Raw genomic sequence first — 57,671 nt, forward strand, 5'->3', positions numbered from 1 at the left:
GTAATTATAATAATAATACTCTTTATGTTCAGATATTTTTAAGAACATACTAACTAAGTACTAAACTCTATATTCAAGGAGATTACAATGAAACGAATTGTTTTTTTTATTGCGCTGTTGCTTGTTCTAACATCCAGCAATGGCTTCTCTCAACATCACGGCGGTGCAGTGAACAATGGTAATAGAAAAGACCCTGCAACGGCTGCGCTGCTTTCGATTCAACCGTTGCCTTTTGATTTAGGAAATTTTTACATCGGCAATTGGGAACGTGGAATTCTCTACACAACTGCAGAACTTATCCTTTTTATACCAGCAGCCGTTTTGCTCGGACGCAATGGCTGGTCAGGGGGAATGCATAATTATTCAAATTACCATGACTCAGATTATCGCCCTTCATGGACCTCAACAGAACGGACCCAATTCTATTATTTGGTGGCGGGATACGTAGTAGTAAAGATAATTAGCGCATTTGATGCGGGGTATTCGGCTGAACGATATAATCAGAATATCTCGTTATGCTACGATGAGCAGCATAAAACTGCGATGCTTTCATTGAGCATCCCGCTTAATTCATTTTAAGGAAAGTATCGGAGTGCGGAGAAAAAATTATTGTTTCCAAGCGTTTACGAAAAAAAGTTGATTAAAAAACGAGAATGAAAATGGTTAAAGACCCAGTTTGCGGAATGATTGCAAAAGAAGAATTTAAATATGAATTCAAGGGAAAGATATTTTATTTCTGCTCAAATTTATGTAAAAATGAATTTAAGAATTCTCCGGATAAATATTTGAAGCACAGACACACATCGTATCATAATGAGGAAATAAAGCAAAGAAGGATTGCCTATTTTTCTATGGAAATTGGAATTGATTCTTCAATTCCAACTTATAGCGGCGGCCTGGGTATTTTAGCCGGAGATTTTATAAAATCCTGTGCAGATCTAAAAGTTCCGCTGGTAGCGGTTACTCTTTTATATGAAAAAGGTTATTTTATCCAAAAATTGGATGCTCAAGGAATCCAGCAGGAATTGCCTGTCCAATGGAACCGCAAAGATTTTTAAAACCATTATCTAATAAAGTCAGTATCAAAATAGAAAACAGAGATATATTTATCAGCGCCTGGCAGTATGATATGGTAGGTGTAAGTGGTTATTCTATACCAATAATTTTTTTAGATACGGACTTAGAAGAAAACAGCGAATATGATAAGGGGCTTAACGATTTTCTTTACGGCGGGAATCAGTGGTATAGATTGTTGCAAGAGCTTGTCTTAGGTATTGGCGGCGTGCGTATGCTTCATAGTCTGGGATATACAGGAATTAAAAAATATCATATGAATGAAGGACATGCTTCTTTTCTAACTCTAGAATTATTAAATGAAATGAAAAGAAACAAAGATTCAAAATTAGATTTTGAAGCAGTAAGGGAGCTTTGTGTATTTACAACTCATACTCCAGTTCCAGCGGGGCACGATCAGTTTCCTTACGATTTAGTAAACAATGCATTAAGAGGATTTTTGCCTTCGGATGTTCTTAAGATGCTATGTGGTGAAGAACAACTGAATATGACTTTTCTAGCCTTAAATCTGAGTAAATACATAAATGGTGTTGCAAAAAACACGGTGAAGTTTCTCGATCGATGTTTCCCGAATACTCAATAGAGTCTATAACTAATGGCGTACATTCTTTCACTTGGGTTTGCGATAGCTTCAAAATGTTATACGATAAATATATTCCCGATTGGAAGAACGATTCTTTTAGCCTACGTTATGCCTTGAGCATCCCGGGAGATAAGATATGGAAGGCTCATCAGGAAGCAAAGAACGGATTTATTGATTATATTAATGAAAAGACCGGCAGTGAAATGGATTATAATACCCTCACAATAGGATTTGCAAGAAGGGCTGCCTCTTATAAAAGGGCTGATTTGATTTTTTCTGATATTGACAGGCTGATAAAAATCGCCAATGATGCAGGTAAAATTCAATTTATCTTTTCTGGTAAGGCTCATCCTCTGGATGGGATGGGCAAAGATTTGATAATGAGAATAATTACAGCATCGAAACGATTGGAAGGCAAAATAAAAGTTGTTTACCTTGAAAATTACGATATGGAGTTGGCTAAACTATTAATTTCTGGTGTTGATTTATGGCTTAATACGCCGCGCAAACCACAGGAAGCATCCGGCACATCAGGTATGAAAGCCGCACATAATGGCGTTCCTTCCTTAAGCATTTTAGATGGGTGGTGGATTGAAGGATGCATTGAGGACATTACAGGATGGTCAATCGGTACTCCTCAGAATACGCAAAGCAACGACCAGCAGGACGCCGGCTCTTTATATGATAAGTTAGAGTTTGCAATAATTCCTACTTTTTATAACGGCAGAGAGTATTGGATTAATATGATGCGTCATTCTATAGCTATCAATGCTTCGTTTTTTAATACGCATCGTATGGTTCAACAGTATGTTTTAAATGCATATTAATTAGACAAATATTTTCTTATAAAAATATAGCGAGTTCCAAAATGGAAGAAACAGATGCAATTGTAAACTGTACCAGAGCAATATCTATAAATCCCTTTAATGTTCTTGAATATAAAAAGAGAGGAACATTAAAAGCCGATATCGGAAAATATAAGGAAGCAATAGAAGATTATACCAAAGCAATACAAATGTACTCAAAAGATGCAACATGTTTTTTTAGCAGAGGAACTGTTAAGATTAATCTTGGTGATATAGAAGGAGCTAGAGAGGATTTTAAATTAGCTATGATTTTAGATTTTTCAGTGATTGATGGAAATAGATGATTTTGCTTTAGGAATTATAATCACTGTGTATCGTCCTAAAAAAGCTGATTAAAAACAACTTCTTTTTTTACACTAGAAAATACACTTTAACTTGCAAAAGCTTTTTTAAGAACTTTAAAAATATTTAAACTCCTTAAAAACCTCTTCTAAAAAACTGTCCTAAAAAGTCCTATTTCATTTCAATAATACAATATTTCACTTTGGCATTATTGTTTCATAGGAATATGAAAAATTGAAAAGTGATATTATAAAAATGTTCGAAAATGGTTTTATATGGTTGTTGGGTTACCTGATACTTACAGCAATTTTAGCCAAAATATTTATAGTTATTCTTAAAAATAAATGAATGCTGATTATATCAATTTGCTTCCAAATCGTTTCTTAACACCTTTGAAAAATAACAGTATGAGCTTAATTCTTATTATTTTATTTTTATATCAGTCAGTTCGATTAAACAAATTCTTTATGGAGATAAAATGAATTTTTTCTTAAAAATTTTTTCTTTAATAATCCTCTCGATATCTATTTCTTATCCTCAGACTAAAAGCTACATTAATCTGGATGAGCTGATAAAAGAGACTCTTCAAAACAATCCACAATTAAAAGCCGCACGTAATACAACCGATGCCGCAAGAACAAAAATTAATCAATCATCATCCTGGGATGCTCCGCAAGTTGGGATTGAGTTTTTCAATACGCCGGTGCAGTCATTTCCAAATCCGATTAAAAACAGTATGGAAAACGATTATTTTATTCAACAAATGTTTCCCTTCCCTGGAAAGATAAACGCGATGACTTCCGCTGCTTCAAATAATGCTAACATGGTTGCGCAGCAGTACTTTGCGCTTGAAAAGCAAATCATCAAACAATTAAAAAATTATTATTACGAGTTATATCTGGTACAAAAGAAAATAGAAATCAATTTAGAAAATCAGGATTTGCTAAAACAGTTTTTAGAAATTACGAGAAAACAATATGAACTGGGAATGGGCAAACAACCGGATATATTAAGAGCTCAAACAGAACTTTCTGTTCTGATTAACGAGGGGTAAATCTTGAAAAGGAAAAGACTGATATTCAAACAATGATAAATACAATTTTAAGCCGACCCGCCAATGATCAATTAGGTTATGTTCCCGAGCCGGCTGATACTTTACCGCGATGGAATTTCGATCAGTTGTTTCAATTGGCTGTTGAAAATCGTGCCGAATTAAAAAGTATGAATTACAATATTGATATGTATAAATCAGAATTGGATGCTTCTAAACTAGAATACTATCCGGATATAATGGCAAGACTGATGTATAAAGACATGACTGGAACCACCGATGATTTCTGGGCATTTATGGTCGGGGTAAATGTACCGCTTGCTTTCTGGTCAAGTTCCAAATACACGGGTAAAGTTGAAGAGAACGAACTTAATATTAAAACTGCAGAAGAACAGTATAATCTTATGAAGAATATGGTAGCATCTGATGTTCAAAATTCTTTGGTAAATATCGAAACTAATAGAAACCTAACTGAGCTTTATAAAAACTCCGTCATTCCTCAAGCTGAACAAACCCTGCAATCTACAGTTGCCGCATATCAAACAGGTAAAACAGAATTCTTAATGCTCATTGATGCCTACAGAATGCTTCTTATGTCTAAACTCGATTTTTACATGTCTAAAATGAATTTTCTTCAAAGTCAGGCACAGCTTGAACAGGCTGTTGGTTTAACTCTTGAACAAGTAAATGATAATTTAAAATAGTCTATTTATTGGAGATCAAATGAAAAAATAATTATTAGCGGAATCATCTTTTTAATAGTTGGCTTAGCAATTGGAAAATTTTTCCTTGGCGGAACAGACTCATCTTCAGATAGTCAAGAAAGAAAAATTCTTTACTATCAGGATCCAATGAACCCTGCAAATACTTCCCCAACCCCGAAAAAAGCACCGGACGGAATGGACTTTGTTCCCGTTTATGAAGATCAAAAAGGCGGCAGTGGTCAAAAGAAAATTGCTTACTACCAGGACCCGATGCATCCGTGGTTTACTTCAGATAAACCCGGAACTGCGCCGGATTGCGGCATGGATTTAGTCCCCGTTTATGAGGATGATGAGAATGTTGAAGGTATAAAGATTGATCCCGTCACTGTTCAAAATATTGGCGTAAGAATAGAGACAGTCAAAAAACAAAAACTCAATAATGTAATTAGAACAACCGGTAAAGTTGATTTCGACGAAACAAAAGTTACAACCATTACTACAAAAATTATGGGATGGGTAGAAAAACTTTTTGTTGATTACACCGGCAAATATGTCAGCAAAGGGCAGCCGCTGTTTGAAATTTACAGCCCGGAACTTGTCAGCACACAGGAAGAATATCTGCAAGCAATTCGTTACTTAAAAAAAGTTTCTAATAGTTCTGATGATGTTAAAAACGGCGCACAGGAATGAGTCAACAGCGCCAAACGAAGATTATTGTGTTGGGATATTTCTGAAAAAGATATTGCCGAGATTGAAAAAAATAATACTCCGAAGAAAACGCTTACAATTTATTCTCAAGTAAACGGAACGGTTGTGGATAAGATGATTTTTGAAGGGCAGCAAATTATGGCTGGGATGAGTTTGTATAAAGTTGCCGATCTTTCAAATGTTTGGGTGATGGCTGATATTTATCAGGTTGATTTGCCCTGGATTAAGCTCGGGCAAAAAGTTGAACTGGAGCTTTCCTATTTACCTGGCAAAACTTATAATGGAACAGTTACGTACATTTATCCCTACCTTAATGAAGAAACTAAAACTATAAAAGTAAGAACGGAAGTTCGGAACACTTCGAATTACGATTTCAAACCGGGAATGTTTGCAACGGTAAAACTTGTTTCGCCAATTTCAGTTGAAGCGGTTGTTGTGCCGGATCAGGCAATCATTCGCACTGGTGAAAGGACAATTGCAGTAATGTCTCTTGGCGGCGGTTACTTCGATCCGAGAGAAGTTAAACTCGGCGTTTCTTCTGATGGATTGGTTCAAGTGCTCGAAGGAATTAAGGATGGTGAAAAAATTGTTATCTCTTCGCAGTTCCTAATTGATTCGGAAAGCAATCTGAAAGCAGCAATTCAACAAATGAGGGGTCATGAAGGAATGGATATGTCCAAACCGATGGAAGAACAGAAACCGAATGAACAAACTAAGTCGGATTCAAATGAAAAAAATATTTTAAACAAAGACAAAAAAACAAAGTCAAACAAGACTGAAATGAGTCATGAAGATCACAGTCTTGTTCGTACAGGAGTGATTGACTTAAAAGCAATAGATGAAAATAATGACGGAAAGGTTTTTCAAGATCAAATGGATTGGAATGTAATATCCGATAAGCCCGGCAAATGCCCAATCTGCGGAATGAAATTAAAAGAAGTTACAATAGATGAAGCTAAAGTTGATCTTGAAAAACATGGTTTCAAATTTAAAAAGTAAGTTAATCCTAACGGTTATTTTTTTAACATATTCTCCGGAAGTCCCTCTCTTTTTAAGAGAGGGATTTAGGGTGAGTTAATAAATTAGAGTAAAGCAAATAATTTTGAGCCTAAACAACAAAGCTAAATTAGTTCAAATTGCGAAGTCAGTCTGTAGAGAACTTAGAAAGAATCAAACAGAAGCAGAAAAAATCTTTTGGCAAGCTGTTCGTAATAGGAAATTTTGTGGTAAAAAGTTTTATCGGCAGTACCCAATTTTTCATGATATAACTGGCAAAGAAACTTTTTTCGTTGCCGATTTTTATTGCTACGAAGCAAAGCTTGTTGTTGAGCTTGATGGAAAAATACATCAGTACAGACTAATAGAAGATAGTGTCAGAAAAGAATTTATAAATCACTTAGGAATAAAAGTTGTAAGATTTAAGAATGATGAGATAGTTAACAATCTATCAAAATTATTAGATGAGGTAAAAAAACATCTTGATAGTTATTGAACTCATCCCCCGCCCCCTTCTCTTAGAAAGAGAAGGGGAGATTAAAAATTCACTCTCTTTTCAAGAGAGAGATTTAGGGTACGTTAGTTCTATGTTAAACTTAAAAAAATAAATAAAGTAGAAAAACACTGGAGATAAAATGTTAGAAAAAATTATAGAGTTTTCAATTAGAAATAAATTCATGGTTATCCTTGCGACTTTATTTTTAATCGGTGTTGGAATCTATTCGATGTTAAGCACGCCGGTAGATGCGATACCGGATTTAAGTGATGTTCAGGTTATAATTTATACGCAATATCCGGGGCAATCACCAAAGACAGTTGAAGATTAGGTTACATATCCGCTAACAACAGCAATGGTTTCAGTGCCTGGTTCAAAAGTAGTACGAGGATATTCCTTCTTCGGTTATTCTCTTGTTTATGTGATCTTCGAAGATGGAACAGATATTTATTGGGCAAGAAGCAGAGTGCTTGAGTATTTAAACTATGCACAGCAAAGACTTCCAAATAATATTGTGCCCACCTTAGGACCGGATGCCACAGGCGTTGGTTGGGTTTACGAATATAAACTAACCTCGGATAAAAGATCACTTCAAGAACTTCGATCAATTCAAGATTGGTATTTAAAATATCCACTCTCTGCGGTTGAGGGCGTTTCAGAAGTTGCAAGTATCGGCGGCTATGTAAAGCAATATCAAGTTACGGTTGATCCTGCAAAATTACTTGCCTATAACATTCCGCTGAGTATGGTTGATATGGCAATTAAAAAATCCAATAACGATGTTGGCGGCGAAGTTATTGAAATGGGTGAAATGGAATTTATGGTGCGCGGACTCGGTTATATTAAATCTGTGGAGGATGTTCAAAACATTCCCTTGATGGTTGATAAAATGACAAACACCCCTGTTTATTTGAAGGATGTTGCAGATGTTACAATTGGTCCTTTGATGAGAAGAGGATTGGCTGAATCAAACGGTGAAGGTGAAGTGGTCGGCGGAATTATTGTTATGAGATATGGACAGAACGCACTTAAAGTTATTGAAAATGTAAAACAAAAAATAGAAGAATTAAAAGCCGGACTTCCCGAAGATGTAAAAATTGAATCTGTTTATGATCGCTCAGGTTTAATTGAACGAGCGATAGATACACTAAAAGAAAAACTTGTAGAGGAAATTTTATTTGTAGCGTTAATATGTATTTTATTTTTGCTTCACGCTCGAAGCGCATTTGTGGCAATCATTACGCTGCCTACAGCAATACTCATGGCATTTATCGTTATGCGCTGGCAGGGCATTAACGCCAACATAATGTCTTTGAGTGGAATTGCAATTGCAATAGGCGCAATGGTGGATGCAGCAATAATTATGATTGAAAACGCCCATAAGCATATTGAACATGATATGCTTAAACCGCAAGAGCAGAGAAGAGAACGCTGGCAGCTTATTCTTGATGCATCCAAAGAAGTTGGACCATCATTATTCTATTCACTTTTGGTGATCACTGTTTCTTTCATTCCGGTATTCACACTTGAAGCGCAGGAAGGAAGATTATTCAGACCGCTGGCATTTACAAAAACATATTCGATGGCAGCAGCCGCAATTCTTTCAGTTACTCTTGTTCCTATTTTAATGGGCTACTGGATTAAAGGCAGAATTTTACCCGAAGAAAAAAATCCTATCAACAGATTTCTTATTAAAATTTATCATCCCGTTGTTGATTTTGTAATCAAGCATAACAAAGCTGTGCTTGTTACGGCGCTGATTATTCTCGGGTTAACAATAATTCCCTTCAATAAAATTGGTTCCGAATTTATGCCTCCGCTTTATGAAGGCGACCTGCTTTATATGCCTACAACCATGCCGGGAATGTCAATTACTAAAGCGAGAGAAATATTACAACAGACAGATAAAATCATTAAAACATTTCCCGAAGTTCACCACGTATTTGGAAAAATAGGACGTGCAGAAACAGCAACAGATCCGGCAGGGCTTGACATGGTCGAAACTACAATAATGTTAAAACCTGAAGATGAATGGCGACCCGGTATGACCGTTCAAAAATTAATTGATGAAATGGACAGAGCTATTCAATTCCCCGGTGTTACTAATGCATGGACTATGCCTATCAAAACAAGAACGGATATGCTCAGCACGGGAATCAAAACTCCGGTTGGAATAAAAATATCCGGACCTGATTTATTAACGCTGCAGGATATTGGTAAAGAAGTTGAATCGGTAATGCGAACAGTTCCTGGAACTTTAAGTGCATTTGCTGAAAGGGCTGTCGGTGGAAATTATCTCGATATAGAAATCAACAGAAAAGAAGCAGCTCGTTATGGATTAACTATTGAAGATATTCAAATGGTGATACAATCTGCAATGGGTGGCATGTCTGTTACAAATACTGTTGAAGGATTGGAAAGATACACGGTAAATCTTCGTTATAGTCGAGAGTTGAGAGATAATATTGAAGCTATGAAAAAAGTACTTGTACCAACACCCATTGGTGAGCAAGTCCCTATTGGTCAGCTTGCAACTATAACACCGCGTAAAGGTCCTATGGTTGTAAGAAGTGAAGATACACGTCCAAATGCGTGGGTTTATGTTGATATAAAGGATATTGATGTCGGCACTTATGTAAAAAATGCACAAAAGTTTGTATCAGAAAAAATTAAACTGCCCCAAGGTTATAACATTACATGGAGCGGCGAATACGAATATATGCTGCGTGCACAAGAAAGACTACTGTATGTGATCCCGATGACACTGTTTATCATCTTTGTAATCATTTATCTCAATACTAAATCTTTGATAAAGGTTGCTATCGTATTCCTTGCTGTTCCCTTTTCTCTTGTCGGTACTTTTTGGTTACTCTATCTACTCGGTTACAATATAAGTATTGCTGTTTGGGTGGGTATAATTGCGCTTGCCGGTTTAGATGCGGAAACAGGTGTAGTTATGTTGCTCTATCTTGATGTTGCATTAAAAGAATGGAAAGAAAAAGGACTGCTGACAGGATTAAAAGGATTGAAAGACGCTATCCATCACGGTGCTGTAAAACGAGTACGACCGAAAATTATGACTGCGGCGGTAATCCTTGCCGGCTTAGCTCCAATTATGTGGAGTCACGGAACCGGCGCTGATGTTATGAAACGTATTGCTGCTCCAATGCTTGGCGGTGTTGTTACTTCTGTCTTGATGGAGCTTGCTGTTTACCCGGTTATCTATTATTTGTGGAGATCGTGGGAAATGAAAAAGCAGGCAAAGCTAGAAGGAAGACTTTTAGAAAATTAAAAATAAGTAAGGAAGATTAATATGAAAGAAATAAAAGCATATATAAGACCATCTGTAGCCGATAGAGTTATTTCAGCATTGGAAATAGCCGGAACAAAAGGGATGACTGTAATAGATGTATCCACTATTGGCGGCTGGGCTGATCCGGTAAATTCAAAGTTGTCAATTAAATATTGCGAAAGATACAGCAGCAGTATGAAAATTGAACTTGTTTGTTCGGATGATGATATTGAAAAATTTGTAAAAATTATACTCGATAACGCTCATACCGGAAGTAAAGGCGATGGAAAAATTTTCGTGTCGGATATATTTGAAGCAATAAGTATAAGAACAAAAAAACGTGGTGCGGAAGCTCTATAACAAGAATTAAATAGTAAGTGCGATGAAAAGAGAAAATAAAAATGAGATCAAATACTAATATTTTACGTGACCCTGTTTGCAGGAAAAAATAAATCCTAACAAAGTTTATGCTAATGTAAAATATGGCGAAGAGACTTATTACTTATGCTGCCCGATTTGCCAGGAAGAGTTTGAGAAAGAACTCGGAAAGTTTATTGACAAATTAAAAATGTAAAACCCTTAACCGAGGATAATATGTTGAACGAAGTGAAATCCCGTTTTGCGGGACGCAACGATAGAAAATTGTTATTTACAAATGAGATAATAAAATGTCCGAAATCTTAAATAAAAATAGAAATAAATCGCGGCGGAATATTCTAAAATATTTCTTAGGCGGTGGTTTGGCTGGACTTGCATTTTCCGTCATATACCCGGTTATAAAATATTTAATTCCACCAAAATCTGCAGAGCCGGTTCCAAATACTGTTATTGCTGGTAAGGTAGGAGAATTAAAACCGAACAGTGGAAAAATATTTCGCTTCGGTAATGAACCAGGTATTCTCATAAATACTTCGGAGGGAGAATTAAGAGCCTTCACAGCTACTTGCACACATTTAGCTTGCACTGTTCAATACAGAGGAGACTTTGAACATATTTGGTGTGCGTGTCATAATGGGCACTATGATCTTAGAGGAATTAATATTGCCGGTCCGCCCCCAAGACCATTAACACCTTTCAAAGTGAATCTCAAAGGAGATCAGATTTTCGTTTCGAAAGAAAGTTAGAAAAATCAAAATTTAAAAGGCAGTTGTTTGGATAAATGAGATAAGAAAATGTCAGAAACATTAATATACATAATCATATTTGCAGTGATAACGTTTTTTATGCCCAGAGGACACGGTGCTCACGGCGGCGGTGGAATGGGCAACTGCAGCGGACATTCACACGGTTCGCATAAAGGACATTCAAATAAAGATAATGAATCTGACACAAATGGATCAGATCTTAAACAAGAATGTGAACATCAGCTTCATTATTAAAACTAATTAGATGATAAAATGGTTAAGAAAATTCATTTTTTTATTTTACCAACGTCCAGTTTGATCTATGGAATTAGCTGGGCAGTGGTCTATTTAACATTCTCTGCTTTTCACGGAATGACTAAAATGTTTAACGACGACTTTGTATTTTTAATAGCCAGTGTATTTAATATCAAAATTAGTTCTATTACAGCCGGTCTTACTTTCGCTTTTTTTGATGGGGCATTAGTCGGATTAATTGTAGGAACTTTAATTATTATGCTGTTTAAAAAAAATGAAGTATAATTAAAGTTTACATAGAATTATTGAATGGATTGATAATATTGAAAGAAATTGATAACACTGATGTGATTAGACATAGGTATAATAGATATTCAAAATTCTATGATATTTTTGAATTACCTATGGAAGTACTTTTTAGTAAATGGAGGAAAGAATTAGTAAAATATGGTTCAGGAAAAGTATTGGAAGTTGGTGTGGGTACAGGGAAAAATATCAAATATTATCCTAATGATATTGACTTAACAGCAATTGATTTCAGTGATGGGATGCTTTCGAAGGCAATTAAAAAATACAAGGACAAATTAAACATTAAGTTTATACAAATGGATATTCAAGCAACTAACTTTGAATCTAATACTTTCGATACAGTTATTGCTTCATATGTATTTTGTTCTGTTCCGGATCCTATTAAAGGGCTGAAAGAAATCAATCGGATATGTAAAAATAGTGGAAGAATAATTCTGCTTGAGCATGTAAGAAGTGAAAACAAAATAGTTGGTGCGGTGATGGACTTGATTAACCCACTAATGGTAAACTTGCTTGGCTTTAACATAAATAGAAAAACTGAGACGAATATAGTTGATGCCGGATTTTATTCTTATCAGGTCAGGCATTTATGGTTCGATATTTTTAGAATGTTGATTATAAATAACAAGAAATAAATTCCAAATAAAAATCGGAGAAAATAATGGGCTACTATTATAGTAAAATAATAGAGGACAGCTTTGAGAACACTCTGCGTAAAACAGAAGTTGCTCTTAAACAGGAGGGTTTCGGTATTTTAACTGAAATTGATGTTAAGGAAACCTTAAAGAAAAAATTAGATGTCGATTTCAAGAAGTATAAAATATTGGGTGCTTGCAATCCCCCTTATGCTTATAATGCCTTACTGGCAGAAGACAAAATAGGTGTTATGCTACCTTGTAATGTCATTGTTATTGAACAGGAAGAAAATAAATTCGAGGTGGCTGCTGTTGATCCGGTATCATCGATGCAAGCTGTTAAAAATGATAATCTTTCTGAAATTGCAGCAGAAATAAAAGCAAAGTTAAAAAAAGTCGTAAATAGTCTTTCTTAAGTATGAAAACATGTAGTGATTTAAGAAAAAATAGTTTATTGGTTAAGTGTTGGCTTTATTGCTTTGATAAATGACCTTATTGAAAACGCGTATCTTCTATCAGCGAGAGACAAATATTTTTGATAAAACGAAAAGAATCTAAAGTTATTGTTTATAAAATATTTCCCAAAGCTATTGAAAATTTCTGTCCTACAATATCTGCAAATAACTAATAAACTCTTCATTGATTCTCTTAACATATTTAAAAATTTTTAAGATTCTTAAATCCTTCAATAAGTAAAGTCTCAAACATTTACTAAAAACACAACTTTTGAGTGGCACTCCTATTGCAATGTCCTTGATACAATAAAAAAAGTTAAGAAAATGTTTCATGATTAAAAATAATTTAATTTCAGGGCACGAATCTCACCAACAATAAGAGAATATAAATTAAGTGCAAGGAGATTATAAAATGTTGAATGAATTGAAATCCCGCATTGCGGGGACACACGACCCTGTATGTGGTATGGAAGTTAAATCACCATCAAAATATTTTATTGATTTGGACGGGAAAAAGTATGAGTTCTGCTCGGAAAACTGCCAAAACAAATTTGCTCTTGACCCTAATAAATATATTGAGGAAATAAATAAAGTGGAACCATCAAATAGAACTACAAGCTATGGAATAGAAAAACTTTCTTTACCTATTAATGGTTTGCACTGCGCTTCCTGTGTTACCACCGTAGAAAAAGCAATAAAGAAGCTGCCGGGTATAAAAGTAGCTCACGTTAATTATGCTACAGCAACTGCACACGTGGAATTTAAAAGTGGTGAAACTTCAACCGAAGAAATAATCGGAGCAATTAAAAAAGCCGGTTATCAAACCGGGCAGACAACTTTGAAGATTGGAATACGAGGAATGCATTGCGGGTCGTGTGTGACCAAGATTGAAAAAGAGCTGAAACAAAAAAGCGGTGTTGTTTCTGCAAGTGTTGACCTTGGAAATGAATCTGCTATTGTAATTTATATTCCTGGTCTTATTGATACAAAAGCAATTAAAAATGTTATTGAAAAATTAGGTTACCAGACATTCGATACTTCTGGAATAAAAGCCGAAGAGAAATCTGTAACGCCCTTGAGTAAAATTGAAAAAGCAGCAGCAGAACCTGTTGATGAGAACCAGGCTGCCCGTGAAAAAGAATATAAAACATTGATAAGAAAATTTATCTTTGCTGCAATACTTGCTCTGCCTGTTATTTTCTTCAGTTATCCAACTGTTTGGGGATTATCCGAACAATTTCAAATGGGTTCTCCTGTTTTAAGATACATCTGGATAGCAATGGGAATATTAGCTCTGCCCGTGATGTTCTGGTCGGGCTCACAGTTTTATACAGGTGCATTAGCGGCATTTAAAAATCGTTCGGCAAATATGCACACATTAATTGCAACCGGAATTTCGGCAGCGTGGGTCTATTCGATGATCGCTACCTATTTTCCACAAATATTTCCCGTAACTGAATTAGCCGATCAGTTTTTTGATGTAATTTTTGTTGTAGTAGCGCTGGTTGTACTAGGAATGGCTCTTGAGATTAGGGCAAAAGGAAAAAGTTCTGAAGCAATAAAAAAACTGATTGGATTGCAAGCGAAAACCGCAAGAGTATTGCGTAATGGAAATGAAATTGATCTGCCTGTTGAAGAAGTGGTACTTGACGATATAATTATTGTAAGACCCGGAGAAAAAATTCCTGTAGATGGTATCCTTGTAGATGGATCATCATCAATAGACGAATCGATGATTACTGGTGAATCTATTCCAGTTGAAAAGCACGCTGGCGATGAATTAATCGGAGCTACAATTAACAAAACCGGTTCCTTTAAATTCAAAGCTACAAAAGTTGGAAAGGATACAGCGCTCGCACAAATTATTCAGATGGTTGAACAAGCTCAGAGTTCTAAAGCTCCCATTCAAAAATTGTTGACAAGGTTTCAGGATATTTTGTCCCTGCAGTTATCATTGCAGCTATTCTTTCATTTGTTATATGGTATGTATTCGGACCCGCACCTCAGCTTATTTATGCACTGATTGTTTTTGTAACTGTATTAGTAATTGCCTGCCCGTGTGCTCTTGGTCTGGCAACACCAATTTCTTTAATGGTTGGTGTAGGTAAAGGTGCTGAGAACGGAATATTAATTAGAAGCGGGGAGGCATTGGAAACAGCACAAAAGTTAAACACAATTGTTCTGGATAAAACCGGAACCATAACTGAAGGGAAACCTTCTTTAACAGATGTTCTTACCGCAAATGGATTTTCCGAAAATGATGTTCTTAGATTAAGCGCGAGTGTTGAAAAATCTTCCGAGCATCCTTTAGCTGAAGCTATTGTGAACGGAGCTAAAAATAAATCTCTCGAATTGTTTGATGCTCAAAACTTTAATGCTGTGCCCGGTCACGGTGTTGAAGCAAATGTTAATGGAAGAAAAATATTTCTTGGCAACTTAAAGATGATGGAAAAATTTTCTATAGATCTTGGTGATCTGGAAGAAAAAAGTATAAAACTTGCAGATGATGGTAAAACACCAATGTTTATTGCAATAGATGATAAAGCTGCCGGAATTATTGCCGTTGCAGATACGATTAAATCGGATTCTAAAGATGCCATTGCATTGCTTAAAAAAATGGGATTGGAAGTAGTAATGATAACCGGCGATAATACAAGGACTGCAAATGCAATCGGCAGACAGGTTGGTATAGATAGAGTTCTCGCGGAAGTTTTGCCGGAAGATAAAGCATTCAATGTTCAGAAACTGCAAAATGAAGGGAAGATAGTTGCAATGGTTGGTGATGGAATAAATGATGCCCCTGCACTAGCACAAGCAGATATCGGTCTAGCAATAGGTACAGGAACTGACGTTGCAATTGAAGCGTCTGACATTACTTTAATTAAAGGAAGTCTTAAAGGTGTTGTTTTAGCTATTCAGCTTTCCAACGCTACAATGAAAAATATAAAAGAGAATTTATTCGGGGCTTTCTTTTACAATGGATTGGGATTACCAATTGCTGCTGGTTTGCTTTTCCCCTTCTTCGGAGTTTTGCTCTCTCCAATAATTGCTGGTGCAGCTATGGCATTCAGTTCAGTAACAGTTGTAACTAATGCAAATCGTTTACGAAGATTTTCCCCAAAAGGAATTCCTTCGGAAAAACCAAAATTGAAATAAGGAGTTGATAAAATGGCACTTGATCAAATTTTAGTAATCATAGGTGGACTTGGTTTATCGGCTTTAGTTGCCTGGTATTTCTGGTTCTCTGAAAAGAATGCAATAAAAGTTGATGTTTCGAATAGCGGAGTACAGGAAGCTGTCATTAAAGTGAAAGGCGGCTACACGCCCGATGTTCTTATATTCGAAGCCGGGAAACCAATCAAACTTAATTTTATTAGAGAGGAAACTGCTGCCTGTACTGAAGAAGTTGTCTTCTCAGATTTTAATAAAAGAGCAACGCTTACACCATTTAAAACTATTCCGGTAGAATTGGAAATTGATAAACCTGGAGAATATGGTTTTCAATGCGGAATGGGAATGATTAAAGGGAAATTGATTGTTCAATAATTTTCCTTTAAAACCTTGTTTGTTCTAAACGTGGTTAATGAAAACATTTAAATGAAGAAATGACTTTAGCCAAATAACAATAAACATAATGGAGAGTAAAATGAATTCTAATAAAACAAAAATATTTTCGTTTTTTCTTATTGCTTTTGTTTTTGTGGGTATCCATCCCTACGGAACAAGTTTAATATTTGCACAATTAGAAAAAGGTCCGAAAGCAGTGATCCGTCCAACGGGATATGATTTTGGAAATATTGTGCAAGACTCAATTATTGCAAGAAATTTTGTAATTACAAATGGAGGAAGCGATGTTCTTAAGATAACCAAAGTTAGTGCTTCTTGTGGGTGTACTGCTGTAATGCCTGCAAAAAACGAATTAATGCCGGGTGAATCAACAGACATAAAAGTTACATTTAATTCAAAAGGAAAATCCGGAAAGCAAAACAAGATCATTACCATTGAGACAAATGATCCAAAGAATTCTGCAATAAAACTTTCTCTGACTGGAAATGTTTTTATAAAAGAAAGCTCTTCTAATCAGATTGAAAAAAGTAAAACTGAAAATTTCAAAATAAATTAAGAAATCACCTTACGTAAAAGTAGCTTTTATGTCATTCTGAACTTGTTTCAGAATCTTCTTTTCCTAAGATTTTTAGATGCTGAAATGAATTCAGCATGACAACTGCGTAAGGTGCTTAATAAATCAACTGACTAATAATTATAAATTAAAAAGGAACTTATCATGAAAACAATGGCGTATTTATCTTTTCTTCTTGCTGTCTTTCTTTTGATCATCGGATCATCTTTTGCTCAGGATACGACTCAACAAAAAAGCTGCTGTAAAAAGGAGATGAAAGAAATGAATGAAGATTCACATCATAATATGGATATGGACAACAGCGAATCGAAGCATCAAAATATGGACATGGATAATCACCAGCCCGGAGAACAATCCATTCTCAGAGAAGGTGAAATTGATCTTAAAGGAATAGATATGAATAAAGATGGTAAAGTATATCAGGATGTGATGGACTGGAACGTAATTTCAGACACTCCCGGCGAATGCCCGGTCTGTGGTATGGAACTAAAAGAAGTAAGTCTGGAAAAAGCAACAGAAAATTTGATAAAGAACAATTTCAAAGTAAAATAATTGCAAATTTATGAGGTATTAAAATGATTTGTAACTTTTGCGGAACTAATAATAGTCAGGAAAATAAATTCTGCTCTAACTGTGGAGAAGAGTCAGTTGCGGCAAATAATTCCGGATTAAATGTTTGTTCCCACTGTGGTGCAGAAAATGATAAGGACAATAGTTTTTGTATCGCCTGCGGTAATAAGATATCTACTGGGTTTTACAAAAGCGAACATTCGGATCAGCCTAATAGAAATTACAAACAGAATAGGAGAGAAATATCTAAGAAGGTACTCAACAATAATAAAAAGAGTAGGCATCAATTTAATAGCAGCAATAGTCTTAAGACTTTGTGGATCATTGTAGGGACTGTTATTGTAACCGTGCTGCTCCTTATTTCTTTTGATCTAATCTTTAGAATTGACTCGAATAAAATTCCCATTGACAAGGTTAGCAGTAATCCGGTAATTGAGGCAAAGGTTTTTGAAGTTGCTTCTAAATTCGTTTGCTCTTGCGGCACTTGCAATGAGGAATCTCTTGAGGCATGTGCTTGCGGACGTGCTGTTGAGGAACGGCAATTTATTCGTGGCTATTTAGAGCAGAATCAAAAGCCGGACGATATTGTTGTTGCGGTTGCAAATAAATATGGCTGGATGAAAGCCGAATTTGCATCGAACTATAAAGTGGATGTTTCAAGAGTTTGGAAACCAAGTCAACTTCAAGTAACAAAAGATATTATTTCAACTACACCAGGGTTTAAGTAATACCAAAGCTACAATTTCAGACAAATATATAATTTACTCTGTTTTTAATTGCCCTTGCAAGCAATGTACAATTGATGAACTGAAAGATTGCAACTGTCCTCACCCTAATGGTGCTAAAGAGGTAAAAAGTTTTATTGATAATAAAATAAATGAAAATAGATATACAATTAATGAAATTATCGACTTAGTTGATCGAACTTACGGCGGAAAAAAAGCGTAGCTTAAAAGAATTTTGAGCTGATTGATTAGTCATAAAGAAAATTGAATAAAGAAAAAAAGAGAATTTAAATTAATTAGGAGTGAAAATGGCGACATTAAATTTTTGTCCAAAATGCGGAAATAAAATAACACCCAATACAAAATTTTGTCCAAATTGTGGTGGTCAATTAACGAACACAGTAACCAACGGAAATAAAAGAGAAAAAGTATTGAAGGCAAATAAGAAGTCAAATAAAAATGGTTTATTCTTTGGAGTAGTATCTGTCCTCTTTGTTGGTGCACTAATTTATTACTTGAATGCTAAACCATCAAAAGAAGCTGCAATAATTGAAGATCAACCGAAAGTAACTGAGAGCGTTACTTTTCCGGCAGTTCGGTATGATCATGCTTATTCAGTTGCTTTGGCAAACAATGGTAAGATTGTACTTCCTCTTGATGTTGTGAAAGAAAGAAAATTTGTGAAGTTCGATTACATCGGGGCTAACACAACCATACCTTTGCTTGCCTATCTGACAGAAGACGGCAAAGTGGTTACTGCTATTAGTCTGTGCGAACCCTGTGATTCCAAAGACTTTCATATCCAGGGAAGTGATTTAATTTGTAACTCCTGCGGTACTACCTGGAATTTAAATAACCTTGATGCTATCAGCGGATCGTGCGGTAAATATCCTCCGGATCCAGTCCGCAGTAAGGTTGTAGGAAATGAAATTCAAATTGATGAAAATTTAGTGCTCGGTTGGACTAGAAGAATATAGTATGAAACTCTATAACATCTCTATTCAAAGTATACGAAGAAGAAAATCCAGAACAGCTTTCTTGGTTATCGGATTACTGATTGCGGTTGCATCATTTGTAACACTTTATATTGTTTCAGATAATGTAAACAAAAGCGTTGCGGAAAATTTAGATGAATTTGGTGCTAATATGCTGGTCACCCCAAAAAACGATGGCTTAAATCTTAACTATGGAGGAATATCCATCACGGGTTTGACAATTGAAAACGGCAGTTTAAAACAGAGTGATATTTCAATAATTAAATCAATTAAGAACAAAGATAACTTAAGCATAATTGCCCCTAAGTTATTCAATAGGGTAACTATCAAATCCGAAAACGTATCGGCTGAAAAAAATGTAATTGCTGCGGGAGTAAATTTTCAGGATGAAATTCGTTTAAAAAAATGGTGGAAAGTATCCGGAAAGTATCCGCAGGAAAGCAATGAAGCTTTAATCGGAAGTGAAGTCGCTAAACAATTAAATGTTATATTAAATCAAAAAATCAATCTGAATAGTAAAGAATTTATCGCAGCCGGGATTCTAAATGAAACAGGTTCACAGGATGACGGTTTAATATTTACTGATTTAAAGGCTGCGCAAAGCCTTTTCAATAAGCAGGATGAATTAAGTCTCATTGAGATTGCTGCCCGGTGTTACGATTGTCCTATAGAAGAAATTGTCAGACAAACCTCTGCTAAACTACCCGGCGCAAAAGTAACTGCAATCAAGCAGTCAATTGAATCTCAGATGACCGTTATACACAGCTTTGAACATTTCTCTTTCGGAATTTCTGCTGTAATTCTTGTCATCTCTTTACTGATTGTATTCACAAATGTTAATGCTTCCGTAAATGAAAGGACAAAAGAGATCGGAATTTTTATGGCTGTCGGTTTCAGAAGATGGCATATCATAAAAATTATTTTGCTCGAAGTATTAATTGCAAGTTTTGTCGCAGGTTTGACAGGATTTTTTATTGGCGTAGGGTCCGCAAAAATAATAACTCCAATGTTAAGTATGAATGCAAACATAAAAATAGATTTTAGCTATACACTTTTGTTAATGTCAGCCGGAATGGCTGTTGTTGCCGGGCTGCTTGCAAGTGTCTTCCCCGCACTTAAGGCGGCCAGGCTTGATCCTACTTCAGCATTCAGAAGTTTATAATAGGAATGGTAAATGAGTTTAATTGATTTAAAATATGTTACTAAAGAATATAAAACTGGTGAAGAAAAAATCCTTGCTGTAAATAATATTTCGCTTGAGATCGAAGAAGGTAACTTTGTTACTCTGATGGGTGAGTCGGGTTCCGGGAAAAGTACTCTACTTACTATGCTTGGCGGATTAAGCAAGCCTACACGTGGAAATATAGTCATCGATCAAATTGATATTTATAAACTGTCGCCTAATATCCTGGCTGATTTTAGAAGAGAATATATTGGTTTTGTATTTCAGGCATTTCAGTTAATTCCCTACTTGACTGTGATTGAAAATGTGATTCTTCCATTATCCCTGAACGGTTATTCAAAAAAAGGAACAATTAAAATTAGCAAATGGAATTCTTGAAAAAGTCCATCTTGAAAACAAACCCAATAGATTGATAAATGATTTGAGCGGCGGCGAGCAGCAAAGGGTTGCAATTGCAAGAGCATTAATAAACGATCCAATGATACTTTTAGCTGATGAACCGACAGGAAATCTTGACAGCAAAACCAGTGAAGAAATTATGAATATTTTCTCGGTGCTGAATAAGGCTGGTAAAACTATAATCATGGTAACACATAACTCTGATTTTCAAAAATATGCAGTAAGAAATATCAAATTATCTGACGGAAAATTATTATGCTGATGAATAATGAAAATAAAAAAGAATACCTTGTGCGCGATCCGGTTTGCGGAATGAAAATAGATCCCGATGACGCAGTTGATGTTACTATATACAAAGGTAAAATTTATTATTTCTGCGCCCACAGTTGTTGTAAAAAATTTAACGAACAACCAGACCGGTTTACTAACCAATATAACGGTCAAGAAAGACAAACAGAATAATAATGAAAAAGGTTACTGCACATATAAATACAATTAGGGTTCATTGGATAGTCGAAGAACTTCAGAAGATTGGAGTGCAGGAAATTATGGTAACGGAATATTTCAGACCAAATTGTCAAATTTCAAAAGTTGAATTTTTATGTGAAGATCATGATGTAAATGAAATCAGAGATGTGATTCATACTGCAGGAACAATTGGAATAAGTGTTGATCATTCAATCGATATTTGTGAAATAGAAGGGAAGGTTAAAAGCATCTTCCCGTTCGTCTGATTAAAACATTTTGTTGAGTTTTACTAATGCATATATTATACAAAACTTTGCTTGCAATATTTTTATTAAGTGCGATTGTAATATTTCCACAGGATAATTATAGCAAGATTGAATCGGAAATCAGAAATTTTTTGTTACACAGAGATTATAGCGGCGCATTGGAATATATGAATGATGTCAGCCATTCAATATATAATGAAGGTCAAATGTTCCTTTACTATGGCGACATTTACTTAAATGCAGACTCGTTGAGAAAAGCAGTGTTTTATTATAAAAGAGCGATTGAGAAAACCAATTCCGAAGCATTAATGGGATTGGGTGAAGCATACTTCAGAGAAGCAGATTTAACAAATGCAAAGTTATCCTTTGAAAAATATTTAGCCGTTCTTCCTGATAGTAAAGATGCACTAAAATATTTAGGTCAAATAGCAATTGCAGAGCAAAATATTGGATTAGTTGAAAATTATTATATGAAAATTTATTACATAGATTCTACCGATGCCGAGGCACTCTTAAATCTTGGGATTATTTATTCCAATTCCGGTAAGTACAATCAAGCAGAAAATTTCTTATTAAAATCGATTAAATACGATGCTAATAATCCACTAACATATCTTAATATCGGTATATTATATGGTGCTAATGGTAAGTTCAGCAAAGCAATTGAGTTTCTAAACAAAGCGCTCCTTTTTGATCCTGCAAACGAAGAGGTTTATTATACAGTGGGCGTCTTCTATTTGCTTAATCAAAATACTGGTGAAGCCGAAATTTCGTTTAATGAGGCGTTGCAGATAAACTCAGATTTAATAGATGCAAGAATAGGTTTAATTATTCTTTATGAGTACAATCATAAATTAGAAAAAGCTCAAAAAGAATTAGACTTATTGAGTGTTCAGCAGCCAGGCAATTCACAAATAAATTTGTTAAAAGCAAATTTGTTTTATTTAAAGGAAAACTATGTGAAAGCAATTGATTATACATTGGAAGCAATAAAAGCTGACCCTGAAAATCCTGATAATTTTTATTTATTAGGTCGGTTGTATCAATTACAGGGTAAAACCAGTGATTCTGAGAAAGCAGTTAAGAACGCAAATAAACTATTTGAAAATTCCGGAAAGTCCAAATCAAAATTTAATTTGCTAAAGTTATTTTCAAACATAACGAACTTCAATAATCAAAAATGACATTAATGAGAGCATTCGAATTGATAAAAAAACAAATCAGTTATTAGTTAAAATTATTCAAACCAAACAAAAGGAGATAGCAATGAAAACTCTAAAAAACCTTCGTTCAATTTCAATATTATCGTTATTACTTATAATGGTATTTTTCACGATAGGGTCGGAATCGATCCTGGCTCAACAGCATAATCATATGCAGGGCATGATGCAGAATAATATGATGCAGAACAATATGATGCAGATGCAGCAAATGATGGATCATATGAACCAAATGTCGGCACAGATGAATGGCATGACAAATCAGATGAAAAACATGGAACAAATGCAGCACTCGAAAGAAATGATGAGCTTTATGGGAAATATGAACGAGATGTCTAATCAAATGAAAAATATGATGAATCAAATGAATGATATGATGAAAAATCAGGAGATGATGAAGAACGAGCAAATGCAGGGTCAAATAAAGGAGATGATGGATAATATGAATGGGATGATGAATAACTATGATGAAATGATGAAACAATTACAGCAAGAGAATATAAAGTGAAGAATGCAATCATTGTAAATCATTTCAAGATGCAATCCGGCAGCATGTTCTCTGTAATTATATTTCTTATAGTCATCGGAGTTTTTTCTTCTACTGAAGCACAGGATAGATTTTCTATCAACACTTCTCTTACGGCAGTTGGAGGAAATTTATCTGATGGTTCTCATAACATCGCTTATTACCTGTACGGAGGTCTTCGATATCAGGCTCAGGATTATTACCTGAGCCTTAGTTTACCATTGGTATTCAATTCATCGGGTTCATTTACCCAGCTTGGAGGAATGTACTTCCCAAATGGAAATGGTAGTGGGAATAACACTGGCGGGGGTATGCACGGCACAGGTGGTCAAGGCTCAATGATGAACGGGAGTTTGGGAATGTCAAACTTAAAAACAGGCATTGGAGATATGTATGTCTATGGCAGTTATACTCTAGTCAAAGAATCAAATTCATTACCCGCATTTTCAACCGATGGATTTATAAAATTTCCAACTGCTTCTCCTTCCTTAAACATCGGTACCGGTAAATTTGATTTTGATCTTGCAGTAAGTGCAAGAAAATTTATCGGAACTTTTTCATTCTATTTGCAAACGGGATATTTATTTTTAGGAAACTCTTCAGGTACTAATATCGAAAATCCAATAACATTTAGTGCAGGAATTGGTAACAATTTTGGCGGAGGCAATCACCTTTTGCTTATTGAATATGATTCGTATTCAGCTATTGTAACAGGATACGCTTCACCAAAACAATTATCACTCGGTTACACATATTTAATCAGTTCCAAATTAGGTTATACAATGATCGGATCTGCTGGATTGAACAATTCAACTTCTGACTTTACAATTTCAGCAGGATTTAATTTTATTTTATAATAAAGAGTTAGATCATGGAAATACTTGTGGGATTAGGTTTTATTGGTGTAATCGCTTTCTTTGGTTTTAAAAAGTTTAAAAAGGCAAGCAAAGGAAAAGATTGCTGTAAATAATCATAAAGCCAACAAATAATTAACAAACAATTTAAAAAAAAGTAACTCGTTAAATTATTAACTATTAAAGGAGATCATAAAATGAAAAACATTTGTGTAGTTATAGTGCTTGCTCTTGTTTTTGTAGTGGATTACGGTGCTGTTGCAATTGCCCAGGAAGAACATCAGCATCACAATAAAAAGATACTGCCGTTGATAAAACAAAGGAAGACGCGGTACCAACTTCACGCGATGTAAACCCTAAAGTGGCGGCATCATTTGACAAAATGGTAGAACACTATCTGCATTTAAAAAAATGCACTGGTTAACGACAATTCAAAAGATGCAGCAGCGTCCGGAAAGGAAATTGTTAATACAATGAAAACTTTGGATAAATCTTTACTAACGGATGAACAAAAGAAAATCTATGAAGATGTAGAAAATGATGCAAGAGAACATGCCGAGCATATTGGTGAAAATGCCGGTAAAATCGAGCATCAGCGGGAACATTTTGACATCCTTAGTAATGATTTGTACGATCTGGTAAAAGCATTTGGCAGTGAAAAGGTTCTGTATAAAGACTTTTGTCCAATGTATAATGATAAAGAAGGTGCAATGTGGTTAAGAGAAATAAAAGAAATAAAAAATCCATACTACGGTAAAAAGATGCTTACCTGCGGTTCTGTGAAAGAAGAAATTAAGTAACCTTATGAAGCGAATTAAAAAAACATTGCTTGTAATGCTTTTCATAATACTGATTGCATTTATAGTCATTCAATTTATAAGACCTGCCCGCAACGAAAGCGGGCAGGTGTTAGAGACAGATATTTTAAAGACATTTAACGTTCCCGGCAATGTCTCTACACTTCTTAAGAATGCCTGTTTCGATTGCCATAGTAACAACACAAACTATCCGTGGTATTCCAATATTCAACCCGTTGAATGGTTATTAGCAGAAGATATAAAGGATGCTAAAGCCGAACTTAACTTCAGCGAATTTGGCTCTCTATCCTCAAGAAGACAGATAAGCAAATTAAAGAATGTCGCAAGAAGAATTAAAGATGGCACAATGCCCTTGCCAATGTATCAATTCATGCACTCAGAAGCACGCTTGACTGAGGATGAAAGGCAGTTGCTTGTTGAATGGGTTGAAAGCACTAGAGACAGCATATCACTAAATAGATAAATTATAAACAAGCAAATAAAAATATGAAAACAACTCTTTTTATTTTTTCGTTCTACTTTTGGGTTTCGGCAGCAATCTTTGCTCAACCCGTCCAGACTTCATCTGGAAAAACCGTACGCTACGATTTATACATTGCCGATACCACCGTAACATTGGGAGAAACAGAGACACGCGCTATTGCAGTAAATGGTATGATTCCCATGCCAACACTAACATTTACAGAAGGCGACACGGCAGAAATATGGGTACACAATAATCTGGACGAAGAAACATCTCTGCATTGGCATGGACTCTTTCTTCCAAACCGTTATGATGGTGTACCAAATCTCACTCAGAACCCCATTGCGCCACATACAACTCATTTATATAAATTCCCGATCATTCAGCATGGAACACATTGGTATCATAGCCACTCCCGTTTCCAGGAACAAATAGGAATGTACGGCGCTTTTATAATGCTTAAAAGAAATGATGAGCCAATCATCCCGACACTTAATCTTGTTTTAAGTGAATGGACAGATATGAATCCCGAAGAAGTGCATCGAAGTCTCAAAAGCGCCACCGATTGGTTTGCCATAAAAAAGGGCACTACCCAGAGTTACGGCGAAGCACTCGTCAGCGGGAATTTTGGCACTAAAATTACCAATGAATGGAAGCGGATGAATGCAATGGATGTAAGCGATGTGTATTATGATAACTTTTTGATAAACGGGAAAAACCAAAATGAACAGCCCCAATTTAAGGCGGGAGACAAAGTAAGGCTGCGTATCGCAAACGGCGGTGCATCCGATTATTTTTGGCTTACTTACTCGGGTGGTAAGATTACTGTTGTTGCCAGCGATGGTAATGATGTAGAACCGGTAGAAGTTGATAGGTTAATTATTGCTGTCTCCGAAACTTATGATGTTGTTGTCACCATTCCCGACAACAAAAGTTATGAATTTCTCGTAACGCCCGAAGACCGTACCGGATTTGCTTCATTATGGCTGGGGAGCGGAGAAAAAGTTTCTGCGCAAAAGCTTCCAACTCTGAAATATTTTGCCGGAATGGAAATGATGAACGACATGATGGATATGAACGGCAATATAATTGAAATGGAGGGAATGAAAATGCAGAACCAGGAGATGGACATGAATAATGTTATGTATCCGGAAATCAGCAGCTATGACGAAGATGAAATGGAAAACATGGATATGGAAGGAATGAATCATCAACACCAGGAACAGCAGGATATTGTAACGTTAAATTATACTATGCTGCGTGCACCGGAAAAAACAAGTTTGCCTGAAGGACCAACCAGAGAGCTGAAATTTGATTTGACTGGAAATATGAATCGCTATGTGTGGTCAATGGATAATAAGACCCTTTCAGAAAGCGATAAGATACTCATCAAAAAAGGTGAAAATCTAAGAATTATTCTTTTCAATAATAGCATGATGCGGCACCCAATGCACCTGCACGGACACGATTTTAGAGTGCTGAACGGACAAGGTGAATATGCCCCTATGAAAAACGTAATCGACATCATGCCAATGGAGAGAGATACAATAGAATTTGCTGCTTCTGAAAGTGGAGATTGGTTTTTTCACTGCCATATTCTTTATCACATGATGTCAGGAATGGGCAGGGTTTTCAGTTACGAAAATTCTCCGCCAAATCTTGATCTGCCAGATCCCGAAAATGCACTTCAAAAATTATTTGCTGACGACCGGGAATTTCACCCTATGGCTCGCATAGGGTTGGAGAGCAATGGAAGTGATGGCGAAGCTATGTATTCCAATACCCGTTGGAAACTGCAAACTCTTTGGCATTTGGGTTATCACGATGAACATGGTTACGAGGTTGAAGCTAATGTTGGGCGCTATCTTGGCAGGATGCAGTGGTGGTTCCCTTATGTTGGCTTTGACTATCATTTTAAAAAAGAAGGTGGTCCTGAAAATTTAATTTTCGGCAATGAAGAAAAAACTTGTTTGGTCAAAAGAGTAATAAAAACGATCGCAAAGCAGTTGTAGCAGGTATTGCCTACACATTGCCTTTGTTATTTATTGCCGATGCAAGAATTGATACAGATGGCAAGCTCCGTTTTCAGCTTAGCAGAGAAGATATAGCAGTAACAAGCCGATTACGTTTTAATATTATGATAAATACAGATAAAGAATATATGGCAGGTTTCCGGTACATTCTCACAAAATATTTTTCAGTTTCCACACATTACGACAGTGACATGGGTTTAGGTGCAGGAATAACTGTTACTTATTAAAAGTTCTATTATAAGGTCTTAACAAATTTGAAGATAAAAAATCACCTTACGATTATAAATTAAAATGAAAAGGAGTAATACAAATGGAACAAACAAATTATGGATTCTCGAAAGCTGTAAATCTCGGTTACGAAGAAGCAATCGAAAAAGTAACAGAAGAACTAAAGAAAGAAGGATTCGGCATTCTAACTGAAATTGACGTTAAAGAAACACTGAAGAAAAAATTGGACGTTGAATTCAAGCCATACAAAATTCTTGGCGCTTGCAATCCGCAGTTTGCTTATAAATCTCTGCAAGCTGAAGAACAAATTGGACTAATGCTTCCTTGCAATGTAATTGTTTATGTAAATGATAGTAGTGAGACAATTGTAGCAGCTATAAATCCAATTGCGTCTATGCAAGCAGTAAAGAATGATAAGCTTGGTGAAGTAGCAGAAGTAATACAAAGTAAATTGAAAAAAGTAATTAGTAACCTATAAAAATTGCTAACACCTTTTGGTAAAATGTGGCGAGTGCGGAATTCTTATTGGACTTTAGCCACTATCACCGGTTTTTATGGCGGTATTAAATATTAAAAAGCAAGCAAAGGAAAAGATTGCTGTAAATAACATTTCTTCAATTTGAATTTTCGATTTAAAAATTTTCACTCTAAAAGTGTAACAGTTACAAAATAATATTACTGATTAAAAAATAAAGGAATTATCTATGAAGAATTTTTGTTTCATTTTAGTTTTTATTTTTTCGATTACAAGTCTTAATGCACAGAAGCATTCCCATCATACTTCTGAAACCGGGAACGAAATTAAAGCATTAACTTCAGAACAAATAAACAGCTATCTGAATGGAGAAGGAATGGGTTTAGCTAAGGCTGCGGAATTGAATCACTACCCGGGGCCAAAACATGTACTGGATTTATCAAAGGAATTAAAACTTAGCCAAACTCAGATTGATTCTACTGGAAAGATTTTCGCAAGGATGAATGAAAGAGCCGTCTATTTAGGAAAAATTATAATTGATAAAGAGAAACAGTTGGATCAGTTATTCAACAGTGGTAATGCAGACGAAGAATCTGTAAAAAACATAGTAATGGTAATTGCCCAATATCAAGGCGAATTAAGGTTCACACACCTTAATGCTCATATTCAGCAGAAGAAGATTTTAACCCCTGATCAGATTTTAACTTATGAGAGTTTGAGAGGGTACTAGAGTTTAAGTTCAAGGTCAAGTTTAAGTCCAAGGTTAGTTGATTAAATAATTTTATAAAAAATAATCGAGGTGGATCATGAAATATTTTATTGGTGCGGTTACTGTAATAGCACTTCTAATTATTGGATATCTTATTTTCATTTATTCCGGTATGTACAACATCAGCGCAATGGTTCATCACGATAAGCTAACTCTATGGATGATGAATACTGTAAGGGAAAATTCAATCAAACACAATGCGGATGATAAAATAAAAATGCCTGATCTTTCAGATGATTCCTTAATAAAGATGGGTTTCGTTCATTACAGAGAAATGTGTGTTAGCTGTCATGGCGCGCCAGGCATAAATCAAAATGAATTTGCGGAAGGTCTTTATCCCAATCCTCCAATGCTTTCCAAAGTTGCTAATGATTGGACTCCACAGCAGCTTTTCTGGATAACAAAAAATGGATTAAAGATGACAGGCATGCCCGCATTTGGACCAACACATACTGATGATATGATCTGGGCAATCGTTGCATTCACAAAAAAGCTTCCGACATTGAGTAAAGAAGAGTTCCAAATCTTTGATGATGAAATGCAAGGTGAAAGTGACGAAGCAGATGAACATACTCATTAAATAAAAATCACATTAAGTAAGATGATTGAAAGTAATTCTTAAATAATTCTTGACAAACTTGAATAGAGATATTATATTTCGTTTGAACAATTGCTCAAGTGTTGTGAATAAGAATAATGACATAGTTTGTGAAATTGAGTTCATTGATGAAAAGAAAGTAAAAGCAGTAAAGAAAAAGTTACCAAAAGATTCTTTTATAAATGAACTCTCGGAAACTTTTAAGAGTTTAAGTGACTTTAGGAGGTTAAACATTTTGCTTTCTCTTGCTGAAGATGAATTATGCGTTTGTGATATTGCAGCGTTAACTGGTGTTTCGGTTTCGGCAATATCACATCAGTTAAGATTGTTAAAAAACTATAGACTGGTGAAACATAGAAAAGAAGGGAAAATGGTTTATTATTCTTTAGATGATGAGCACATAAGTAAAATTGTAAATGAAGCCACTAAACATTGCAAAGAATATATGTAATAATAATATGCTGATAGGTAACACACATAGAATGTTAAAAGTAATTGTATCTGTAATTTTTACAGTGTTTATTATTATTTTTCTTCATTCCGAATTCGGACTGTTTGACTTTGATGAAAACAATCACAGTACACACGACTATTGTTATTTAGTGGACAATACAACTGCACAGACATTAACCCAATCAACTTTACCGCAGCTAAAAGTAGAAGGCAGCTTTTGTTTCCACTGTATCCAGGAAATAGAAACAAATGAAATTTTAGCAACCACTTTTGAATATAAAGATTTTATTTACCCACTAAAAAACTCTGATCTCTACATCCTCAACAAAGTTTTCCTAATCTAAACATTTCCTTTTTTTCTATTCTAATTGTCCCTCCACGGGATAAGTGTGTTCCCGCAAGAAGCGGACAAGCATTTTAAAATTTTTTGGAGAAAGTATGAAGTATAAATTTATCTTTCTCTTGTTGTTCTGTTCATCAATAGTTGTAATAGCACAGCAGGATAAAGATTCAATAAAAGTAAATGAAGAAGAAATAACTTTGCAGGAAGCTGTTGATTCAGCTTTAATTAATAATCCGAACTTAAAAGCATTTGAGTATGAAATATCTTCTTTAGAAAAGATAAAAACTCAAGCCGGATTAAGTCCAAATCCGGAAGCTAATTTTGAAGCCGAAGATTTTCTTGGCGGAAAAGAGTTAAGCGGAATAACGGGAAGTCAATATACTCTTTCAGGAAGCCAGCTTTTTGAGCTTGGCGGAAAAAGAAGCAGTCGCATCAATCTTGCAGAAAAAGAAATTAATTCTGCTCAAGGCAATTATGAATTAATTAAGCTCGATGTGATAGCCCAAGTTAAATCGGCTTTTTTCGGACTGTACCAAATTCATCATCAGATATTGTTACAGCAGAAGTTTATCCAAATAAATGAGGAAATACTGAAGACAGTTTCAGAACGGGTAAAAGCAGGGCGCACTTCTCCGGCTGAAGAATCAAAGGTAAAGGTTGCTTTGATTAACAGCCAAATAGAATTGCAGCGGCTTCAGAGAAGTTATTCCTCCGCACAAACAAAATTAAACTCTCTGCTTGGCACTGTTGGGAAAAATCTCGTTCCTTCTACAGATTTGTTTGAACAGCTTTTCACTCCACCGAATAGAGAAGATGTTTTAGAAGAACTGGAAAATATTCCATCAATAAAAAATCTTGGCAACGAATCAAATTTTAGAAAAGCACAGCTTCAGTTGGAAAAATCTCAGGCAATACCCGATTTAACTGCAAGTTTGGGAGTCAGGTACTTGAATGAACTTAAAACCAATTCCTTTGTCGCAGGACTCTCAATCCCCCTTCCAATCTTCAACAGGAACCAGGGCAATATCCAATCTGCCGAAGTAAGAATTCAACAAATGGATGAGATAATTAATTCGGAAGCTAACTGTTATTTCATTACTAAATACATCATTCAATAATCTTTTAAGTGCGTATAACAATGCGGTACAGCTAAGGGAAAATATTTTACCGGAATCAGAAAAAGCTTATGAGATAACAAGGCAGGGATATTTGCAGGGAAGATTTGCATTTATTGATTTACTTGATGCTCAGAGAACTTTGTTTGAAACTCAAACGCAATATTTGCTTGAGTTGTCGGATTATTACAACTCATTGATCGAAATTGAAAATGTAACTGGAAAACCTTTTTTAAAATAAAAAAATACGAGTGAACTAATGGAGAAAAATAAAATTAAGTTAACAGGATTAATAATAACAGCCGTATTACAAATCTTTTTCTTTCTTTGCTGTTCAAGTGATGAACCAAAAGAACAAACGGCTAAAAATGTAGAACAAAACAAAAGTGCCGAACATAACGAAGCAATAAAGCTTACTGACAGCGACCTTAAAGAACTTGGCGTTGAAATAAAAGAAGCCGGCGCAGGAGTGATTACAAACCACGTTGATTTAACCGGTGAAATAAAAGCCGAACCTTCCCGGCTTTCACACATTATACCGCGTTTTCCCGGAATAGTAAAGGAAGTTTATAAAACGGTTGGAGAAAAAGTAAAACAGGGCGATGTTCTTGAAGTAATTGAAAGTAATGAATCGTTAACTTCGTATGAAGTTAAATCTTTGGTTGACGGAACAATCATTGAGCTGCATATGGCAAAGGGTGATTTGGTTGGCGGTGATCAAGTAGCTATTACAGTTGCCAATCTTGATAAAGTTTGGGCAACATTAAACATATATCAAAGAGATATAAATAAAATAAGTGTCGGGCAGCGTACATTAGTTTCTTTAAGTCTGGAAGAAGAGGGAGAAGCAGGAACAATCTCTTATGTAAGCCCGGTTGTTGATGAAGCAACCAGAACAGCATCTGCACGAGTAATATTGAATAACAGTCTGGGGAAATGGCGTCCTGGGATGTTTGTATCAGCAAAAGTAATAGTGAATGAAAAAAAACTGCCACTTGTTATAGAAAAATCTGCTCTTCAAACTCTTGAAGATAAGACTGTTGTGTTTATAAAAAAAGGAGATGAATTTTTTCCTCAACAGGTTAATACGGGATTGGTAAATGATGTGAGCGTTGAAATTATTTCAGGGCTTCAGCCGGGTCAGCAGTATGTGTCGAAAGGTTCATTCACACTCAAAGCCGAAATCTTGAAAGAGTCTTTCGGCGGCGATGAACATTAAGAAGGAGAGATTATGAATAAAATAATTGATTATGTTCTTCGCAACCGGCTTTTAATTCTTGTGTTTGCAGTTATTGTAATGGCTGCAGGATATATGAGCTACAGGCAGCTTCCAATTGATGCTTTCCCGGATGTTTCGCCAAATCTTGTGCAAGTCTTTACACAAACAGAAGGATTAGCCCCCGAATAAATTGAAAAATATGTAACCTACCCGGTAGAAACCGCAATGAACGGTTTGCCAAATCTTGAACTCATCCGTTCGGTTTCAAATTTCGGTTTATCTGTTGTCAATATTTATTTCGAAGATGGAACGGATATATACTTTGCAAGGCAGCTTGTTAATGAACGGCTGACTGAAGCACGAGAACAGATTCCCGAAGGTTTCGGCGAACCGGCAATGGGACCGATTTCTACAGGTATGGGTTTAATTCTCTTTTATTATTTGGAAGATGAAACAGGTAAATACAGTTTGGAAGATTTAAGAACCATACAAGATTGGCTCGTTAAATATCAATTACAAACAGTGCCGGGTGTTACTGAAATACTTGGAATTGGCGGATGGGAAAAACAATACCAGGTAGTTGTTAATCCGAACTCACTGCTTCGTTATGATGTTACTGTTAACGATGTTGTTGATAAAATCAAAGCAAATAATTTAAATGTCGGCGCACAATTTTTAGAAAAAAATGCCGAAGAATTTATTGTGCGTTCAACCGGACTTACTTCCAATATAGAAGACCTTGAAAATATTGTATTAAAATCTGAAGATGGAGTTCCGGTTTATTTAAATGAAGTTGCAAATGTAAAAACAGGCGGAGCTATCAGGCGAGGCGTTCAGACAAGCAATGGTGTTGGCGAAGTTGTAGCGGGGATGGTGGTTAAATTATTCGGAACAAACTCTTCAACTGTAATTCAGAATGTTGAAGACAAGCTGGCAGAGATAAATAAAGCGCTGCCCGAAGGGTTAAAGATAATTCCATACTACCAGCAGAAAACTCTTGTTGAAGCTGCCGTAGAAACTGTAACAGATGCTCTGCTTGAAGGAATTGTTCTGGTTTTGATTGTTTTATTTGTATTTCTCGGTGCGATAAGACCAAGCTTAGTTGTAGCAATTGCAATTCCCTTCTCAGTTCTGTTTGCAATGATTGGAATGAAATTTTTCGGAATTTCTGCAAACCTTATGTCGTTTGGCGGCTTGGCTATTGCAATCGGTATGATGGTGGACGGCGCCGTTGTTATTGTTGAAAACACAGACCGGCTTTTGCGCGCAAGCCAGCCGGGTGAATCAAAGATTCATATCATTGCAAAAGCTTGTAAAGAGGTAGTCAGACCAATCTCGTTTGCAGTAATAATAATCATAATTGTTTTTCTTCCTTTGTTCACTCTTCAGGGAGTTGAAGGAAAAACATTTAAGCCGCTTGCTTACACAATTGCACTTGCAATGTTTAGCTCGCTGCTGTTTGGAGTTTTTGTGGCTCCGGTTTTATCTTCATTCTTTATGCGTGTCCCTTCGGGGAAAAAACACCTCGAAAAGAAATCAGTTGATTCAACGCAGCACAAAGAAGGTGAGAATGAGGAAGAACAAATCTGGATACTGAAATTATTAATAAAAATTTATAAGCCGGTAGTTACTTTCTTTGTAAAGAAAAGAATAGCAGCAATTACGCTTGCAGTAATTTTAATAATTATAGGTGCACTCATATTCCCGCAGCTTGGTTCTGAATTTACTCCGACTCTTCAAGAAGGAACCTTGGTATTGAGAATGACAATGGCTCCTTCTATATCTCTAACTGAAAGCACACGTCTTACACTAATTGCAGAGAGAAGATTAATGAAAGTTTCGGAAGTTACCGGGGTAGTAACAAGAATAGGCAGAGGCGAAGTTGGTGCTCACACAGACCCGGTGAACAGCGCTGAAATGTATATCTTGCTTAAGCCAAGAGACCAATGGAGAAATAATGCAACACAGCAGGAGTTGGAGGCATTAATTAGAAATGACTTTGGAGAAATTCCCGGCGTTCTTACCAATTTCACACAGCCAATTCAAATGACGGTTGATGAACTTCTTGAAGGTGTAAGAGCAGAACTGGCAATTAAACTTTTCGGCAGCGACCTTGAAACGTTGAAAAACAAAGCCGATGAAATTGCTGCTCAAATAAGAAATGTAAACGGTGCCGCAGATGTTCAGGTTGACCAGGTATCCGGCGCACCTCAATTAAGCATTGTAATTAACCGTCACGAGATTGCACGCTATGGAATAAACGTTGAAGATGTTCAGCAAGCGGTAAGAACTGCAATCGGCGGTGAAACTGCAGGGCAAATATTTGAAGATGTAAAACGGTTCGATATTTATGTCCGGTTTGAAGAGGAATTCAGAAAAGATATGAGTTCGATCGGCGCTTTATTAATTGAATCTCCTTCCGGAATTGAAGTGCCGTTAAGCCAGTTGGCAGATATTAAGGAGATAGTGGGACCACGCCAGATAACACGTGAGAAGAACCAGAGATTTATTACCATCCAGTGTAATGTAACCGGACGAGACATAGGCTCATTTGTTGCAGAGGGACAAAAAGTAATTGACAGCAAAGTGAAACTTTCAACCGGATATTTTGTAACGTGGGGCGGGCAGTTCAAGCTGCAGCAGGAAGCAAACGCAAGATTAGCAGTGGTTGTTCCGATCACTCTTTTTATAATTTTCATTATGCTTTTCTCCAGCTTTAACTCTCTTAAAAATTCTCTGCTGATATTCTTAAACATACCCTTAGCTTTAGTCGGTGGTATAGTTGCTCTTTGGATTTCGGGCAGAATCTTTCAGTGCCGGCTTCTGTTGGTTTCATAGCTTTATTCGGTATTGCATTGTTGAATGGAATTGTATTGGTAACATATTTAAACCAGTTGCGGATGGAAGGGCTAAGCGTTGATGATGCATCAATTCAGGGAGCTTGCTTAAGAGTAAGACCGGTTTTAATGACCGCACTTGCAGCAGCGCTCGGAATGATTCCGCTTCTTTTAGCTACCGGAATCGGGAGCGAGGTTCAGAGACCATTAGCAACAGTTGTAATCGGGGGATTAGTTACATCAACTGCTTTAACGCTGTTAGTTGTTCCGGCTTTATACAAGTGGTTTTCAATTAAAGTAAGTGAAGGTGAGATGTAAAAGCCCCCTAAATCCCCCAAAGGGGGACTTAGGAAAGGAGATAGTAAATGTTGAGCGAAGCAAAATCCCGTTAGGGATGAAATATTTATAGATATGAGATAACACCCTTTGAGATTAAAATCCCGTAGGGATGATATATAAAAGTTTAATTCAACAGACAAAGGAAAAACAAATGAAAGAAATAAAAGCAATAATCAGAGAATTCAAATTAGACGATGTAATAACTGAGCTTCATAAAATAGAAGAACTGCCGGGTATTACAATTTCTGAGATTAAAGGATTCGGAAAATCAAAAGGGAAAATTAAAGGTGAAACCGTTGATGAAAAGCTTCATCATCTTAATCCTAAAGTAAAAATTGAAATTGTAGTGCATAATGATTTGGTTGACGAAATAGTAAACACAATTCAGAAAACGGCACACACCGGCAATCCGGGCGATGGAAAAATATATGTTATTGAAGTTAGCAACATAGTAAAGATAAGAACGAATGAAAGAGGAGAAGTTGCGATATGAAAACTCGAGCTAAATTTAAAAGGGAATTATTATGACCGGTTTATCTCAAATAATATTTGGCGCCTTTTTGCTGAGCATTGTTCACGCATCAATTCCAAATCATTGGATACCGTTAGTTGCGCTTTCAAAAGCAGAAAAGTGGAATGAGAAATTAACTCTTGGCATCACGGTCATTGCTGGTTTTGCTCATACACTAAGCACAATAATTATTGGAATAATAGTGGGATTTCTCGGCTACAAATTATCCGGATCATATTCGTTAATTGTTAGAGTAATTGCACCGAGCATACTGATACTACTTGGAATAATTTATCTTATTCTAAGCATCAGGGATAACAAACATCATCATCACCACACTCACGAAATTAATATTGATGAAATAAAAAAGAAGACCACTGCTGCTGTAATTCTTACACTTACAATCTCGATGTTCTTCTCCCCTTGTCTTGAAATTGAAGCTTACTTTTTTGTTGCAAGCAAACTCGGCTGGGAAGGTATAATAGCGGTATCGGTCATTTATACTTTTATTACTATTGCCGGAATGTTACTGTTAGTATGGCTCGGAATGAAAGGCGTAAAAAAAATTAAATCTCATTTTCTCGAATATCACGAAAAAACAATTACAGGAATTATTTTAATCGTTTTGGGAATTGCAGGATATTTTATAAACTGAAGTGTAAAATGAAAAAATATCAACTAAAAAATATTGACTGCGCTTCGTGTGCTGCTAAGATTGAAAACGGACTAAAAAAATTAGAAGATGTAAAATTTGTCTCGGTTGATTTTGCGACTTCAACACTGCACATTGAAACTGACAACATAGATAAAATAAAAATTAAGATTAAAGAAATCGAACCAGAGGTGGAAGTAATTTTACCTTCATCAGTCAAACCTTTTGCGAAAACTTCATTTACGGTTCGCGAATTAATTGAGAATAAATATACCATAATCAAGATAGTATTGGTTATTGCTCTTTTAATATTTGGTATGGCTTATGAAAATTTAATCCACAATACACAATTCAAATGGGCTGAATATTTTGTATTCATCACAGCTTACTTAATCAGCGGCTGGAAGATAATTCTGAAAGCTGCAAAAATATTTTCAAAGGCAAAATCTTTGATGAAAATTTTCTAATGACAATTGCAACAATCGGCGCATTCGCATTAGATGAAATGGCTGAGGGCGTTGCGGTTATGTTATTTTATGTTGTTGGAGAAATGTTCCAGGACATTGCGGTCAATCGTTCGCGAAAATCCATCAAAGCATTGTTAGAAATAAAACCTGATTATGCGAATCTGAAAACTAACGCAGAAACAAAAAAAGTTTCACCCGAAAGTGTAAAAGTCGGTGAGCACATAATTGTAAAAGCCGGCGAAAAAATTCCATTGGACGGAGAAATAATTGAAGGCAATTCGTTTGTTGAAACTTCTGCATTAACAGGTGAAAGTGTTCCAAGAAAAGTAAGAGAGAAAGACAATGTCTTAGCAGGAATGATTAACCAATCGGGATTACTGACAATTAAAGTAACGAAATTATTTAATGAATCATCTATCTCAAAAATTCTTGAGCTTGTGGAAAATGCAACGAGCAAGAAAGCACAAACAGAAAAATTCATAACAACCTTTGCAAGATATTACACTCCGGTTGTTGTATTTGGCGCATTGCTGCTTGCGGTTATTCCACCTTTGTTTTTTGCAGGACAAACCTTTGATGATTGGATTTACAGAGCATTGGTAGTGCTTGTAATTTCTTGTCCTTGCGCTTTGGTAATTAGCATTCCGCTTGGATATTTTGGAGGAATTGGTGGTGCCTCACGCAGAGGAATTTTAGTTAAAGGTTCAAATTATTTGGATGCTCTTACAAAAGTAAAAAAAGTAGTCTTTGATAAAACAGGAACTCTGACAAAAGGCGAATTTAAAGTCTCTGAAATAACAACCGCTAATGGATTTAGTAAAGAGGTTGTTCTTGAATACGCTGCATATACCGAAGCTCATTCAAATCATCCGATTGCAAAATCAATTCTTGAAGCGTACAGCAAAGCATTGGACAATACCAGGATAAAAATGTTAACGAAATTTCAGGATACGGAATTAGCGCAGTTGTTGATGAAAAAGAAATATCAATCGGTAATGACAAACTGCTGCATAAAGAAAATATTGAACACGAGGTTTGCAATGTCGAAGGGACTGTTGTTCACGTTGTTGTGAATAAAAATATGCAGGATATATAATTATTTCTGATAGAATAAAAGATGATGCAATCGAAACTGTGAGCAGCTTAAAACAAAAGGGAATAAATACCGTTATGCTAACTGGCGACAACAAAAGTACTGCGGAAGTTTATGCAGAGAAGCTTGGTATAAAAGAATATTATTACGAGTTGCTGCCGGAAAATAAAGTTGAGTATATTGAAAAGTTAATCAAACAATCCAACAAAGGAGATAATGTCGCATTCGTTGGCGATGGAATAAATGATGCACCGGTAATAGCACGTGCAGATGTCGGAATTGCGATGGGTGCACTCGGTTCAGACGCAGCAGTAGAAACTGCGGATGTCGTGCTTATGACAGATTCACCAATGCTGGTTGTTCATTCAATTGAAATAGCAAAACGAACAAGAATGATAGTCTGGCAGAATATCTTTTTTGCGATGGGAGTAAAATTATTTTTTATTCTTCTCGGCGTATTTGGAATTGCAACAATGTGGGAAGCTGTCTTTGGTGACATGGGTGTGGCAATAATAGCAATATTAAATGCAATGAGGGTGATGAAATAAAACCTGCTCGCTTGAACTTGAGCTTGATCTTGCTCTTGACCTTGACCTTGCTCTTGAACTTGAACTTGATACTATTTTAAGCATTTTGATTTAACATATCAGTTACTATTTTAATCATAACTTATTTTCTCCAATAATATTTTTTAATTCTAAATAGGAGCGCCCAAAATGGACACAGTTCAAAATAAAATCCGCTTGTTCTCAGTTCTGGTTTTAAGTTTATTGTTTGTCATTTTTTCGCTTAACTGCAGCGAAGAAAATTCATCAACAAATACAAACACAGATCCAAATGCTATTACCATTCAGGGAAATGCATTTCAACCGGCAGCCTTAACCGTGAAAAAAGGAACTACCGTGACGTGGACAAATAAAGATTCTTACGCACACACAGTTACGAGTGGAATTTCTCCCAATCCAAACGGAACATTTAATAGTAATAATGTTTCAGCAAATCAAACCTTCTCATTCAAGTTTGATAACACAGGAAGTTTTGATTACTTCTGTATGATTCATACTTCTATGAAGGCTAAAATTACCGTTGAGGAATAAAAAAAACTGTCGAGTTTATTTCGTTCAACTAATCTTTGAATCACTTGAAAATCGAAGAATATCTTTGATTCTTTGCGAAAATGAAATTGTGAGAAATACATTCTAAAAATCGGCTTAGGAAGTATAAATTCTTCAAATTTTAATCATTTTGAAGCTTTTCCGTTATTCATGAGCCTCGCATGGAGATTCTTGAGCCTCTCATGGAGATTCATGAACCCTTCATGGATATTCATGAGCCTCTCATGAAGATTCATGAGCCTTTCATGCAGATTCATGAACCTCTCATGAATATGCTTGAAGCATTCATGACGCAGCATGAACCATCCATGAATATTCATGAAGCATCCAAGAATACGCACAACGGATTACAAATTCATTTTTCATTTGTTTAACTATTTCCAAAATTGTCCCGTAAAACCAACGGACTGCTCCCAATTTTTGTGCAAAGGACTTGGTAATCTCCATCCATTCATCAAACAGTCTTTCCGCTTAACATCAATTTTTTGCTGAACTCAAATTCTATGTTTAATATTAGGTAGAGTAAAGAATGATTTATTCATTCTTATAATTTATTCACATAACCAAATCAGGAGTCAAAATAAAATGAAAAAATCTCTCTCATTATTTTTAATTCTTTTCTTATTTATTTCAATAGGATTTACATCCGCACAAACAGTTGATGAAATACTTGCAAAACATTTTGAGGCAATTGGACAGGACAATTTATTAGAAGTTCAAACTGTTAAAACAACCGGAAAGTTTGTGCAAGCAGGAATGGAGATCCCGTTTACCTCTTATGCACTTAGACCAAATAAAGTTCGCGTCGAAGGTGAGTTTCAGGGATTAAAATTTATACAAGCCTACAACGGTGAAATCGGCTGGGCATTAAATCCGTTTATGGGCGATACAGTTCCAACTCAAGCGCAGCAGGATATAGTTGATGAATTAAAAGATCAAGCGGATATTGACGGATTGTTTTATAACTATGCTGACAAAGGATTCAAAGTTGAGTTAGCAGGTACCGAAGATATGGAAGGTCAGCAGGTTTATCTTTTAAAGCTAACGAAAGAAAATGGTAATGAATACATCTATTATATGGATTCTGAAAATTATGTCCCGTTAAAAATGAAAGCAAAAGTAAAAGTGATGGGGGTTGAAAGAGAAGTTGAAACTTTTTACAGCAATTACAAACCCACGGATGGAATTGTAATGGCATATAGTATGGAATCAAAGATGGGCGGACAAACCGTTTCGCAAATCGTTGTTGATAAAGTTGAGTTTAATATTGAAGTTGATCCAGCGATATTCGAAATGGATTCTGCAAAAACAAAGGAGTAATTTAAATTCCACAAAGGAGGAATGACATGAAACGTAAAATAATTTTTTCCTTGATATTTTGTTTCGCTTCAGTGTTCGCTCAGGAACAAACTACAAAAGTAAATACTGATATTTTTGGCTCGATAACTTCAAGACACATTGGACCTGCAGCGATGAGTGGTAGAATTAGTGCCATAGATGCAGTCAACGACAATTGGTACACTGTTTATGTCGGCGCTACCGGAGGGGGGTTATGGAAATCTACAAACGGCGGCACAACTTTTAGACCTGTCTTCGATAAGCACACTCAATCTATCGGTTCAATCACAATTGATCAGAAACATCCCGATACTGTTTGGGTGGGAACCGGTGAAACATGGGTAAGAAATAGTGTCTCTATCGGAAATGGAATTTTTAAAACTACCGATGGGGGGAGCAATTGGAAATTGATGGGACTAGAAAAAACTGAACGCATTGCAAAAATTATTATTGACCCAAATAATCCTGATGTAGTTTATGCAGCAGCAACAGGTCCATTATTTTCCGAAAGCGAAGAGCGTGGAGTTTATAAATCCATTGACGGTGGAGTTACCTGGAATAAAATTCTTTATATAGACCAAAACACCGGCTGTTCATCTATTGATATTGATTATTCGAATCCAAATATTTTATATGCAGGGATGTGGGAATTCAGAAGGAAAGCTTACACATTCAATTCGGGTGGTAAAGGCAGCGGCTTATACCGTTCCACTGATGCTGGTAAGACGTGGCAAAAGATAACTGAAAACCTTCCCGAAGGTGATCTCGGAAGAGTTTGTGTTACAGTCTCCCCTGTTGATCCGTCAATAGTTTTCGCACTTATCGAAGCAAAGCAATCATCTTTATTAAAATCAACTGATAAAGGTGAAACATGGGAAAAAGTAAATGATACTCCTACCATGGGGGAACGACCATTTTACTTTTCACTGATCATTCCTGATCCGGTTGAAGTGAATAGAATTTATAAACCAGGATTTTCTATCAACGTGAGTACTGATGGCGGAAAAATATTTTCATCTCCCTTTGTCGAAGGTGGTGCAATTCATAGCGATATTCATGCATTATGGATAAACCCGAAAGACAATCATGAAATGTATGTTGGAACTGATGGAGGGGTGTACGTTTCGCACGATAGAGGAAGCTCATGGAATCAAATTAGAAACCTTCCCGTCTCTCAGTTTTATCACGTTAGTGTTGATATGAAAAAACCTTACAATGTTTACGGCGGCTTGCAGGATAATGGCTCGTGGGTAGGTCCTTCTACAAGTACAGGCGGCATATCAAACAGTGATTGGAAAAATATAGGATTCGGTGACGGCTTTTATGTTTTTCCTGATCGCACTGATGAGAATATTCTTTATTGGCAATGGCAAGGAGGAAATATCGTTCGACACTACATTAAAAGCGGAGAATCAAAAGAGATCAAACCTTACTCTGATGATGTAAATGAAATTCTTAGATTCAACTGGAATACGCCCGTAGCTTTTAGTCCCACAAAAGAAAAAGTAATGTATGTTGGTGCACAATATCTTTTCCGATCAACAGACAACGGCGATAGCTGGGAAAAAATCTCCCCCGACCTTACGACTAATGATCCCGAAAAACAGAAGCAGGAACAATCGGGTGGTTTGACCATAGATAACTCAACCGCTGAAAATCATTGCACCATTTACACAATAAATGAATCGTCCTTAAACTCAAAAATAATTTGGGTTGGAACTGATGATGGAAATATTCAAGTAACAAAGGATGGAGGAAAATCATGGCAAAACGTTACCATAAATATCACCGGATTGCCAGCTAATACTTGGTGCAGCAATGTTTATTCAAGTAATTTTGATGAAAAAACTGCGTACGCAACTTTCGATGGACATTATAATGGAGATATGAATACGTATATTTTTAAAACAAGTGACTATGGAAATAGTTGGACTTCTCTTTATTCACAAAATTTAAAAGGATATGCTCATGTAATCCGCGAAGATTTAGTGAATAAAAATCTTCTTTTTCTCGGAACTGAACTTGGACTATTTGTATCAATTGACGCTGGAAAATCATGGAGTCAATTCACAGCAGAGACTCCAAACGTTGCAGTGCGTGACATGGTAATTCATCCAACTGAAAATGATCTTGTAGTTGCAACACATGGCAGGGGTATTCTAATCATTGATGACCTGACACCAATACGAAATTTGAGCGTAGATAAATTAAGTGATGAATTAGTATTTCTTGAAACTAAACCCTTCCCTATCAAGAATCCGGGACAAGAACAAGTCTTCGGCGGTGATGATGAATTTACTGGAAGGAATGAATCCGAGACTGCGATTATAACCTATTACTTACAGAAGAGACATGTATTCGGCGATATGTTCATTGAAATTTATAATGATAAAAATGAAAAGGTTGCAACACTCCCGGCTGGTAAAAACAAAGGTATAAATCGTGTTAAATGGTTTATCAGGCAGAAGCCGCCAAAAGTTAAAGCGTCACTCGGAACTTTGGGAAGAACTTTTTTTGGTCCAACATTTCCTCCCGGAAATTATACCGTTAAAATTATTAAAGGAGATAAAACTTATTCCGGTAATATCACATTGATCTACGATCCTGATTCGCAGCATTCAATTGCCGATCTTGATTTACAATATCAAACTGCACTGAAAGCCTATAAATTGACTGAAGAATTGGGATTCCTTGATAAAAAAACAACTAATCTTAAAGATAAATTGCAGAAGAAATCTGTCGAAATAATTAATGATGAGCCGCTGATGAATTCAATCAATGCACTTTCGGTCAAACTCGAAGCTCTTCATAAAGAATTAGTTTCTACAAATCCAAGCAGGCTTTCGGGAGAAGAAAGGTTGATGGAAAAAGTAACGGATATTTATGGAGCTGTTATGGGTTATCAAGGCAGACCAACTGAATCGCAGTTAAAAAGACTGACAGCACTTGAAACTGAGGCCTCAAATAAAAGAAATTACTTGGAGGAAATTTCTTCTTCGGAGTTAAGTAAAATTAATGATGGGTTGAAATTAAAAAACCTAACAATTATTTCATTGATGACAAAAGAAGAATATTTAAAAGACAATTCTAACTGATAATATTTAGAAGCCATCCGGAATTTATTTTGTATCTCACTTATAAAATTTCGGATGACTTCGTTATAAAAGATTAAAAGTCTTTTTATAACTTCTAAGTTTCTTACCGTCTAAAATCGATATTAGATTCCCTGGGTTTTTACTGAATTCAATTTCTCCCGGGCAGAAAATAAATATTCTATTTGACAGCGTTTTTACTTGCTCAAATTTAGTTGAATATTTTTCAATATCATCATCAGTAACAAATTCGCTAAAAAAGAGTAAACAATTCAAAGCCAATTTATCCATACCCGCAAAATACTCCGCTTTAAGAATGAATTCATTTTTACTAATTCCCGATTCAATATTTAAATTCTCGAAACCTAATTTTCGAAGAAATTGATTAATGAGCGAAATAAAATAGTCTTGTGTCCAGGATTCAATTTTCACTTCGCTTTCCTCAGACGCCGGAAAAATATTTTGAACATCAATAATTTCAAGCCAATCTGCATCACTCAATAACCTTGAGAAGTTATCAGCTTGTAAGGTTTCAAATAAATTTTTATCAAGCAGAAACTTTTCCATCAGTTTAGTTTGAATAGCTTCATCTATAGTGTTTCTCACCTGATAATTAATTATTTCAATTTCACTGGATAAATTATTTGTGAAAGTATCTTCAAGATGCCAGTTATTAATCGGGTTCCACCAATTATCGAAAAGAATTATTGAAGGTAGATTTTCACCCGAGATTTTTAATCTTGACAATCTGCCATTAAATAATAAGACGTTGGTTTTGCTATCAATAAAATTTCTAAAATCAATGTCACTCACACTATTCTTTAACACTGAAAACGAAATTGAATGACTTTTTAATACAGGTTCGAGCATTTTTAAACCAAGTTTATCATACTGCGAACTAACAATAACTTTTCTTCCTGATGCAAGAATGATTTGAATATGTTGAATGAGAAGATTTGCTTTAGAACTTGATTTAGTCATCAAGGAAAAATTGCAGGCTTGTTTCAATTTATGTATCTGTGTAAATATGGTTGACTGAAACCGGAATGGATTCCCCTCCTTCACAATCAAAGTCATTTCCTTTTTGGCTGATGCTAATGCTTCTTCATACTCTGCCCTTTGTAAATTTTCTAAATTCAGCCAATGACCATTGATTTGATTTTTCCTCTTATTTACATTTTCAGTCGAATAATTATTAATACTGACATTAGAATCATCTGATATGACTTTTTGCAATTCTTTAAACAAAAATTCTTTAGAACCCGTTGAAGTAAACCAAATAAATTGATTTCTGCATCTATAAATTTTCCTTATCAGGCTGAAATGTTTTTCCAATTCGAGTTGAAATTCGTCACAGATCATCACATCAAATGAATTGAGAAAATCTTCATTGACTAAATTTTCTGCTAAAGCATTTGAAAGGATTTCATAGGAAGTAATTAGAACGTCGGAAGTGCAATCGGACAACTCATTGAAAAATAAAGCTCCATTCGATAGTGCTCGTACTTTATTAAAATTTAATGATTTGAGATTTTCAACCCATCCTTCCGGATATTTGACAAATGATCTTTCACCAATTCCTTGAAATTCATTTAAGCTGCAAATTATTAGGATAGAATTTATTTTTGATTTTTCACTTTGGTTTCTCAACCTATTAACGATGTTAGAATATTTAAGAGACAAAAACTCACCGCACAAAAGTTCCTTATTAAAACTATTAACTAAAACTTCTTTTTCGGGAGCGACATCTTCTTCAATAATTTTTTCAACATAATTTTCAATTGGCATTTCATTAATGAGTTCTGGAATTTGAAGAATATTCTTATGAACTAGAAAATCATTACCAGAGACGGTGCAACTATCTAACATATCGAATTTGGAGATGAAAACTTTCTGCGATTCAATTGTAATTGATTCGTAATTTGTCAGTAGGGACATATTAATGGGTGATAAAAATTTTAAAAACTTTTGCTTTTGAGCAGTCATGTAAGCAGGTATAGCTCGAATCGCAATCTCATTCAAAATAACTGGGCTTATCTTGTAATACTTTTGGACTTTCTTATTTAGGGTGAATTTCACACTATAATTTTTTTTAGAGAAATCATTTTCTTTTTCACTGAGAAGTTCAATTTGAATAATGCTTGCATTTAACGTGCTCAGTTTGTCATTAACTTCCGGTATTGAAAGACCAAATTCATAAATCGTACTAAAACTATTTTCAATTTTAGTGTTTGTAAAAAGTTGTGTAAAAGTAAGAAATTTTAGATGTTGTGACTGATTCGTAATCTCATTAAAAAAATTCCCGAATTCAAAATTGAATTTTTTGCACAGCTGCTTGATAATTTTAAATCTGAATGTAGATACTGCGGGGTTCTTAAAGTTGAGAATGCCAAGATCAGCATAATATTTTGGAGTTAATATGGGAAATAGGTAGTCTCTTTGATCTGGAGTATCAAATGTTTTAAGAGGAATTTTTGGTAATAATCTTGCACTTGAAGGCTGGGGGAAATATACTCTTTCATTTTCAGGAATCTTCAGCCATTTATGCCAAGCATAATCCTCGGCTGTCGAAATTTCAGCAACAGTCGAAGCAACCTTCGTCCGTACTAATCGAAGCATTATTATTCGTTAGTTTTTTGAAGCTGAACCTGTTCACAGGCAAGTTTAAGCCGTTCGAATGGTTCGATAATATTTCGCTTTGAAGAAATTTCGGACAACATTTCTTTAATTTCTGGAAGTTCCGATTGAAATTTTTTACCACTTTCGATACAAACCTCACCGCCATTCCAAGGAGCAGGAATTTCTTCTGAAACTGAATTATTATTTTTCTTTTCTGATTTTTCAAAAACTCTAACTACTCTTACATTTTGTTTTTCATTTGCACCGAGAAAAAGTGGATCGCGAACCAGGATCAAATCAACTTCACCACTAAGTGCATTGATCAATGGCACAGAAATTAACTCAACTTGAATATGCTCGAGAAGCACATCGCCATAAAGAGTTTTTTGAAAATTTGTTGGTTTAATCGGGGCTGTTACACGAAATTCCAGTGGTTTTGTGTCTAAATCTGTTACTAAAATTGCTCCCATCAATCCAGACTTCGTGTCTGTAGAATAGCTTTCTAAAAAGCCAATTTTATTTAACTGCATAGCCGTCTTTCAATTCAATTTTAAAATTATAGCGTTCAAATTATTTAGTAGCAACATCAATGTATACATTTATTGTACCAAAAATTTGCAGAAAAAAGCCTATTACGAACTTTTAATTTTTTTTGATTTTCAAATCTATTTTTCAGACAGTGAATAACTGAAACAAAATAACATGGTAATTAATGCCGATATTCTCCAAAATTTACCTGCTTAATTATCAGTGTCCGATAAATCTTTTGTATTACTAAAAATAATGTTATCAGCTAATAATATTTTTTGATAATTAAAATTTATAGTGCTATTTTTATGTAGATTAAATCTTAATAGTATGCAATGCAGAAAAATATATGAGAAAAACAGCCTCACAATTAAACTTCGGGGAAACTGCAACAATAAGTGAAATAGATACATCCAATCCATCATTCAGAAGAATTATTGAAATTGGATTTACACCCGGACAGGAAATTGAATTAATTAATAAATCATTTTTTAATGACCCGCTTGCGTTTTCAATTAGAGGAACACTGGTTGCAATCCGCCGAAGTGAAGCAGACTGTATTATTGTTTCGTGATGGTTCAAACTAAATTAAACATCCCCCTTATCACATTGGTGGGTCCGCCTAATTCTGGTAAAACCACCCTCTTTAATTATCTCAGCGGGAAGAATCATAAAACTGTAAATTACCCGGGATCAACAGTTGAATACAATTCTTCAATTTTACAAAATAAATTTGGATTACATGCGGAACTTCTTGACTCTCCTGGGATGGTTAGTCTTATCCCAAATTCTCCGGACGAATCAGTTGCAATTGAAGCACTCTACAGTCACCCCGAATTTGGTCCGCCATCTATTGTTATAGTAACTGCCGATTCAAATCAGCTTACGCGGCATTTAATACTTTGTAAGCAAGTTATTCAAAGCGGCTTCAGAACTATTTTGGTTTTAACCATGTTAGATTTAATGAATAAACGAGGATATGACATTGATGAGTTAAAATTAGGATTGGAATTAAATTGCGATGTTGTAAAAATCGATGGGAGAAAAGGTACTGGCATTCCCAAATTGATTGATAGAATCAAAGCCAACCTTGATTTGATCAAATTGGGGGAGAAAATAAAAATTGAGAATTTTAAGATTCCAACTGATAAATCCTATTTACTAAAATCTTTTGCAGAGATCGAACAAATTGAAGCTAAGGTTCTAACAACTAACGGACAAAACAAACAACAAAGTAACTTGGAAAAAGCAAACAAGGAGCTTCTTGTTCTTAACAGTGTGAAAAAATTTCCACATAAAATAGATGAAACTACACTGAAAATTGACCGGTTCCTCCTGCATAAATATTGGGGATTGTTTTACTTCTTTCTGGTAATGTCTTTGACCTTTACTTCGATTTTCTGGCTTGCTCAACCATTAATGAATCTTGTGGATAATTTCTTCGGATACGCATCTGAAACAGTTTTTCAAACGATGGGATACACCTGGTATAGTGACTTAATCGCTAACGGATTAATTGCCGGGCTGGGCTCAGTTCTGGTTTTCGTTCCTCAAATAATTATACTTTTTATGATATTAGGTTTGCTTGAAGACACTGGATACCTTGCACGCGGAGCAATGTTAATTGATAAACCACTCTCAAAAATTGGTTTAAACGGACGATCTTTTGTCCCGATGCTCTCAGGTTTTGCCTGTGCTATTCCGGCAATGCTTGCGACAAGAACAATTCCGAACAGAAGAGAAAGATTACTTACGATTTTTATTATTCCCTTAATGAGCTGCAGTGCCAGATTACCAGTCTATGCACTTTTAATAGCATTTATAACCCCACCTGAAAAACCTTGGCTCGGGGGGATTATTCTATCCTCCATTTATATATTTAGTATTATCAGTTCAGTGGTTATTGCTGGATTAATAAATAAATTCAGGAAAAAAATTATTAATGCGGAGGACTCATCTTCATTTATTCTTGAATTACCCACTTACAGATTACCTAAAGCGAAAGTGGTGTTCAACAATACACTTAGCAGCTCGAAGCTTTACGTGCAAAGAGCAGGTCCGATAATAATAGGGTTTTCTTTGATACTGTGGTTTTTGACATATTTTCCAAATACAAACCCCCACGTTCAGAGTGAAAATAACTCACCGATTCAGTTACATCAATTACAAAGTGCAGAAAGATTATCTCACTCCTATGCATCAGATTTGGGAAAACTAATTCAGCCAATAATGACTCCGTTGGGAATGGATTGGAGAATTGGAGTCTCGCTTGTAGCAGCATTCGCAGCAAGGGAGGTTTTTGTAAGTTCACTTGCTCTAATTTTTAAAGTAACTGGCGATCAGGAAACTATTCAACAATCAATTCTTTCTGCAATGAGAAGCGCCGAAATAGAAAACTCGAGTCAGAAACTATTTACTATGGCTACAAGTATTGGTTTGATTGTTTTTTTTGTTTTTGCAATGCAATGTATTTCGACAGTTGCTGTTGCCAAAAAAGAAACAGGCGGCTGGAGAATACCAATTTTACAAATATTAATTTTTACTTCAATAGCTTATGTTTTTACTTTTGCTACTGTATATGGATTACGACTCTTAGGCGTTGAATAATAATTATATTTAATAAGAATTTATTTTCATTATTTTTAATTAATGATAAAACTAATTAATGCAAGAATAGAATTCGTTTTGTGAAAAATCAACAAGCTATAGAATTATTCCGCTCATTCTTAAAGAATGGTCAAAACCGAATTACACCTGAACGCTTTGAAGTATTAAATGCGGCAATTGAGTATCAGGGACATTTTGGGGCTGATGATCTTTTCATCTTGATGAAAAATAGAAAATCACATGTATCGCGAGCTACTGTTTATAAAACTCTTGAATTATTAGCTCAATGTGATTTGGTGATTAAAAGAAACTTTGGTGACAATCTCACTCGGTATGAGAGCAGCTTTAAAAAACAAAATCACGATCATTTAATTTGTGTTGACTGCGGACGCATCGTTGAATTCACTGATGAATCAGTTGCAAAATCACCCAAACAAATCTGTGACAAACTTGGATTTAATTTCGGTAGTTACTCCTTTAACATTTTTGCACACTGCAAAGACAAAAATAGTTGTAAACATTTTAAAAGCCATTAAACTTGAGAATGAAAAAAGAATTAACTGCTATAAAATACCCGCTTCGTTGGAGTAAAAAAGATTTTTCAATAGATGTTTACTGCTCAATTCCAAATATTGCAACTGGAATTTTATTAAAAGCCGGGAAGGCAAACTTCATTGTTGACCCCGGTGATGGGATACTTAGAGATTTAAATACAAATATCGGAACGCAGGAGATTCTAAATATTTCTGATATCTTTGTAACGCATGGACATCACGATCACGTCGGAGGTGTTTGGTCGCTTCTAACATATCTTAGAGTTATGAATAAAAAAAAATCTTTAACAATCCATTATCCGAACGGATGTAAAGAAATTGAAAGTATTTATAATGCATTTATAAATGTGTATCGCCCTTACTTGTCTTATAAAATAAAATTAAACAAAATCACAAAGACCAAGAAAATCTCTACCAAGAACGTGTCCGTATTACCGTTTAATGTTATCCATAAAGAATATTTATTGAACGGTAAAGAGACACGAAATGTCCCGGCAATTGGTTATAATTTTACTTATAAGAATAATCGGATTTGTTACGGTGGTGACACAACTTATTGTGAAGAGTTAGTGAAGAACGCAAAAGGTGCAGACCTCGCAATAATCGAAGCAGGACACGAGGACGAAACTCCGGATGAAATGCATATGACTTTGAAAGAAGCTTATACTATCGGCAAATCAGCAAAAAAATTTTTTTTAGTTCACGTACCCGAATAAATAATTGGAGAATATATGATCTATCATTCTTATTGGAAGCTTAGCTTCTCACTGTTTTTCCTAAGCACAATAATAATTATCCCTCAGGAAAAATTTCTTTTTGAAGGCGAAAAGCATTTAAGCAATATTCAAATGCTTACAAATGGAGGGGAGAATGCTGAAGCATATCTTTCCTTTGACGAGCAGAAACTAATTTTTCAAAGAACTTTTGGCGAACTAAATTGCGACCAAATTTTTACAATGAATATTGATGGCAGTGAAATGAAACTGGTTTCAACCGGATTGGGAAGAACAACCTGCTCTTATTTTCTTCCGGGTGACGAACGGATAATTTATGCGTCAACCCACTTAGACAATACTGACTGTCCACCCCCACCCGACAGAAGTAAAGGGTATGTCTGGAAACTCTATAATTCTTTTGATATATTTTCTGCGAACGCAGACGGCTCAGATGTTAAACAAATAACTGATGCACCGGGCTATGATGCAGAAGCAACTGTTTCCCCGCTTGGCGATAAAATAGTTTTCACCTCCACCCGTGATGGCGATCCCGAGCTTTATTTAATGAACATTGATGGGACTAATCAAACAAGATTAACACATCATAATGGTTATGACGGCGGTGCATTTTTTTCGCAGGATGGAAAACAAATCGTATTTCGTGCTAGCACTCCAAAAACTGAACAGGAATTAGCAGACTATAATGACCTTGTAAAAGAAGGACTGGTAAGACCTTCAACTCTGGAAATTTTTATTATGAATTCTGATGGATCAGATAGAAGACAAATAACAAACTTTGGTAAAGCAAGTTTTGCTCCATTTTTATTTCCTGATGGTAAAAGAATTATTTTCTCGTCCAACTTGAATAGTGAAACCAGCAGGGACTTTGATCTTTATATGATTAATGTAGATGGTTCAGCACTTGAACAAATTACTCATTTTGATTCTTTCGATGGTTTTCCAATGTTTACCCGTGACGGAAAAAAACTTGTGTTTGCTTCAAACCGCTTTAATAATCAACCTAATGAAACAAATATTTTTATCGCCGATTGGATTGAATAATTATTTGCTCTGATCGGATCAATGTTTATAAATCTGATCAGAGCATTTCTTGAATTCGACTAATAATAAAATCGAAATCCTGCACGAAACATTATACCGCTCATATCGTAAACTCTTTCGAATGTTCGCTTTCCAATGGTAGGGGAATCAATTTCATAAGTCCAGCTTGGCTCTGAATTATAATAATTCATTTCTAGTAAAACCTCCGAACGAGGTCCAATATTATAAGCACCGCCGACTCCTAATCTCCAATTAAAATCGAAAGCACCTTTTAGTTCATTGTCATCAGGGTTTTCAAAATTTCTATAATCAACGATTAGAATCTCCGCCCCAATCGCACCCGTTACATATATTTTCGTCCTGGGTGCCACTGGAAATTTTAGCGTTGCATTAATCATTAATGGAATATCGTGCAGATTTGTTTGAGCTCTCAGTTCATTTATTCCGCCGGAGATTCCATAAATCTCATTGAAGGATTCTACGAGTGTTTTATCAACATAATTTTTATGAAACCAATCTACGCTCCACCCAAAATTGAAGTTCTGATCAATATATCTACCACCTTCATAACCTATAATAAAGCCTGCATCAGTTGCCCCTGGACTAAATGAGCCAAGTTTAATTGCTGCTGCGTTTCCTTGCGCAATAATCGGTAGAGAAATTGAAAATAAAATTAAGAAAAATAACTTTTTCATATTTAACCTTTATATTTTTATTTTTTTATGACAATGATAGTGCCACAAATTAACTGTTAAAATTTAAAAATTCTTCTACTGCTTGTATAAATTAATACACAATTTTTTTCTGAAGTGGACAGTTTTAATTAATAATGAAGTTATTTATTTTGATTTGCAAAAAAGGAATTAATAAATCTTAGATGATAAATATTTTATTTGTATGTATGGGAAATATTTGCCGCTCCCCTGCGGCTGAAGCTATTCTAAAAAAGAAACTGAGAGATTCAAATCTCGGTGAAAGATTTTTTGTTGATTCTGCAGGAACAATTGATTATCATGCGGGTGAACTACCTGATCCCAGAATGATTGATTGCGGAAATAAAAGAGGTTATAAACTTGATCACCACGCAAGAAAATTTTTCCCTAAAATTGACTTCGACAAATATGATTATATCTTTACGATGGATGAATTGAATTATACAGCAATAGTTAATTGGGACAGAGAAAAAAAATTTTCTAATAAAATAAAACGAATTACTGATTACTGTAATAACTTCAAGCTAAATCAGGTACCTGATCCTTATTATGGAGATGAAAATGATTTTAATTATGTGCTGGATATTTTAGAAGATGCATGCAACAGCATCATAAGAAGTTTAGAAAATGATAAATCAAATTATTAAAAATGATATCGAACAATGTCTCAACGATAAAATAACCTCGATCAACATTGTCTGCGGTGGATGTATAAATCAAACATTTCAGATTAAAACAGAGTCAGACCATATTTATTTTATTAAAATAAATATTGATCCTCCTCAAAATATGTTTGCCGCAGAGGCAGCAGGCTTAGATGAATTACGAAAACCAAATGCTTTTAAAATACCCCGAGTAATTAAAGCTGCACCAAATTATTTAATCCTTGAAAATATACCTGCCGGAATAAAGTCTAAATATTTCTGGGAAGATTTCGGAAGATCATTCGCACAACTTCACAAGTTCACTGCGAAATCATTTGGTTTTTACACAGACAATTTTCTCGGATCAAACTTACAAATCAACCATTCAGAAGCATCATCAAATTGGTCTGATTTCTTTTTTACAAATAGGCTGTTATTTCAATTCAAACTTGCTGAAAAGAACTATTTAATTGATCCATATTTCCGAAATAGCTTTATCAAGTTAGAAAAAAGAATCAATAGTATTCTTGATGATCAAGTTTTGCCGTCACTGCTGCATGGAGATTTGTGGTCAGGAAATTTTATAGTTTCAGTGGATGGATCGGCATGGTTGATTGATCCGGCAGTCTATTATGGTCACCGCGAAGCAGACTTGGCATTGACTAAACTGTTTGGTGGATTCAACAATGCTTTCTACGAAAGTTACAATAATGAATTTCCATTAGATGAGGGTTATGAATATCGGGAAAGTATTTACAAACTTTATCACGTTTTAAATCATCTTAACTTATTTGGGAAAGGTTATTATCAGCAGGCAATTTTATTAATGAATTTTTATTTAAAATAAACTGAGGAGGCTGTCTCAAAAGTCTAATTTTGTCAGTCTGAGCTTGTCGAAGACTTATGGCAATGCCATACTGAATTCACACTTCGATGGCATTGCCACTCAGTGTGACAGTAAAAATTACTTTTGAGACAGCCTCCTCTCGAATAGATCAATTAAAATCTTGGATATCCACCATCTCAACATCAAAAATTAAAACAGAGTTAGCCGGTATTTTTCCCATCGCCATCGAACCGTATGCGAGCTGAGGCGGAATTATGAATTGAACTTTAGATCCTTTTTTCATCAACATCAGCCCTTCTTCCCAACCTTTGATAACTTGACCTTGACCAAGTACAAAAGTTATCGGTTCATTTCTTTCTACAGAACTATCGAAAATTGTTCCATCTTTTAGATAGCCAGAATAATTAACTGTTACAACTTTACCGGAACCCGCTGGATCACCACTACCTTCACTTAAGATAATATATTTTATTCCGCTGGCAGTCGTTAGTATTTTAGTTGTGTCAACCTCCCACCTTGTAACTTTAGGCGGAACTTTTGCATCTACTAATGTAATTTGCATTTTCAAATCTGAGTTTGGTGGAACTTGACCCCCGGGGTTTTCAGCATAAGCTACTTTGCCAGGAATAATTATCGTTCGTGTACCGCCTATTTTCATTCCGATAATCGCTTCATCACTGCCATTTATAAATGCTTGTCTGCCAAGAATAAATTTAAGTGGTTTCTGTGAAAGTCGTGTATCTGCAACCTTGGATGCTTTTCTAGTAGAATCGAGATTCCAATTTTCATAAAGATTGGTTGAATCTTTTATTAACCAAATATTAAAATGAACATTTACTAAATCACCGGCTTTAGCAATATTTCCTGTGCCAAGTGTGTCATCATAAATCTGAACACCCGATTTTAAAGTAACGACATCAGGTGTTTTATCACAGCCGCCAAGAATCATTGCTAATAAAACAAAAACTATACTTGAATAATAACGCATAGAGAAACCTTTCTTTTTTCGGTTAAAATATATTGGTAAACGAGAGTGACATTATAACCACGAATGAATTATTTTTGATTACCATTTAATTGTAAAAATATATTGTACAAATTTATGAAAACAATTTTCATTATAACGTTATTTTTTTATTTCGTGTTATTAGATCTATTTCAAACACTAAGTGCGGATTTTAGCTCAATTCCTGTTAATAGCATGAATGAGAATAGTATTAAATTTATTTTACAGGATTCGTTGATGAACTTAAAAAAACAAGCAATAGTTGATTGCGATTACTCACTTGAAGAAGCATTGATAGGCTCTGCAGCGTCTGATGATATTAAGAATAATCTGGCTTTAGTTGATGTTTATTACTATTCGTTCGATGAGAAAATTCACAAAGGTCAAATTGTTATTCATAGGTTTCTTGCAAAAGATATCATTGAGATATTTGACCTCATCTTGCTAAATAAATTTCCAATCTCAAAAGTAATTCCAATTGTAAGCTATAATTGGTCGGATAATTTCTCTATGAACGACAATAACACTTCTTGTTTCAACCATCGTTTGGTTGCAGGAACAAAAAAAATATCAAATCACGCTTATGGTCTTGCGATAGATATAAACCCGAAATTAAATCCATATATAAAAGGCAGCCGTATCAGTCCGGAGGGTGCAAAATATGATTCCAAAATTCCAGGCACTATCCTACCTGATTCATTATTAGTGAATTCTTTTAAAAAGCGTGGTTGGACATGGGGTGGTGATTGGATCACCCGCAAAGATTACCAGCATTTTGAAAAAATAATTGAATAAATCTTAATCTAAATTTTTATCAAAAAGAAATTTTAGCATACGCCAGACTCTTTTTGACCAGTCTCTTTCGGAGTGTTGAGCATTGTAATATTTATACCAAAATAAATTACTGCCCAATTGATAATTTTTATTTTGCAGAGCGATTAGCATATCATCAATTCCCGGTTGGAGTTCACTCTCTAATCCAACCTCTCCGTTATCAATATAAATATTTATCGGTTTATGATCACCTTGATAGTTTTCAACTGTAGATACATAATTTATATCACTGATTTTGAATGCAGGTGAAACACAAATTGCTTTTGAAAATATTTCGGGGTATTCCCAGAGGAGCATAAATGATATCAACCCACCCATTGAGGATCCGCCAACAAATGTATTTTCACGCTGCGGCAATGTACGATAGAGTGAATCAATCAATGGTTTAATTTTATTTACAAGAAGATTCATATATGCAGTACCAGTGTCACCTGGTGAATATTCCTGCCATCTATATTTAGTATTATAAATGCCAACAATAATTAATTCATCTATCATACCGAGTTTAATAAGACTATCTGCAACCTCATCAAATCTCCAATCGTAACCGAACGATGAAGTGGATGGATCAAAAACATTTTGACCATCTTGAAAGTAAAGCACCGGGAAACGCTTTTCACTGTTTATTGAGTAGGATGGTGGAAACCAGATTATTATATCTCTTGGGTCAAGTATTCCGGGTTGATAATTTTTTAGGTATTCTACTGTCCCAGTAATTTGTCCATGAATTATTTGCTTGAACTGATCTTTCCAGCCGGTGATTTTAATAACTACTGTTGTATCACAACAAGTTTTTAGGAAAGAATTTTTAGGAATCGATCCATCTGATTCTACCGCTTCCTTATCCCATGATCCACGAGTAACTTTATATTCTATATTTTCGCCCGCAGAAAACATAATAGATTTTGAATAGGTAGTATCGTTAACCCGATTTAGGAAGATTTTTCCGGCGTCCCAATTACCAAGTTCAGTATTGTTTCCTGAAATCGAAACGTGTTCTGAATCAGCAAGTGCATGCGTGATTACAATAAATTGAACCACCACCTTTTGTTGGGCTGATAATAAAATACTATAAATAAAAAATGATAGAATGAAATTCCTTATCATAATTCCCTTATTAAATTCCGAACTTTATAAATTAATTTTACTTCTGATTATTTCAGTTCATAAAAATTATTTTTTCTATTTGAATCTGGAATTATATTTGATCCAAGTTCAACTTTAGAAACTTCACCTTCGGCAGATATTGAAATTGTAGTCGAAGTTTTGCCATCCATCCAAACATCGGCTTGAGCTTCAATTGAATTAACAATTTCACCATTACTATTCTTTAGTGATACAATAATTGGAACAGGCATACTACCAATTTTTTCAACAGTTACTTCATAATCATTTCCATCTCTTTT

General features: G+C 35.3%; 55 protein-coding genes and 8 pseudogenes (1 of these 63 only partly in view). 57 read left to right on the forward strand and 6 right to left on the reverse strand.

Translation table 11 applies throughout. The annotated features are described in order from the left end of the window. The first annotated feature begins 87 nt into the window (after positions 1–87). The 49 genes and pseudogenes from IPH11_01765 to IPH11_02005 all read left to right on the forward strand — a co-directional run bounded on the left by IPH11_01765 (position 88) and on the right by IPH11_02005 (position 44,138). Positions 88–579, forward strand: coding sequence for a hypothetical protein (locus IPH11_01765; GenBank protein ID MBK6912452.1), 492 nt, complete (start codon positions 88–90; stop codon positions 577–579). Between the two features lie 80 nt (positions 580–659). After that, positions 660–2,484 (forward strand): annotated as a pseudogene (gene glgP / locus IPH11_01770) (alpha-glucan family phosphorylase). Between the two features lie 41 nt (positions 2,485–2,525). After that, positions 2,526–2,807 carry a hypothetical protein gene (locus IPH11_01775; GenBank protein MBK6912453.1) on the forward strand — a complete coding sequence of 94 codons (282 nt, stop codon included), beginning with the start codon at positions 2,526–2,528 and terminating at the stop codon, positions 2,805–2,807. A gap of 476 nt (positions 2,808–3,283) precedes the next feature. Continuing rightward, the gene (locus IPH11_01780; protein ID MBK6912454.1) at positions 3,284–3,859 is read left to right on the forward strand and encodes a TolC family protein; all 576 of its coding nucleotides are present in this window, start codon (positions 3,284–3,286) and stop codon (positions 3,857–3,859) included. Between the two features lie 32 nt (positions 3,860–3,891). Continuing rightward, complete coding sequence (locus IPH11_01785) at positions 3,892–4,560, forward strand: TolC family protein (GenBank protein ID MBK6912455.1); 669 nt, start codon at positions 3,892–3,894, stop codon at positions 4,558–4,560. Positions 4,561–4,707: 147 nt separating this feature from the next. Beyond that, positions 4,708–5,250: an efflux RND transporter periplasmic adaptor subunit gene (locus IPH11_01790; protein ID MBK6912456.1), complete on the forward strand. Its 543-nt coding sequence runs from the start codon at positions 4,708–4,710 to the stop codon at positions 5,248–5,250. 24 nt (positions 5,251–5,274) lie between these two features. Beyond that, a complete protein-coding gene (locus IPH11_01795; GenBank protein ID MBK6912457.1) occupies positions 5,275–6,267 on the forward strand; it encodes an efflux RND transporter periplasmic adaptor subunit in 993 nt (330 codons plus the stop codon). A 103-nt stretch (positions 6,268–6,370) separates the two neighbouring features. After that, positions 6,371–6,760, forward strand: coding sequence for an endonuclease domain-containing protein (locus IPH11_01800; protein ID MBK6912458.1), 390 nt, complete (start codon positions 6,371–6,373; stop codon positions 6,758–6,760). Positions 6,761–6,899: 139 nt separating this feature from the next. Next, positions 6,900–10,052: pseudogene (locus IPH11_01805) on the forward strand (efflux RND transporter permease subunit). 21 nt (positions 10,053–10,073) lie between these two features. Beyond that, entirely contained in the window at positions 10,074–10,412 is a 339-nt protein-coding gene (locus IPH11_01810) for a P-II family nitrogen regulator (protein ID MBK6912459.1), read from the forward strand. Positions 10,413–10,488: 76 nt separating this feature from the next. After that, positions 10,489–10,626, forward strand: coding sequence for a TRASH domain-containing protein (locus tag IPH11_01815; GenBank protein MBK6912460.1), 138 nt, complete (start codon positions 10,489–10,491; stop codon positions 10,624–10,626). A gap of 94 nt (positions 10,627–10,720) precedes the next feature. Beyond that, positions 10,721–11,176 carry a Rieske 2Fe-2S domain-containing protein gene (locus IPH11_01820; protein MBK6912461.1) on the forward strand — a complete coding sequence of 152 codons (456 nt, stop codon included), beginning with the start codon at positions 10,721–10,723 and terminating at the stop codon, positions 11,174–11,176. A 48-nt stretch (positions 11,177–11,224) separates the two neighbouring features. Further along, a complete protein-coding gene (locus tag IPH11_01825; protein ID MBK6912462.1) occupies positions 11,225–11,431 on the forward strand; it encodes a hypothetical protein in 207 nt (68 codons plus the stop codon). A gap of 18 nt (positions 11,432–11,449) precedes the next feature. Then, positions 11,450–11,716, forward strand: coding sequence for a hypothetical protein (locus IPH11_01830; GenBank protein MBK6912463.1), 267 nt, complete (start codon positions 11,450–11,452; stop codon positions 11,714–11,716). 47 nt (positions 11,717–11,763) lie between these two features. Beyond that, positions 11,764–12,375, forward strand: a complete 612-nt coding sequence (locus tag IPH11_01835) for a methyltransferase domain-containing protein (GenBank protein ID MBK6912464.1) — start codon at positions 11,764–11,766, stop codon at positions 12,373–12,375. A 26-nt stretch (positions 12,376–12,401) separates the two neighbouring features. Then, positions 12,402–12,791 (forward strand): DUF302 domain-containing protein, encoded by a 390-nt coding sequence (locus IPH11_01840; GenBank protein MBK6912465.1) that lies wholly within the window; start codon positions 12,402–12,404, stop codon positions 12,789–12,791. A 505-nt stretch (positions 12,792–13,296) separates the two neighbouring features. Further along, positions 13,297–15,986: pseudogene (locus tag IPH11_01845) on the forward strand (heavy metal translocating P-type ATPase). A 12-nt stretch (positions 15,987–15,998) separates the two neighbouring features. Beyond that, the gene (locus tag IPH11_01850; GenBank protein MBK6912466.1) at positions 15,999–16,376 is read left to right on the forward strand and encodes a cupredoxin domain-containing protein; all 378 of its coding nucleotides are present in this window, start codon (positions 15,999–16,001) and stop codon (positions 16,374–16,376) included. 100 nt (positions 16,377–16,476) lie between these two features. After that, positions 16,477–16,953, forward strand: coding sequence for a DUF1573 domain-containing protein (locus IPH11_01855; GenBank protein ID MBK6912467.1), 477 nt, complete (start codon positions 16,477–16,479; stop codon positions 16,951–16,953). A 162-nt stretch (positions 16,954–17,115) separates the two neighbouring features. Then, positions 17,116–17,523 (forward strand): hypothetical protein, encoded by a 408-nt coding sequence (locus IPH11_01860; GenBank protein ID MBK6912468.1) that lies wholly within the window; start codon positions 17,116–17,118, stop codon positions 17,521–17,523. Positions 17,524–17,546: 23 nt separating this feature from the next. Continuing rightward, entirely contained in the window at positions 17,547–18,269 is a 723-nt protein-coding gene (locus tag IPH11_01865; protein MBK6912469.1) for a zinc-ribbon domain-containing protein, read from the forward strand. A gap of 305 nt (positions 18,270–18,574) precedes the next feature. Further along, a complete protein-coding gene (locus tag IPH11_01870; protein MBK6912470.1) occupies positions 18,575–19,243 on the forward strand; it encodes a DUF2318 domain-containing protein in 669 nt (222 codons plus the stop codon). 1 nt (position 19,244) lies between these two features. Then, a complete protein-coding gene (locus IPH11_01875; protein ID MBK6912471.1) occupies positions 19,245–20,423 on the forward strand; it encodes an ABC transporter permease in 1,179 nt (392 codons plus the stop codon). Positions 20,424–20,435: 12 nt separating this feature from the next. After that, positions 20,436–21,105: pseudogene (locus IPH11_01880) on the forward strand (ABC transporter ATP-binding protein). Further along, positions 21,105–21,305 carry a YHS domain-containing protein gene (locus tag IPH11_01885; protein ID MBK6912472.1) on the forward strand — a complete coding sequence of 67 codons (201 nt, stop codon included), beginning with the start codon at positions 21,105–21,107 and terminating at the stop codon, positions 21,303–21,305. Before IPH11_01880 ends, IPH11_01885 begins: the two are co-directional and overlap by 1 nt. 2 nt (positions 21,306–21,307) lie before the next feature. Then, entirely contained in the window at positions 21,308–21,577 is a 270-nt protein-coding gene (locus tag IPH11_01890) for a hypothetical protein (GenBank protein MBK6912473.1), read from the forward strand. A 26-nt stretch (positions 21,578–21,603) separates the two neighbouring features. Then, positions 21,604–22,761, forward strand: coding sequence for a tetratricopeptide repeat protein (locus IPH11_01895; protein MBK6912474.1), 1,158 nt, complete (start codon positions 21,604–21,606; stop codon positions 22,759–22,761). Between the two features lie 82 nt (positions 22,762–22,843). Then, entirely contained in the window at positions 22,844–23,305 is a 462-nt protein-coding gene (locus tag IPH11_01900) for a hypothetical protein (GenBank protein MBK6912475.1), read from the forward strand. Beyond that, entirely contained in the window at positions 23,302–24,180 is an 879-nt protein-coding gene (locus IPH11_01905) for a hypothetical protein (GenBank protein ID MBK6912476.1), read from the forward strand. The genes IPH11_01900 and IPH11_01905 overlap by 4 nt, the downstream gene beginning before the upstream one ends. Positions 24,181–24,374: 194 nt before the next feature. Further along, positions 24,375–24,530, forward strand: coding sequence for a hypothetical protein (locus IPH11_01910; GenBank protein ID MBK6912477.1), 156 nt, complete (start codon positions 24,375–24,377; stop codon positions 24,528–24,530). Positions 24,531–24,593: 63 nt separating this feature from the next. Next, the gene (locus IPH11_01915) at positions 24,594–24,977 is read left to right on the forward strand and encodes a DUF3347 domain-containing protein (GenBank protein MBK6912478.1); all 384 of its coding nucleotides are present in this window, start codon (positions 24,594–24,596) and stop codon (positions 24,975–24,977) included. Positions 24,978–24,981: 4 nt separating this feature from the next. Further along, positions 24,982–25,458 carry a heme-binding domain-containing protein gene (locus IPH11_01920; protein MBK6912479.1) on the forward strand — a complete coding sequence of 159 codons (477 nt, stop codon included), beginning with the start codon at positions 24,982–24,984 and terminating at the stop codon, positions 25,456–25,458. Between the two features lie 23 nt (positions 25,459–25,481). Continuing rightward, positions 25,482–27,718: pseudogene (locus IPH11_01925) on the forward strand (multicopper oxidase domain-containing protein). Between the two features lie 83 nt (positions 27,719–27,801). Then, positions 27,802–28,197, forward strand: a complete 396-nt coding sequence (locus IPH11_01930) for a DUF302 domain-containing protein (protein MBK6912480.1) — start codon at positions 27,802–27,804, stop codon at positions 28,195–28,197. Between the two features lie 226 nt (positions 28,198–28,423). After that, a complete protein-coding gene (locus IPH11_01935) occupies positions 28,424–28,924 on the forward strand; it encodes a hypothetical protein (protein ID MBK6912481.1) in 501 nt (166 codons plus the stop codon). Positions 28,925–29,000: 76 nt separating this feature from the next. Further along, the gene (locus tag IPH11_01940; protein MBK6912482.1) at positions 29,001–29,543 is read left to right on the forward strand and encodes a cytochrome c; all 543 of its coding nucleotides are present in this window, start codon (positions 29,001–29,003) and stop codon (positions 29,541–29,543) included. 82 nt (positions 29,544–29,625) lie between these two features. Next, positions 29,626–30,012 carry a helix-turn-helix transcriptional regulator gene (locus tag IPH11_01945; GenBank protein MBK6912483.1) on the forward strand — a complete coding sequence of 129 codons (387 nt, stop codon included), beginning with the start codon at positions 29,626–29,628 and terminating at the stop codon, positions 30,010–30,012. A 7-nt stretch (positions 30,013–30,019) separates the two neighbouring features. Then, positions 30,020–30,358, forward strand: coding sequence for a hypothetical protein (locus IPH11_01950; protein MBK6912484.1), 339 nt, complete (start codon positions 30,020–30,022; stop codon positions 30,356–30,358). A 94-nt stretch (positions 30,359–30,452) separates the two neighbouring features. Further along, complete coding sequence (locus tag IPH11_01955; GenBank protein MBK6912485.1) at positions 30,453–31,475, forward strand: TolC family protein; 1,023 nt, start codon at positions 30,453–30,455, stop codon at positions 31,473–31,475. Continuing rightward, positions 31,429–31,713, forward strand: coding sequence for a TolC family protein (locus IPH11_01960; GenBank protein MBK6912486.1), 285 nt, complete (start codon positions 31,429–31,431; stop codon positions 31,711–31,713). The genes IPH11_01955 and IPH11_01960 overlap by 47 nt, the downstream gene beginning before the upstream one ends. Positions 31,714–31,731: 18 nt before the next feature. Beyond that, a complete protein-coding gene (locus IPH11_01965; protein ID MBK6912487.1) occupies positions 31,732–32,691 on the forward strand; it encodes an efflux RND transporter periplasmic adaptor subunit in 960 nt (319 codons plus the stop codon). A gap of 12 nt (positions 32,692–32,703) precedes the next feature. After that, positions 32,704–35,846, forward strand: a pseudogene (locus IPH11_01970) (efflux RND transporter permease subunit). A 172-nt stretch (positions 35,847–36,018) separates the two neighbouring features. Then, entirely contained in the window at positions 36,019–36,360 is a 342-nt protein-coding gene (locus IPH11_01975) for a P-II family nitrogen regulator (GenBank protein ID MBK6912488.1), read from the forward strand. A 31-nt stretch (positions 36,361–36,391) separates the two neighbouring features. After that, a complete protein-coding gene (locus tag IPH11_01980; GenBank protein MBK6912489.1) occupies positions 36,392–37,033 on the forward strand; it encodes a hypothetical protein in 642 nt (213 codons plus the stop codon). Positions 37,034–37,041: 8 nt separating this feature from the next. Continuing rightward, positions 37,042–37,215, forward strand: a pseudogene (locus tag IPH11_01985) (cation transporter). A 132-nt stretch (positions 37,216–37,347) separates the two neighbouring features. Then, a pseudogene (gene cadA / locus IPH11_01990) lies at positions 37,348–39,138 on the forward strand (cadmium-translocating P-type ATPase). Positions 39,139–39,306: 168 nt separating this feature from the next. Continuing rightward, a complete protein-coding gene (locus tag IPH11_01995) occupies positions 39,307–39,687 on the forward strand; it encodes a cupredoxin domain-containing protein (protein MBK6912490.1) in 381 nt (126 codons plus the stop codon). A 603-nt stretch (positions 39,688–40,290) separates the two neighbouring features. Further along, positions 40,291–41,025, forward strand: a complete 735-nt coding sequence (locus IPH11_02000; protein ID MBK6912491.1) for an outer membrane lipoprotein-sorting protein — start codon at positions 40,291–40,293, stop codon at positions 41,023–41,025. A gap of 26 nt (positions 41,026–41,051) precedes the next feature. Next, positions 41,052–44,138 carry a glycosyl hydrolase gene (locus IPH11_02005; GenBank protein MBK6912492.1) on the forward strand — a complete coding sequence of 1,029 codons (3,087 nt, stop codon included), beginning with the start codon at positions 41,052–41,054 and terminating at the stop codon, positions 44,136–44,138. 63 nt (positions 44,139–44,201) lie between these two features. Here IPH11_02005 and IPH11_02010 read toward each other — a convergent pair whose 3' ends face one another. Both IPH11_02010 and IPH11_02015 read right to left on the reverse strand, forming a co-directional pair. Beyond that, positions 44,202–46,754 carry a hypothetical protein gene (locus IPH11_02010; protein MBK6912493.1) on the reverse strand — a complete coding sequence of 851 codons (2,553 nt, stop codon included), beginning with the start codon at positions 46,752–46,754 and terminating at the stop codon, positions 44,202–44,204. 2 nt (positions 46,755–46,756) lie between these two features. Continuing rightward, a complete protein-coding gene (locus tag IPH11_02015) occupies positions 46,757–47,284 on the reverse strand; it encodes a hypothetical protein (protein MBK6912494.1) in 528 nt (175 codons plus the stop codon). A gap of 347 nt (positions 47,285–47,631) precedes the next feature. Here IPH11_02015 and IPH11_02020 point away from each other — a divergent pair, with 347 nt between their 5' ends. The 5 genes from IPH11_02020 (at position 47,632) to IPH11_02040 (ending at position 52,221) form a co-directional block, all read left to right on the forward strand. Next, positions 47,632–47,856, forward strand: a complete 225-nt coding sequence (locus tag IPH11_02020) for a ferrous iron transport protein A (GenBank protein ID MBK6912495.1) — start codon at positions 47,632–47,634, stop codon at positions 47,854–47,856. Continuing rightward, positions 47,856–49,889 (forward strand): ferrous iron transport protein B, encoded by a 2,034-nt coding sequence (gene feoB, locus IPH11_02025; GenBank protein ID MBK6912496.1) that lies wholly within the window; start codon positions 47,856–47,858, stop codon positions 49,887–49,889. The genes IPH11_02020 and feoB overlap by 1 nt, the downstream gene beginning before the upstream one ends. Before the next feature lie 80 nt (positions 49,890–49,969). Next, positions 49,970–50,425: a transcriptional repressor gene (locus IPH11_02030; protein ID MBK6912497.1), complete on the forward strand. Its 456-nt coding sequence runs from the start codon at positions 49,970–49,972 to the stop codon at positions 50,423–50,425. Between the two features lie 8 nt (positions 50,426–50,433). After that, positions 50,434–51,159, forward strand: coding sequence for an MBL fold metallo-hydrolase (locus IPH11_02035; GenBank protein ID MBK6912498.1), 726 nt, complete (start codon positions 50,434–50,436; stop codon positions 51,157–51,159). Positions 51,160–51,174: 15 nt separating this feature from the next. Next, positions 51,175–52,221 (forward strand): PD40 domain-containing protein, encoded by a 1,047-nt coding sequence (locus IPH11_02040; protein MBK6912499.1) that lies wholly within the window; start codon positions 51,175–51,177, stop codon positions 52,219–52,221. Positions 52,222–52,280: 59 nt separating this feature from the next. Here the strand turns inward: IPH11_02040 and IPH11_02045 are convergent, their stop codons facing one another. Beyond that, on the reverse strand, positions 52,281–52,916 hold the full coding sequence (locus IPH11_02045) for an outer membrane beta-barrel protein (protein ID MBK6912500.1): 636 nt from the start codon (positions 52,914–52,916) through the stop codon (positions 52,281–52,283). 182 nt (positions 52,917–53,098) lie between these two features. Between IPH11_02045 and IPH11_02050 the strand changes: the two genes are divergently transcribed. Further along, entirely contained in the window at positions 53,099–53,581 is a 483-nt protein-coding gene (locus IPH11_02050; GenBank protein MBK6912501.1) for a low molecular weight phosphotyrosine protein phosphatase, read from the forward strand. After that, on the forward strand, positions 53,562–54,425 hold the full coding sequence (locus IPH11_02055) for a fructosamine kinase family protein (GenBank protein MBK6912502.1): 864 nt from the start codon (positions 53,562–53,564) through the stop codon (positions 54,423–54,425). Before IPH11_02050 ends, IPH11_02055 begins: the two co-directional genes overlap by 20 nt. Positions 54,426–54,573: 148 nt before the next feature. On the opposite strand, the gene IPH11_02060 is transcribed toward IPH11_02055, so the two are convergent. Then, entirely contained in the window at positions 54,574–55,413 is an 840-nt protein-coding gene (locus IPH11_02060) for an FKBP-type peptidyl-prolyl cis-trans isomerase (GenBank protein ID MBK6912503.1), read from the reverse strand. A gap of 255 nt (positions 55,414–55,668) precedes the next feature. Here IPH11_02060 and IPH11_02065 point away from each other — a divergent pair, with 255 nt between their 5' ends. After that, on the forward strand, positions 55,669–56,226 hold the full coding sequence (locus tag IPH11_02065; protein MBK6912504.1) for a M15 family metallopeptidase: 558 nt from the start codon (positions 55,669–55,671) through the stop codon (positions 56,224–56,226). Positions 56,227–56,229: 3 nt separating this feature from the next. On the opposite strand, the gene IPH11_02070 is transcribed toward IPH11_02065, so the two are convergent. Both IPH11_02070 and IPH11_02075 read right to left on the reverse strand, forming a co-directional pair. Further along, positions 56,230–57,372 (reverse strand): alpha/beta hydrolase, encoded by a 1,143-nt coding sequence (locus IPH11_02070; protein MBK6912505.1) that lies wholly within the window; start codon positions 57,370–57,372, stop codon positions 56,230–56,232. Positions 57,373–57,419: 47 nt separating this feature from the next. Further along, a protein-coding gene (locus IPH11_02075) for a M1 family metallopeptidase (GenBank protein MBK6912506.1) crosses the window boundary here: on the reverse strand, positions 57,420–57,671 show its end. The gene runs 1,638 nt beyond the window's last position; the window shows 252 of its 1,890 coding nt (coding positions 1,639–1,890); the start codon falls outside the window, past its right edge; the stop codon is at positions 57,420–57,422.

The sequence above is a fragment of the Ignavibacteriales bacterium genome (assembly GCA_016709155.1).
Taxonomy (GTDB): Bacteria; Bacteroidota; Ignavibacteria; order Ignavibacteriales; family Ignavibacteriaceae; genus JADJEI01.

Coding starts and splice junctions, on each gene's coding strand:
- IPH11_01920 (MBK6912479.1), top strand. CDS start 24,982: ATGAAGCGAATTAAAAAAACATTGCTTGTAATGCTTTTCATAATACTG.
- IPH11_01790 (MBK6912456.1), top strand. CDS start 4,708: ATGAACCCTGCAAATACTTCCCCAACCCCGAAAAAAGCACCGGACGGA.
- IPH11_01855 (MBK6912467.1), top strand. CDS start 16,477: ATGAATTCTAATAAAACAAAAATATTTTCGTTTTTTCTTATTGCTTTT.
- feoB (MBK6912496.1), top strand. CDS start 47,856: ATGGTTCAAACTAAATTAAACATCCCCCTTATCACATTGGTGGGTCCG.
- IPH11_01940 (MBK6912482.1), top strand. CDS start 29,001: ATGAAATATTTTATTGGTGCGGTTACTGTAATAGCACTTCTAATTATT.
- IPH11_01785 (MBK6912455.1), top strand. CDS start 3,892: ATGATAAATACAATTTTAAGCCGACCCGCCAATGATCAATTAGGTTAT.
- IPH11_01875 (MBK6912471.1), top strand. CDS start 19,245: ATGAAACTCTATAACATCTCTATTCAAAGTATACGAAGAAGAAAATCC.
- IPH11_01860 (MBK6912468.1), top strand. CDS start 17,116: ATGAAAACAATGGCGTATTTATCTTTTCTTCTTGCTGTCTTTCTTTTG.
- IPH11_01780 (MBK6912454.1), top strand. CDS start 3,284: ATGAATTTTTTCTTAAAAATTTTTTCTTTAATAATCCTCTCGATATCT.
- IPH11_01975 (MBK6912488.1), top strand. CDS start 36,019: ATGAAAGAAATAAAAGCAATAATCAGAGAATTCAAATTAGACGATGTA.
- IPH11_01775 (MBK6912453.1), top strand. CDS start 2,526: ATGGAAGAAACAGATGCAATTGTAAACTGTACCAGAGCAATATCTATA.
- IPH11_02020 (MBK6912495.1), top strand. CDS start 47,632: ATGAGAAAAACAGCCTCACAATTAAACTTCGGGGAAACTGCAACAATA.
- IPH11_01950 (MBK6912484.1), top strand. CDS start 30,020: ATGCTGATAGGTAACACACATAGAATGTTAAAAGTAATTGTATCTGTA.
- IPH11_02060 (MBK6912503.1), bottom strand. CDS start 55,413: ATGCGTTATTATTCAAGTATAGTTTTTGTTTTATTAGCAATGATTCTT.
- IPH11_01840 (MBK6912465.1), top strand. CDS start 12,402: ATGGGCTACTATTATAGTAAAATAATAGAGGACAGCTTTGAGAACACT.
- IPH11_01900 (MBK6912475.1), top strand. CDS start 22,844: ATGAAAACTCTAAAAAACCTTCGTTCAATTTCAATATTATCGTTATTA.
- IPH11_01965 (MBK6912487.1), top strand. CDS start 31,732: ATGGAGAAAAATAAAATTAAGTTAACAGGATTAATAATAACAGCCGTA.
- IPH11_01865 (MBK6912469.1), top strand. CDS start 17,547: ATGATTTGTAACTTTTGCGGAACTAATAATAGTCAGGAAAATAAATTC.
- IPH11_01980 (MBK6912489.1), top strand. CDS start 36,392: ATGACCGGTTTATCTCAAATAATATTTGGCGCCTTTTTGCTGAGCATT.
- IPH11_02035 (MBK6912498.1), top strand. CDS start 50,434: ATGAAAAAAGAATTAACTGCTATAAAATACCCGCTTCGTTGGAGTAAA.
- IPH11_01825 (MBK6912462.1), top strand. CDS start 11,225: ATGTCAGAAACATTAATATACATAATCATATTTGCAGTGATAACGTTT.
- IPH11_02070 (MBK6912505.1), bottom strand. CDS start 57,372: ATGATAAGGAATTTCATTCTATCATTTTTTATTTATAGTATTTTATTA.
- IPH11_01850 (MBK6912466.1), top strand. CDS start 15,999: ATGGCACTTGATCAAATTTTAGTAATCATAGGTGGACTTGGTTTATCG.
- IPH11_01890 (MBK6912473.1), top strand. CDS start 21,308: ATGAAAAAGGTTACTGCACATATAAATACAATTAGGGTTCATTGGATA.
- IPH11_02005 (MBK6912492.1), top strand. CDS start 41,052: ATGAAACGTAAAATAATTTTTTCCTTGATATTTTGTTTCGCTTCAGTG.
- IPH11_02040 (MBK6912499.1), top strand. CDS start 51,175: ATGATCTATCATTCTTATTGGAAGCTTAGCTTCTCACTGTTTTTCCTA.
- IPH11_02000 (MBK6912491.1), top strand. CDS start 40,291: ATGAAAAAATCTCTCTCATTATTTTTAATTCTTTTCTTATTTATTTCA.
- IPH11_01895 (MBK6912474.1), top strand. CDS start 21,604: ATGCATATATTATACAAAACTTTGCTTGCAATATTTTTATTAAGTGCG.
- IPH11_01955 (MBK6912485.1), top strand. CDS start 30,453: ATGAAGTATAAATTTATCTTTCTCTTGTTGTTCTGTTCATCAATAGTT.
- IPH11_01935 (MBK6912481.1), top strand. CDS start 28,424: ATGAAGAATTTTTGTTTCATTTTAGTTTTTATTTTTTCGATTACAAGT.
- IPH11_01870 (MBK6912470.1), top strand. CDS start 18,575: ATGGCGACATTAAATTTTTGTCCAAAATGCGGAAATAAAATAACACCC.
- IPH11_01995 (MBK6912490.1), top strand. CDS start 39,307: ATGGACACAGTTCAAAATAAAATCCGCTTGTTCTCAGTTCTGGTTTTA.
- IPH11_01885 (MBK6912472.1), top strand. CDS start 21,105: ATGAATAATGAAAATAAAAAAGAATACCTTGTGCGCGATCCGGTTTGC.
- IPH11_01830 (MBK6912463.1), top strand. CDS start 11,450: ATGGTTAAGAAAATTCATTTTTTTATTTTACCAACGTCCAGTTTGATC.
- IPH11_02055 (MBK6912502.1), top strand. CDS start 53,562: ATGATAAATCAAATTATTAAAAATGATATCGAACAATGTCTCAACGAT.
- IPH11_01765 (MBK6912452.1), top strand. CDS start 88: ATGAAACGAATTGTTTTTTTTATTGCGCTGTTGCTTGTTCTAACATCC.
- IPH11_01910 (MBK6912477.1), top strand. CDS start 24,375: ATGAAAAACATTTGTGTAGTTATAGTGCTTGCTCTTGTTTTTGTAGTG.
- IPH11_01810 (MBK6912459.1), top strand. CDS start 10,074: ATGAAAGAAATAAAAGCATATATAAGACCATCTGTAGCCGATAGAGTT.
- IPH11_02045 (MBK6912500.1), bottom strand. CDS start 52,916: ATGAAAAAGTTATTTTTCTTAATTTTATTTTCAATTTCTCTACCGATT.
- IPH11_01820 (MBK6912461.1), top strand. CDS start 10,721: ATGTCCGAAATCTTAAATAAAAATAGAAATAAATCGCGGCGGAATATT.
- IPH11_02065 (MBK6912504.1), top strand. CDS start 55,669: ATGAACTTAAAAAAACAAGCAATAGTTGATTGCGATTACTCACTTGAA.
- IPH11_01930 (MBK6912480.1), top strand. CDS start 27,802: ATGGAACAAACAAATTATGGATTCTCGAAAGCTGTAAATCTCGGTTAC.
- IPH11_02015 (MBK6912494.1), bottom strand. CDS start 47,284: ATGCAGTTAAATAAAATTGGCTTTTTAGAAAGCTATTCTACAGACACG.
- IPH11_02010 (MBK6912493.1), bottom strand. CDS start 46,754: ATGCTTCGATTAGTACGGACGAAGGTTGCTTCGACTGTTGCTGAAATT.
- IPH11_02050 (MBK6912501.1), top strand. CDS start 53,099: ATGATAAATATTTTATTTGTATGTATGGGAAATATTTGCCGCTCCCCT.